The organism is Pseudoalteromonas sp. G5_S1_14_S5 (assembly GCF_054968605.1).
Map to the genome: position 1 here is coordinate 1 of NZ_JBQKUM010000004.1, position 57,671 is coordinate 57,671.

General features: G+C 43.5%; 53 protein-coding genes and 2 pseudogenes (1 of these 55 running past the window's edge). 18 read left to right on the top strand and 37 right to left on the bottom strand.

The features are described from left to right. Window positions 1-149: 149 nt before the first annotated feature. Entirely contained in the window at window positions 150-1,832 is a 1,683-nt protein-coding gene (locus ACTRWI_RS02015; RefSeq protein ID WP_004741561.1) for an aspartate:alanine antiporter, read from the top strand. A gap of 285 nt (window positions 1,833-2,117) precedes the next feature. Here the strand turns inward: ACTRWI_RS02015 and fabV are convergent, their stop codons facing one another. From fabV to ACTRWI_RS02035, 4 genes are all read right to left on the bottom strand, one after another. Then, a complete protein-coding gene (gene fabV / locus ACTRWI_RS02020) occupies window positions 2,118-3,320 on the bottom strand; it encodes an enoyl-ACP reductase FabV (RefSeq protein ID WP_499128925.1) in 1,203 nt (400 codons plus the stop codon). 209 nt (window positions 3,321-3,529) lie between these two features. Continuing rightward, window positions 3,530-5,812 carry an acyl-CoA dehydrogenase gene (locus ACTRWI_RS02025; RefSeq protein ID WP_499128926.1) on the bottom strand — a complete coding sequence of 761 codons (2,283 nt, stop codon included), beginning with the start codon at window positions 5,810-5,812 and terminating at the stop codon, window positions 3,530-3,532. Window positions 5,813-5,868: 56 nt separating this feature from the next. After that, window positions 5,869-6,498: a TetR family transcriptional repressor PsrA gene (gene psrA / locus ACTRWI_RS02030; protein WP_499128928.1), complete on the bottom strand. Its 630-nt coding sequence runs from the start codon at window positions 6,496-6,498 to the stop codon at window positions 5,869-5,871. A gap of 361 nt (window positions 6,499-6,859) precedes the next feature. Next, the gene (locus ACTRWI_RS02035) at window positions 6,860-7,042 is read right to left on the bottom strand and encodes a hypothetical protein (RefSeq protein WP_499128930.1); all 183 of its coding nucleotides are present in this window, start codon (window positions 7,040-7,042) and stop codon (window positions 6,860-6,862) included. Between the two features lie 687 nt (window positions 7,043-7,729). Here ACTRWI_RS02035 and ACTRWI_RS02040 point away from each other — a divergent pair. Then, window positions 7,730-9,037, top strand: a complete 1,308-nt coding sequence (locus ACTRWI_RS02040) for a TolC family outer membrane protein (protein ID WP_499128932.1) — start codon at window positions 7,730-7,732, stop codon at window positions 9,035-9,037. Between the two features lie 2 nt (window positions 9,038-9,039). Next, the gene (locus ACTRWI_RS02045) at window positions 9,040-9,648 is read left to right on the top strand and encodes an OmpA family protein (protein ID WP_499128933.1); all 609 of its coding nucleotides are present in this window, start codon (window positions 9,040-9,042) and stop codon (window positions 9,646-9,648) included. A gap of 194 nt (window positions 9,649-9,842) precedes the next feature. On the opposite strand, the gene nhaA is transcribed toward ACTRWI_RS02045, so the two are convergent. The 5 genes from nhaA to ACTRWI_RS02070 form a co-directional block, all read right to left on the bottom strand. Further along, window positions 9,843-11,006 carry a Na+/H+ antiporter NhaA gene (nhaA, locus tag ACTRWI_RS02050; protein ID WP_499128935.1) on the bottom strand — a complete coding sequence of 388 codons (1,164 nt, stop codon included), beginning with the start codon at window positions 11,004-11,006 and terminating at the stop codon, window positions 9,843-9,845. Between the two features lie 274 nt (window positions 11,007-11,280). After that, entirely contained in the window at window positions 11,281-12,336 is a 1,056-nt protein-coding gene (locus tag ACTRWI_RS02055; protein ID WP_499128937.1) for a lipocalin-like domain-containing protein, read from the bottom strand. 82 nt (window positions 12,337-12,418) lie between these two features. After that, complete coding sequence (locus ACTRWI_RS02060; protein ID WP_499128939.1) at window positions 12,419-14,872, bottom strand: ABC transporter permease; 2,454 nt, start codon at window positions 14,870-14,872, stop codon at window positions 12,419-12,421. Beyond that, window positions 14,853-15,524, bottom strand: coding sequence for an ABC transporter ATP-binding protein (locus ACTRWI_RS02065; RefSeq protein WP_499128941.1), 672 nt, complete (start codon window positions 15,522-15,524; stop codon window positions 14,853-14,855). Before ACTRWI_RS02065 ends, ACTRWI_RS02060 begins: the two co-directional genes overlap by 20 nt. Window positions 15,525-15,646: 122 nt before the next feature. After that, window positions 15,647-17,020, bottom strand: coding sequence for an MATE family efflux transporter (locus ACTRWI_RS02070; protein WP_499128943.1), 1,374 nt, complete (start codon window positions 17,018-17,020; stop codon window positions 15,647-15,649). 96 nt (window positions 17,021-17,116) lie between these two features. Here ACTRWI_RS02070 and ACTRWI_RS02075 point away from each other — a divergent pair, with 96 nt between their 5' ends. Beyond that, entirely contained in the window at window positions 17,117-18,577 is a 1,461-nt protein-coding gene (locus ACTRWI_RS02075; protein WP_499128944.1) for a DUF2867 domain-containing protein, read from the top strand. 132 nt (window positions 18,578-18,709) lie between these two features. Here the strand turns inward: ACTRWI_RS02075 and ACTRWI_RS02080 are convergent, their stop codons facing one another. The 3 genes from ACTRWI_RS02080 to rsuA form a co-directional block, all read right to left on the bottom strand. Then, window positions 18,710-19,372 carry a DUF2913 family protein gene (locus ACTRWI_RS02080; protein WP_499128946.1) on the bottom strand — a complete coding sequence of 221 codons (663 nt, stop codon included), beginning with the start codon at window positions 19,370-19,372 and terminating at the stop codon, window positions 18,710-18,712. Continuing rightward, complete coding sequence (locus ACTRWI_RS02085) at window positions 19,372-20,589, bottom strand: Bcr/CflA family multidrug efflux MFS transporter (protein ID WP_499128948.1); 1,218 nt, start codon at window positions 20,587-20,589, stop codon at window positions 19,372-19,374. Before ACTRWI_RS02085 ends, ACTRWI_RS02080 begins: the two co-directional genes overlap by 1 nt. A gap of 154 nt (window positions 20,590-20,743) precedes the next feature. Beyond that, window positions 20,744-21,439 carry a 16S rRNA pseudouridine(516) synthase RsuA gene (gene rsuA, locus ACTRWI_RS02090; RefSeq protein WP_499128949.1) on the bottom strand — a complete coding sequence of 232 codons (696 nt, stop codon included), beginning with the start codon at window positions 21,437-21,439 and terminating at the stop codon, window positions 20,744-20,746. A gap of 97 nt (window positions 21,440-21,536) precedes the next feature. Between rsuA and radD the strand changes: the two genes are divergently transcribed. The 4 genes from radD to ACTRWI_RS02110 all read left to right on the top strand — a co-directional run bounded on the left by radD (window position 21,537) and on the right by ACTRWI_RS02110 (window position 26,077). Then, complete coding sequence (radD, locus tag ACTRWI_RS02095; RefSeq protein ID WP_499128951.1) at window positions 21,537-23,279, top strand: DNA repair helicase RadD; 1,743 nt, start codon at window positions 21,537-21,539, stop codon at window positions 23,277-23,279. Between the two features lie 158 nt (window positions 23,280-23,437). After that, window positions 23,438-23,836 (top strand): PepSY domain-containing protein, encoded by a 399-nt coding sequence (locus ACTRWI_RS02100; RefSeq protein ID WP_499128953.1) that lies wholly within the window; start codon window positions 23,438-23,440, stop codon window positions 23,834-23,836. Between the two features lie 97 nt (window positions 23,837-23,933). Beyond that, complete coding sequence (locus tag ACTRWI_RS02105) at window positions 23,934-24,593, top strand: response regulator transcription factor (protein WP_499128954.1); 660 nt, start codon at window positions 23,934-23,936, stop codon at window positions 24,591-24,593. Window positions 24,594-24,727: 134 nt separating this feature from the next. After that, window positions 24,728-26,077 carry an ATP-binding protein gene (locus ACTRWI_RS02110; RefSeq protein WP_499128956.1) on the top strand — a complete coding sequence of 450 codons (1,350 nt, stop codon included), beginning with the start codon at window positions 24,728-24,730 and terminating at the stop codon, window positions 26,075-26,077. A gap of 89 nt (window positions 26,078-26,166) precedes the next feature. On the opposite strand, the gene ACTRWI_RS02115 is transcribed toward ACTRWI_RS02110, so the two are convergent. The 3 genes from ACTRWI_RS02115 to ACTRWI_RS02125 all read right to left on the bottom strand — a co-directional run bounded on the left by ACTRWI_RS02115 (window position 26,167) and on the right by ACTRWI_RS02125 (window position 28,815). Beyond that, window positions 26,167-26,361, bottom strand: coding sequence for a hypothetical protein (locus tag ACTRWI_RS02115; RefSeq protein WP_499128958.1), 195 nt, complete (start codon window positions 26,359-26,361; stop codon window positions 26,167-26,169). A gap of 403 nt (window positions 26,362-26,764) precedes the next feature. Beyond that, window positions 26,765-28,072: an LssY C-terminal domain-containing protein gene (locus ACTRWI_RS02120; protein ID WP_499128959.1), complete on the bottom strand. Its 1,308-nt coding sequence runs from the start codon at window positions 28,070-28,072 to the stop codon at window positions 26,765-26,767. A 14-nt stretch (window positions 28,073-28,086) separates the two neighbouring features. Continuing rightward, complete coding sequence (locus tag ACTRWI_RS02125; RefSeq protein ID WP_499128961.1) at window positions 28,087-28,815, bottom strand: glycosyltransferase family 2 protein; 729 nt, start codon at window positions 28,813-28,815, stop codon at window positions 28,087-28,089. A gap of 368 nt (window positions 28,816-29,183) precedes the next feature. On the opposite strand from ACTRWI_RS02125, the gene rplY reads away from it, so the two are divergent. Then, entirely contained in the window at window positions 29,184-29,462 is a 279-nt protein-coding gene (gene rplY, locus ACTRWI_RS02130; RefSeq protein ID WP_004741321.1) for a 50S ribosomal protein L25, read from the top strand. A gap of 448 nt (window positions 29,463-29,910) precedes the next feature. Here the strand turns inward: rplY and ACTRWI_RS02135 are convergent, their stop codons facing one another. The 8 genes and pseudogenes from ACTRWI_RS02135 to ACTRWI_RS02170 all read right to left on the bottom strand — a co-directional run bounded on the left by ACTRWI_RS02135 (window position 29,911) and on the right by ACTRWI_RS02170 (window position 40,791). Next, window positions 29,911-34,020, bottom strand: a complete 4,110-nt coding sequence (locus ACTRWI_RS02135; RefSeq protein ID WP_499128962.1) for a zinc-dependent metalloprotease — start codon at window positions 34,018-34,020, stop codon at window positions 29,911-29,913. 28 nt (window positions 34,021-34,048) lie between these two features. Then, complete coding sequence (locus tag ACTRWI_RS02140; protein ID WP_499128964.1) at window positions 34,049-34,921, bottom strand: hypothetical protein; 873 nt, start codon at window positions 34,919-34,921, stop codon at window positions 34,049-34,051. A gap of 200 nt (window positions 34,922-35,121) precedes the next feature. Continuing rightward, window positions 35,122-35,931, bottom strand: coding sequence for an ABC transporter ATP-binding protein (locus ACTRWI_RS02145; protein WP_499128966.1), 810 nt, complete (start codon window positions 35,929-35,931; stop codon window positions 35,122-35,124). Window positions 35,932-35,935: 4 nt separating this feature from the next. Continuing rightward, entirely contained in the window at window positions 35,936-36,316 is a 381-nt protein-coding gene (locus tag ACTRWI_RS02150; RefSeq protein WP_499129088.1) for an ABC transporter ATP-binding protein, read from the bottom strand. Further along, window positions 36,302-36,876, bottom strand: a pseudogene (locus ACTRWI_RS02155) (ATP-binding cassette domain-containing protein); the annotation flags it as partial. The gene ACTRWI_RS02150 and the pseudogene ACTRWI_RS02155, both read right to left, overlap by 15 nt. Beyond that, a complete protein-coding gene (locus tag ACTRWI_RS02160; protein WP_499128967.1) occupies window positions 36,836-38,680 on the bottom strand; it encodes an extracellular solute-binding protein in 1,845 nt (614 codons plus the stop codon). The gene ACTRWI_RS02160 and the pseudogene ACTRWI_RS02155, both read right to left, overlap by 41 nt. Before the next feature lie 48 nt (window positions 38,681-38,728). Beyond that, a complete protein-coding gene (locus tag ACTRWI_RS02165; RefSeq protein WP_499128969.1) occupies window positions 38,729-39,772 on the bottom strand; it encodes an ABC transporter permease in 1,044 nt (347 codons plus the stop codon). Continuing rightward, window positions 39,769-40,791 (bottom strand): ABC transporter permease subunit, encoded by a 1,023-nt coding sequence (locus tag ACTRWI_RS02170; protein WP_499128971.1) that lies wholly within the window; start codon window positions 40,789-40,791, stop codon window positions 39,769-39,771. Before ACTRWI_RS02170 ends, ACTRWI_RS02165 begins: the two co-directional genes overlap by 4 nt. A 459-nt stretch (window positions 40,792-41,250) precedes the next feature. On the opposite strand from ACTRWI_RS02170, the pseudogene ACTRWI_RS02175 reads away from it, so the two are divergent. Continuing rightward, window positions 41,251-42,283, top strand: a pseudogene (locus ACTRWI_RS02175) (DUF6444 domain-containing protein). Between the two features lie 244 nt (window positions 42,284-42,527). Here the strand turns inward: ACTRWI_RS02175 and ACTRWI_RS02180 are convergent. The 11 genes from ACTRWI_RS02180 to ACTRWI_RS02230 form a co-directional block, all read right to left on the bottom strand. Further along, window positions 42,528-43,283, bottom strand: a complete 756-nt coding sequence (locus ACTRWI_RS02180) for a nucleotidyltransferase domain-containing protein (protein WP_499128973.1) — start codon at window positions 43,281-43,283, stop codon at window positions 42,528-42,530. Further along, window positions 43,267-44,031 (bottom strand): carbon-nitrogen hydrolase family protein, encoded by a 765-nt coding sequence (locus ACTRWI_RS02185; protein ID WP_499128975.1) that lies wholly within the window; start codon window positions 44,029-44,031, stop codon window positions 43,267-43,269. The genes ACTRWI_RS02180 and ACTRWI_RS02185 overlap by 17 nt, the downstream gene beginning before the upstream one ends. An 82-nt stretch (window positions 44,032-44,113) precedes the next feature. Then, window positions 44,114-44,647: a GNAT family N-acetyltransferase gene (locus ACTRWI_RS02190; RefSeq protein ID WP_499128977.1), complete on the bottom strand. Its 534-nt coding sequence runs from the start codon at window positions 44,645-44,647 to the stop codon at window positions 44,114-44,116. Beyond that, entirely contained in the window at window positions 44,637-45,185 is a 549-nt protein-coding gene (locus ACTRWI_RS02195) for a GNAT family N-acetyltransferase (RefSeq protein ID WP_499128979.1), read from the bottom strand. Before ACTRWI_RS02195 ends, ACTRWI_RS02190 begins: the two co-directional genes overlap by 11 nt. Before the next feature lie 41 nt (window positions 45,186-45,226). Further along, window positions 45,227-45,742 (bottom strand): GNAT family N-acetyltransferase, encoded by a 516-nt coding sequence (locus tag ACTRWI_RS02200; RefSeq protein ID WP_499128981.1) that lies wholly within the window; start codon window positions 45,740-45,742, stop codon window positions 45,227-45,229. Window positions 45,743-45,781: 39 nt separating this feature from the next. Then, a complete protein-coding gene (locus tag ACTRWI_RS02205) occupies window positions 45,782-46,429 on the bottom strand; it encodes an HAD-IA family hydrolase (RefSeq protein WP_499128982.1) in 648 nt (215 codons plus the stop codon). Between the two features lie 60 nt (window positions 46,430-46,489). After that, on the bottom strand, window positions 46,490-47,119 hold the full coding sequence (locus ACTRWI_RS02210) for a LysE family transporter (RefSeq protein ID WP_499128984.1): 630 nt from the start codon (window positions 47,117-47,119) through the stop codon (window positions 46,490-46,492). A gap of 193 nt (window positions 47,120-47,312) precedes the next feature. Continuing rightward, window positions 47,313-47,795 carry a hypothetical protein gene (locus tag ACTRWI_RS02215; RefSeq protein ID WP_499128987.1) on the bottom strand — a complete coding sequence of 161 codons (483 nt, stop codon included), beginning with the start codon at window positions 47,793-47,795 and terminating at the stop codon, window positions 47,313-47,315. A 63-nt stretch (window positions 47,796-47,858) separates the two neighbouring features. Continuing rightward, complete coding sequence (locus ACTRWI_RS02220; RefSeq protein ID WP_008222468.1) at window positions 47,859-48,110, bottom strand: TIGR03643 family protein; 252 nt, start codon at window positions 48,108-48,110, stop codon at window positions 47,859-47,861. A 113-nt stretch (window positions 48,111-48,223) separates the two neighbouring features. Then, complete coding sequence (locus ACTRWI_RS02225; RefSeq protein WP_499128990.1) at window positions 48,224-48,745, bottom strand: GNAT family N-acetyltransferase; 522 nt, start codon at window positions 48,743-48,745, stop codon at window positions 48,224-48,226. A 154-nt stretch (window positions 48,746-48,899) separates the two neighbouring features. Further along, window positions 48,900-49,328: a hypothetical protein gene (locus ACTRWI_RS02230; RefSeq protein WP_499128992.1), complete on the bottom strand. Its 429-nt coding sequence runs from the start codon at window positions 49,326-49,328 to the stop codon at window positions 48,900-48,902. A gap of 514 nt (window positions 49,329-49,842) precedes the next feature. On the opposite strand from ACTRWI_RS02230, the gene ACTRWI_RS02235 reads away from it, so the two are divergent. After that, window positions 49,843-50,040 carry a hypothetical protein gene (locus ACTRWI_RS02235; protein WP_499128993.1) on the top strand — a complete coding sequence of 66 codons (198 nt, stop codon included), beginning with the start codon at window positions 49,843-49,845 and terminating at the stop codon, window positions 50,038-50,040. A gap of 135 nt (window positions 50,041-50,175) precedes the next feature. On the opposite strand, the gene ACTRWI_RS02240 is transcribed toward ACTRWI_RS02235, so the two are convergent. Beyond that, window positions 50,176-51,042 (bottom strand): LysR family transcriptional regulator, encoded by an 867-nt coding sequence (locus tag ACTRWI_RS02240; protein ID WP_499128995.1) that lies wholly within the window; start codon window positions 51,040-51,042, stop codon window positions 50,176-50,178. Window positions 51,043-51,183: 141 nt separating this feature from the next. Here ACTRWI_RS02240 and ACTRWI_RS02245 point away from each other — a divergent pair, with 141 nt between their 5' ends. Continuing rightward, window positions 51,184-51,558: a YybH family protein gene (locus tag ACTRWI_RS02245; protein WP_499128997.1), complete on the top strand. Its 375-nt coding sequence runs from the start codon at window positions 51,184-51,186 to the stop codon at window positions 51,556-51,558. 311 nt (window positions 51,559-51,869) lie between these two features. Beyond that, window positions 51,870-52,607 (top strand): HAD-IIB family hydrolase, encoded by a 738-nt coding sequence (locus tag ACTRWI_RS02250; RefSeq protein WP_499128999.1) that lies wholly within the window; start codon window positions 51,870-51,872, stop codon window positions 52,605-52,607. A 55-nt stretch (window positions 52,608-52,662) separates the two neighbouring features. On the opposite strand, the gene ACTRWI_RS02255 is transcribed toward ACTRWI_RS02250, so the two are convergent. Then, window positions 52,663-52,875, bottom strand: coding sequence for a TIGR02450 family Trp-rich protein (locus ACTRWI_RS02255; protein WP_063522399.1), 213 nt, complete (start codon window positions 52,873-52,875; stop codon window positions 52,663-52,665). Between the two features lie 171 nt (window positions 52,876-53,046). On the opposite strand from ACTRWI_RS02255, the gene ACTRWI_RS02260 reads away from it, so the two are divergent. Then, window positions 53,047-53,169, top strand: coding sequence for a hypothetical protein (locus tag ACTRWI_RS02260; RefSeq protein ID WP_499129001.1), 123 nt, complete (start codon window positions 53,047-53,049; stop codon window positions 53,167-53,169). Between the two features lie 314 nt (window positions 53,170-53,483). Next, the gene (locus ACTRWI_RS02265; protein ID WP_499129002.1) at window positions 53,484-54,608 is read left to right on the top strand and encodes a M14 family metallopeptidase; all 1,125 of its coding nucleotides are present in this window, start codon (window positions 53,484-53,486) and stop codon (window positions 54,606-54,608) included. Between the two features lie 265 nt (window positions 54,609-54,873). Here the strand turns inward: ACTRWI_RS02265 and ACTRWI_RS02270 are convergent, their stop codons facing one another. After that, a complete protein-coding gene (locus tag ACTRWI_RS02270; RefSeq protein ID WP_499129004.1) occupies window positions 54,874-55,500 on the bottom strand; it encodes a LysE family translocator in 627 nt (208 codons plus the stop codon). 209 nt (window positions 55,501-55,709) lie between these two features. On the opposite strand from ACTRWI_RS02270, the gene ACTRWI_RS02275 reads away from it, so the two are divergent. From ACTRWI_RS02275 to ACTRWI_RS02285, 3 genes are all read left to right on the top strand, one after another. Further along, window positions 55,710-56,993: a DEAD/DEAH box helicase gene (locus ACTRWI_RS02275; RefSeq protein ID WP_499129005.1), complete on the top strand. Its 1,284-nt coding sequence runs from the start codon at window positions 55,710-55,712 to the stop codon at window positions 56,991-56,993. Between the two features lie 288 nt (window positions 56,994-57,281). After that, window positions 57,282-57,503, top strand: coding sequence for a hypothetical protein (locus ACTRWI_RS02280; protein ID WP_004742106.1), 222 nt, complete (start codon window positions 57,282-57,284; stop codon window positions 57,501-57,503). Window positions 57,504-57,586: 83 nt separating this feature from the next. Continuing rightward, window positions 57,587-57,671, top strand: partial view of a thiamine-binding protein gene (locus ACTRWI_RS02285; RefSeq protein ID WP_499129007.1) — the beginning only. The gene runs 248 nt beyond the window's last position; 85 of the gene's 333 nt are visible here — the first part of the coding sequence; its start codon is at window positions 57,587-57,589; its stop codon lies off the right edge, out of view.

A 57,671-nucleotide genomic window follows, 5' to 3' on the forward strand; every position in this document is an offset into this window, starting at 1 on the left:
ACCTTTTTTTATAGCCAGTTTTCATACGAAATAAGAATCTGGTCAAAATCAAGTAAAAAGGGAAAATATCACTTATAATTTATTTATATTTAGATACAATCCACATTTCAAACTTACCCTGTTTCCACGCCTATTATTGAGCGACCACTGTGAATATCGACGTTGTTTTTCTGCTAGAACAAAACCCCATTCTCCTCATCTTTGTTGTGTTATCGATTGGTTTGGCCATTGGTAAAATTCGTTTCGGTAGCCTGCAACTTGGTAATTCAATCGGCGTTCTGATTACTTCCCTTGTGATGGGCCACCTTGGTTTCTCATTTAACGCAGACGCCCTAACCATCGGCTTTATGCTATTCATCTACTGTGTCGGTATTGAAGCAGGGCCGAACTTCTTTGGTATCTTTTTCCGAGATGGCAAACACTATCTGATTTTAAGTTTAGTGGTGCTCTCTACCGCTATTGCGCTGACTTACTTCTGTAGCGAGTACTTAGGCCTTGGTTTCGGACTTTCTGCCGGTATGATGGCTGGCGCACTGACCGCAACACCCATCTTGGTGGGTGCGCAGGACGCACTCAACTCAGGGCTTGCTGAAGTGCCAAGGAACATGGATTTAAGCCTGATTATCGAAAACCTATCGGTCGGTTACGCGATGGCTTATCTAGTTGGCCTTATCAGTATGATTATGTTTGCCCGTCTAATTCCAAAGCTTCAGAAAGTGAACCTACACGACTCAGCTGAACAAATTGCTCAGGAACGTGGCTTAGGTGCATCAGGACAGCGCAAGGTTTATCTGCCAATCATTCGTGCTTATCGTGTTGGTCAAGAGCTGATCTCTTGGACAGACGGCAAAAACTTACGTGAGCTAGGTATCTACCGCCAAACGGGTTGTTATATCGAACGTATTCGCCGTAATGGCATTCTTGCCCACCCAGATGGTGATGCCATCCTGCAAGAAGGCGATGAGATCGCATTGGTTGGTTTCCCAGATAGTCACGCTCGTCTGGACCCAAGCTTCCGTAACGGGAAAGAAGTTTTCGACCGTAACCTTTTGGACTTACGTATTGTCGAAGAAGAAATCGTCGTTAAAAGCGATAGCATTGCAGGTAAACGTCTTTCAGATCTAAACCTATCTGAATACGGCTGTTTCCTTAACCGCGTAGTGCGAGCTCAGATTGAAATGCCGATGGACTTAAACATCGTGCTTGCTAAAGGTGATGTTCTGCAGGTGAGTGGTGAGAAAAGTCGTGTTCACGGCCTAGCGGAGAAGATTGGTTTCATCTCGATCCACAGCCAAATGGCGGATCTGATGGCTTTCTGTAGCTTCTTCATCTTGGGTATTCTATTTGGTTTGATCACCATGACATTTGGCCAAGTTTCATTTGGCTTAGGTAACGCGGTTGGTCTACTACTATCAGGTATCATGCTCGGTTTCTTGCGTGCAAACCACCCTACTTTTGGTTATGTACCTCAAGGGGCACTGAACATGGTCAAAGACCTCGGTTTGATGTTCTTTATGGTGGGTATCGGTTTAAGCGCCGGTGGTAAGATATTTGAACACTTAACTCAAGTTGGTCCGCAGGTTATTGGTATTGCTCTGATAGTCAGTGTGATCCCGGTATTCTTCGCTTACTTAGTGGGAGCTTACGTACTTAAGATGAACCGTGCACTGTTGTTTGGTGCGATCATCGGTGCACGAACCTGTGCCCCCGCGATGGACATCGTTAATGATCACGCTCGCTCAACAATCCCAGCTTTGGGTTATGCGGGCACCTACGCGATAGCAAACATCTTGATGACCTTAGCCGGTACCTTCATCATCATAATCAGCTAGCCACACATCGCTAATTGATTCACTTCTAATGCACTAATTCATGTTTGGGTTAGTGCATTTTTTATGGCCTATTTTAATCAGTTCAGCCTTCTTCCCCGCTCCTGCTCTAAACTCACTTTGTATCTCGAATCTCATCACTCGAAACAGCTCTATTCTTTTCGCATCCCGCCACTCTAATCCCACATCTACTCTCAACCTCTTCGCATACCGTCACTCGTATCTGCTTTTGAGACAAAAAAATAGGCGCTCAATGAGCGCCTATTCGTTTAGATTCGATAATTTGAGTTAGATGTCAGCTACATCAAATTCAACAGCAGGGTTAACGTCAGCTTCGTAATCAACACCTTCAACACCGAAACCGAATAGTTTCAAGAACTCTTCTTTGTACTCAACGTAGTCAGTCAGTTCTTTTAGGTTTTCAGTTGTGATTTGAGGCCACAGGTTACGACAGTGCTCTTGGATGTCGTCACGCAGTTCTAGGTCATCCAGACGTAGACGGTTTACTTCATCAACTTCTGGAGCGCTGCCGTCTTCTTTGTATAAACGTTGGCTGAACATACGGAAGATCTGTTCCATACAACCTTCGTGAATACCTTCTTCACGCATCTTCTTGAACACCATAGCGATGTAAAGAGGCATAACAGGGATTGCAGAGCTTGCTTGAGTCACAACAGACTTAAGAACAGCAACGTTTGCAGTACCGCCAGTTTGGCCTAGTTTCTCGTTTAGCGCTGCCGCTGCACGATCTAGATCCATCTTAGCTTTACCTAGCGCGCCATCCCAGTAGATTGGCCACGTTAGTTCAGTACCGATGTAGCTGTAAGCAACCGTCTTACAACCGTCAGCTAGAACACCAGCTTCAGAAAGAGCATTGATCCAAAGTTCCCAATCTTCACCGCCCATTACAGTAACAGTGTCTTTGATCTCTTCTTCAGTTGCAGGATCTACGCTTGCTTCGATGATTGTGTCTTTGTTTGTATCAACCGCAGTTGACGTGTACGTTTCACCGATAGGCTTCAGAGATGAACGAATGACTTCGCCAGTCTCTGGCATTTTACGCACTGGAGACGCCAGTGAGTATACAACCATATCGATCTGGCCTAGATCTTCTTTGATCAGGTCAATCGTTTTCTGTTTAGCTTCGTTAGAGAAAGCATCGCCATTCAGGCTTTTTGAATATAGGCCTTCTTCTTTAGCAAACTTGTCGAACGCTGCTGAGTTGTAGAAACCAGCTGTGCCTGGCTTTTTCTCAGTACCGGCTTTCTCAAAGAAAACACCGATAGTTGAAGCGCCGCCACCAAATGCAGCCGCAATACGTGAAGACAAGCCGTAGCCACTTGAAGAGCCAACAACTAGTACACGTTTAGGTGCGTTTGCGATTGGGCCTTGAGCTTTTGTGTAAGCAATTTGTTCTTTTACATTAGCTTCACAACCGACTGGATGTGTTGTAGTACAGATGAATCCGCGAATTCGAGGTTTGATGATCATATTCAACTTCCTTAAAAAATCAGGTTAAGGATAAAAGTTTCATACGCAAATGGCATCTAATTTCTGTAAAAATGTGGTGAAAATGCAAGTGGTTGGAGCACTCAGTGAATATTTGCTGACTAAGTCACCATTTGTTAACGCGTCTATTGCGACTTCTACGACAAAAACAAAAAAAGCACCTTTTAAGGTGCCTTTTATCATTTCTTAATCTAAGCAACGCTATTTAGCTTAGGTTTTAACTCTTTTCGCGTCAAAGTTTCACTGTAATCGTGACTGAAGTGGTCAACTTGGATGGCAGCGTAGCGTAGTTTGTCTGCCGCAATGATTTGGTCAACTTCGTCTTGAGTTAATACATCAGCCGAAAGTGCTTGAGCAAGTTTGTCTTGCAGTAGCCCCTTACGAGCAACTTTGCCCTCTTTAATCGCTTTGAAGATCTTACGCTCAAGTGGTTTAATGCTGTACATCGCATTGAACGCGTTTTCCATCAAACCAACACTATCGTCCTCTTCCTGGCCGATGTAGCAAAGGTGTGTCAGACGTTCACGGTGCGCTCCCGGAGTCATCAAGCTTTCAGCCAACTGAACTGTCAGATCATCACTTGGTTTTTCGAAGTGATTGCCCATAGGGAATATGAGACCTTTAAGTAACTTACCAACGACCTTATTCGGGAAGTTACGGTACGCCTCTTGTAGTGCTTTTGCAGCATGGTGGAAACAATGCTGAACCGCGTAGTGTACATAGTCTAGGTCTGCTTGTTGACGACCTTCGTCTTCATACTTCTTAAGCGCAGCTGAAGCCATGTATAGGTAGCTCAGACCATCACCTAAACGTGCAGAGATAAGCTCTTTACGTTTCAGTTCACCACCTAGAGTAAGCATAGCGAAGTCTGCACTTACCGCTAATGCACGGCTTAGACGAGTTAAGTCTTGGTAGTAAGGCTTAGTTGGACCACTCATGTCCGCTTTAATGAACTTAGAGCCAGTCAATGCAGCACCGAACGCACCAAACGTGTTCTTAGTTGCGTGACCAATATGCTTGAACAACAAGTCATCGAAGTCTTTCGCACCTTGCTTCTCATCCGGGTTAGCTGCCGCTTCCATTTCGCTCAATACGTATGGATGACAACGTGTTGCACCTTGACCGAAAATCATCAGGTTACGAGTCAGGATGTTTGCGCCTTCTACCGTGATTGCAACTGGGATACCTAGGTAAGGTGCTGCCAAGTAGTTCATTGGACCATCTTGAATTGCACGACCAGAGTGAATATCCATTGAATCATTCAGAATTGTACGTGCCATTTCTGTCATGTGGTATTTCGCGATAGCCGTTATAATGCCCGGCTTCTCTTTCATATCAAGCGATGTCGTCGTCAGAGTTCTTGTCGCTTCTAGTAGGTACGTTAAGCCACCAATGCGACCTAAGCTCTCAGCAACGCCCTCAAACTTACCAATCGACATACCAAACTGCTTACGAACGTATGCGTATGCACCTGTTGTTCTTGCCGTTAGGTGTCCCATTGCCGTGCCTAGTGCTGGTAATGAGATACCACGACCTGCAGATAGACATTCAACTAGCATACGCCAGCCTTTACCTGCGTAATCCGCGCCACCGATTAACCACTCCATTGGAATGAATACATCATGACCACGTGTTGGACCGTTCATGAAAGCAAGACCTAGTGGGTCATGGCGCTCACCAATCACAACGCCTTCATGGTCTGCTGGAATAAGCGCACACGTGATGCCGATATCTTCTTTATCACCCAACAGTTTTTCTGGATCGTGCAGTTTGAATGCTAGGCCAAGCACTGTTGCTACTGGTGCTAGCGTGATGTAGCGCTTGTTCCAGTTAAGCTTGATACCTAATGTCTCTTTACCTTCGTGCATACCCATACATACGGTACCCACATCAGGAATACCGCCTGCATCAGAACCCGCTTCTGGGCCTGTTAGTGCAAAACATGGGATATCTGTACCGTCAGCAAGGCGTGGCAGCCAGTAATCTTTCTGTTCTTGAGTACCATAGTGAGATAGAAGCTCACCTGGACCCAGTGAATTAGGAACCATTACAGAAACTGCGGCACTGATACTGCGAGTTGCGATCTTAGTAACAATCGTTGAGTTTGCGTGTGCCGAAAATTCGCGACCACCGTACTCTTTAGAAATGATCAACGAGAAGAAGCGCTCTTTTCGTAAGAAGTTCCAAACTTCCTTCGGAAGATCTCGATCTTCTTTCACAATCTGATGGTCATCAAGCATAGAAAGCAAGGTTTCTAGCTCATTGTCCATAAAAGACTGCTCTTCTGACGAAAGTTGAGGCTTTGGATATTGGTGCAGCTTAGTGAAATCTGGTTTACCAGAGAACAGCTCTCCATCCCACCACACGCTACCCGCTTCCATCGCTTCTTTCTCTGTGCTAGATAGTGGTGGAAGTACTTTTTTAAAGAGTTTAAAAGCTGGGTCACTTACCCATTTTTGTCTTAGAGAGCTCATAGTTCAGATCCTTTTGTTCACTATATTGGTTGTGAATTTATTCGCTTTTTATTGTTTTATTCTTTTGCTGACATGCCAGCGGCCAAGTATGGAATTAAAATATCGACCACTGCTTTGGCATCCATTTTCTTTCCGTAATCATTCTCTGCGATTTCTACGAGAGCCTGACTCGAAGCCATGGTGAATACACAAGTCCCGAGGGTGAAGTGCAAACGCCAAAATAACTGTTCTTTAGTGAGGTTCGGGTTAGCTTTCATTACTGAGCTGGTAAACAAAGTCAGCACTTCGCTATAACGAGTCGTAATGAACCAACGCAAATGTCCCTGTACATCCGTGTAGCCTCTGCCGATAAGTAACATGAATCGGCTGGTACCATTTGGCCTTACATCATTCAGTGCTCGTAGTGGCTGTCTTAAAGACTCAAACACGTCATTCATAGAATACGTTTCGTTCAAGTTTAAATTCACTAGTGCATCTTGCAATGCAGGCATAAATGCTTCCAAGTAGCGATTGAGTACTGCACGAACCAGAGTTTTCTTGTCGCCAAAGTGGTAGTTCACTGAAGCTAGATTGACATTCGCTTTACCCGTAATGGTGCGTAAAGAGGTGTCATTAAAACCATGCTCAGCAAACAAGCCTTCAGCTACGTCTAAGATTTTGTCTTTGGTTGTACTTCTTGGTGCCATTTCAATCACTCGTATTAAACAACTGTTTGAAATATACGACGAGAACATTTATTTAACAAGCAAGCAACATCACACTTTCACAAATTGGTCGTACCAGTTATAGAATATCGTCACTAACCAATTGAATCGCAGGAGATTTAAGAAAAAATAAAATTTAATGAATTTTCTGGGAACTGATTCAGAAATGGAGAGTCATAAATTAAGTAGAAAACAGAGTATTTAAAAGTTTAACAGGCCGTCAAACGTGTTATGTACCCTGCTTTCTTAATTACTGCATTTTCCTTATTAACTCCTATGCTTATATCCGCCCAAACCACGTTGGTTTGGGTTTTTTTTGCCTGTGATTGGCGATCCTTCGACACTAAATTTCCACAACAATTTCAGGAATTAGAGAGTCTAGAGAGTCACCACCCGTCGCGTCTAAAATGTAACTAGACTCAAGCAAGTCTTCACCTACAGCGAACTCTTGAACCACATTGATGCTGTTATCAAGCGCTGCCCCTCTTTTCCCAAAATAATCATATAACGTTGTAAATCTAGCCACCACTGGGAGCAATAGAGAGCTCACCTAGTTGAATCGCATTAGCAGACTCAACTTGATGAGCTGTTGGGTAAAGATTGGGGGGGGGGGGTTAATAACCTTGATTCTCGGTCCAGCTAACCTCCTAGCTCAGTTGGATCAAATCCATCCTCAATGGCACGTTCGACTTGTGCGATTGCGTCATTAATCTCCAAGTCACTTTGTTGCCCTTGGTTATCAACGAATCATGCCGAAACACTTGGCACACTCTCTTCGTTCTCGGCAAAACTAATCACGACATCAGTCGAAGTTGGTTGTTCGTCCGGTGCTAACTGACGCAATCTACCCTGAGCGTCAAGCACAATACTGCAGCTCGCAAGGCCTAGAATATTGAGTTTCACACTACCTATAACTCAGTTCCTACTTCAGCCCAAAACCAACCACACACGCACTAAAGCCCACCCAGAGATGTGGTTGCTTCACTCCATATATTTAGTAGCGCCACCATTGATAACAAACCCACTAAAAGATAGCGATTGGTACTAATATCAAATTGTTGAATAGCAACAGACACTTACAGGCAAAAACAAGCCTTTAAACTTCGCATTTTTTTACAGATGTTCTAAGCTTCGATTAGTACACTTCTCTCAATTCAACGGGTAACATTAGTTGAGAAAAAGAGGAGACTATTAAAGTAGAAGGAGAGCTACTTTGAGATTGTTCAAACTATCCATGATGTGTTACTTAGTCATCACCACACCGCTCGCCGCTCAAACCTTGGAACAGGCTGTCGCTATCACTTTGGCAACCAATCCAGAGATAAAAAGTATCTTTAACGAGTTTGAGAGCGTGAGAAAGCGGAACGATGCCTCTGGGGGAGCATACCGACCAAGTATCGACTTAGATGCAGGGATTGGTTACGAGGGCATAAACCCTGCGCCAAACAATGGCCCAGATACCGACCTCACGAGAAAAGAAGCAACGATTTCCCTCACTCAATTATTGTGGGATGGTTCAGCGACGCTCTACGATATGGATCGTACTGCTGCAGATGCCGAATCGGTCCGGTTACAGCTATTGGCTGATGCAGAAGACAAAGCGCTTGAAGTTACACAGATTTATCTAGACGCGGTAAAAGCGACTGAGGTATTAGCCTTGTCAGAGAGTAACCTTGCTATACACAAGAAAATTTACAAAGACATCAAAAAGCGAGCAAGCTCTGGTATCGGTTCAACAGCAGACGTATCACAAGTAGAAGCAAGGATCGCAAAAGCTCACAGTAACTTACTGGCTGCACAAAACAACCTTGTTGACACGCATACCCAATTTAGAAGAATCGTGGGTCAAGAGCCACTCGGCTTAGTTTATCCGAGAGCCGATATTTCAATGCTCCCACTGTCACTGTCGGATGCACTGGTTGATGCGCTAGACCAACACCCAGTTATCAAAGTCGCTAACGCGGATGTCGATTCAGCACACTTCCAATACAAACAATCAAAGGGCGTGAATTACCCAACATTCTCCATCGAGGCATCTCAATCATGGCGGGATGACGCTGGCGGTGACGAAGGTCCTAACCAAGAAACATTGGCGATGCTGAGAATGCGATACAACCTCTACAACGGTGGCACAGACAGCGCGAACTCGGAAGCCGCCGCCTATCAACTGAATAAAGCAAAAGACTTGAGAGACAGAGCTTATCGACAAGTAGAAGAAGGGCTGCGTCTATCTTGGAGTGCATTAGACTTAACACTGCAACAAAAGAACTTCTTATCTGACCATGTGGATTCGGCATCAGAAACGGTTATCGCTTATGGCAAACAGTACCGGATAGGTAAACGTACTCTTCTTGACTTGCTGAACACTGAGAATGAATTGTTTGAAGCTCGAAAAGATTACCTAGATGCTCATTACGCTGAGCAATATGCTAAGTATCGAGTAATGAACGCGACCGGTTCTTTATTGAATGCTCTGCTGGTTGACATTCCAGATGAATGGACAACGGCCGTGGAGTATTGATCATGAAGGTAACCTACATAATGCTTCCTGCACTAACAATGTCCCTACTCGCTTGTTCTAGCCAACAAGAGGAGAAATATATTGAGACCCCCGAAGCCGATCAAATATCCGATCTACAAGACGATGACAAAGACGGTGTCGTCAATGCGAGAGACGCCTGCCCTATAACACCTCCAGCGTCGTTAATCGACAACGAAGGTTGCGGGGCGATCGTGCTTTCGGAAGAAGTTAGACAACTCAATATACTATTTGCTAACGATTCTTACGAAGTGAACCGGATTTTCTCTGACCAGATAACCACAATGGCTCAGTTTTTGGAAACCTACCAAAGTGCGTCCATCGAGATTCAAGGCTACGCAAGTAAAGTTGGCTCTAGCGAATATAACTTAGAGCTTTCAAAGAAACGCGCTCACAATGTCGAAGTTGAGTTGCTATCAAACGGCATAGATCCAAGCCGCGTCAGAGTCGTAGGTTACGGTGAAGATATTTTAGAAAGTGACGGTGACGATGCAACATCACACGCTTTAAACCGCAGAGTAACAGCAACCGTGGTTGGCTTAAGCGAACAAATCGTTGAGGAGTGGACTATTTTCACCACACTTAAAAAATAGATATAGATCTACCGATAAGAGAAACCGCTATAACAAGCATAACAAGAGAAAAGCCGCGATAGGATTGACTATCGCGGCTTTGATGTATTTTTAAACACGTTGCTCTAGGGAATAGCTCAGTGGTTATTGTTACGATTCAAGATTTAACTTGTTACTCAAGAAATGGCTCGACGGTTAGTCGAGCCAATCACCAATTAAAGTTTTACTTCTTGGTGTTTAGTTTTAGGTAAAGAAAGGCTTAGCAGGAAGTAACCTAAGATAGCTGCAGTCGTTGAGCCCATCAGGATACCTAATCGAGCAAGCGTATCGAAATCTGCGTTTGTAGAGCCAAATGCCAGCGATGAAATAAAGATAGACATAGTAAAGCCGATACCACACAACACAGAAACCGCGAAGATATTCATAAAGTTCACACCTTCAGGAAGCTTAGCGACACCTGTTTTCACAGCACCCCAGCTGAACAGGAAGATACCCAGCGGCTTACCAATCAATAGACCTAGAGCGATACCTAGAGGCAGCATGCCTGTAAGGTTTGAAATTGAAATACCTTCCAGTGAGATACCTGCGTTTGCAAATGCGAAGATTGGCAGAATTACAAAAGCTACGTATGAGTGCAGTGCGTGCTCTAGGTGTTTCAGTGGTGAATTCTCTCCTTTATTGCCTTTCAGTGGGATAGCAAAACCAATTACTACACCCGCCAATGTTGCATGAACACCAGACTTCAATACTGCGAACCACAGAATCGCACCGACAATCAGGTAAGCGCTCAGTTTAGTCACATGCTTGTTGTTTAGCATGAACAGCACACCTGTTGCGATAAAACCAACTGTAAGTGCAAGTGTTGATAAGTCACCTGAGTAGAACAACGCAATGATAACAACAACACCTAGGTCATCAATAATTGCTAGAGCTAGCAGGAACACTTTCAAGCTTACCGGTACGCGGTTACCAAGAAGTGCCATGATACCCAACGCGAATGCGATATCAGTTGCAGCCGGGATAGCCCAACCTTGAAGCGCTTCAGGGTTACTAGAGTTAAATAGCACGTAAATAAGTGCAGGAGCCAACATACCACCTACCGCAGCGATAGCTGGGAAGATAGCAGTCTCTTTAGACTTTAATGCGCCTTCTAAAAGCTCACGTTTAACTTCTAAGCCAATTAGAAGGAAGAAGACAGCCATCAAGCCATCGTTGATCCAGTGAGACACAGACATACCGAGAACGTAACTGTGCAGGATGCCCTGGTACATTTCGTTCAGTGGTGAGTTTGCTACAAACATTGCGATCGCCGCAGCGATAACTAGGATGATGCCGCCAGCAGATTCCATTTTAAAGAAGTCACGGATGACGTCGGTCATGATTTCGCCCTTATATTTATTATTTAAATAAACGAATAACAAAGAATAACCATGAGTTTATATCCAAGCTTTATCGATAAATAATCACTTCTTTGGATGTTTAACTTCGGTTTTTCCTACAAATACTAAATAATACGTCGTATATTCCATAATATTGTTATGCACCATAAACTAAGTATAGATGAGAACATCACACCTGTATGCACAATTCATTGAGTGCTAACAAAATTAAGAAGCATAAAAAAGGCTATCAAATGATAGCCTTAAGTGTTTTTTAGTAGCCGGTGAGCTGCATAAAGCCGGACGCTTCATGGCTGCCGCTGGCCATTATTGGCCCTTCCCAATAAGGTATGACAAATGGCAGCCACATATCTCGACGAATGATACGCGTAGTCAAGTTGATATCGTGCTTAGGGACGTTAATGATCCATTGAAGCGGCATTCGTCTGCCGTTCATTAGCCTTGTGTTCTGCAAAGGCTGAATCGAAATATCCGATTCCGTTAACTGGTAAACCTTACCAGAACGAGTGGCTAACGTTCCGAACACATAAGGTAACTGCTGATTATGGCGATAGCGGTTGATGCTCAGTGCTGTACCATCATCAAGGTTAAACACAAACCAATCCCAGCCTTGCTGACCAACTCCAAGTAAGCCACTACCCCACTCTTTGTGAACCCACGCTGTGCCTTCTACTTCTTTAGCTACGCCATCAAGGTTCAGTACACCACTCAGTGATAAAAACGGAGCATTAAAGTTGTAAGACGCGACAGGTAGCAGATCATGCTTTTTCTGATAACCGTTATCGCCATTAAGTACATATGGTCCTGTTGCCACTGTATCTAATTGCAGCCCAAACGTATCCGTTTGTACTTGTAGACGACCAGGAAACGGTGTGTTCCCCAGTGAGCACCAATTCCAATTATCAATCCAAATTCTAAATGGACGACTGGTCATCCCAGCTTGACCAATGCCACCACGAGCCATTCGCTGCTCTTTCCACACTTTGGATTTAGAAGAAATCACCACATTCGAGATGTAAACTTGTGAGCTCTGCCATCCCGGAGTTTCACGCTCATCCGTTGCAATGCGGAAGAAGCTCCATTGAACCGAATAGTCCTTGCCATCTTCCCCTTTCAAAGACGCAAAATAGTGCCACCACTCGTGCTGAAATTCCGGGTGGAACTTGAAGTCTCGAGGAAGAGATACACCTCGGTCAGGTAGGACAGGTTCAAATACATTGAAATGTTCGCTGACCAACACCGAATTAATCTCGTTGACCCCTTTTTCGCCAGGATCGACAAAATAGGAATAGTAGCCCCAGACACTCAAAAAGATGCCGAAAAAGCTGAACAATAACAGAGATGATAAAAATCGATGTCTTAACTTGGTTGAACTATTCCTTAGAAACATATTAAAGCGCATCCCTTAGTGATTTCATCGGTGTGTTCCGAATCATTCTCATCACTGGTAAAGCACCTGCTAACATCAAGGCCGCCATTGCCCAAGCAAATGTCTCGAAATAGTCCCAAGGGAGCACTTGTAACTCGAGTGACCAGCCAAAAGACTGCTTGATAACGATATCAACGATCAAGTTCGCCAACGCTAAACCAAGTGGAACCGCGATTAATGAAGAGATAAGCCCAAACACAAACAGCTGTAAACTCCCGGTAAGGATCAACTCTTTCGCCGATACGCCTAAACATCGTTGCAACGATATATGCCTTTGTCTTGAAACCTCACCAGCGACCGTCGCAAAGAAGATACCAAACACGGCTATCACAAGGGTAATGTTACCTAAGGTATCTGCAATGGCGAAGGTTCTATCAAACACTCGCATCGCTTGGCTATGAATATTGTTGTTATCGAATATGCGTTCAGAACCGAGTCTAAATAGACTTTCCAATCGGCTTCTAAGCCCTACTGAATTCACATCATCTTTCAGTATGACGCCAAGCCCCACATTGCCTCGACCTGCAAAGCCGTATAACCAGTTTCGATGTGACATCATCACTTGGTGATAAGGATTACCATAATCGTAATACACACCGACGACCTGCCAGCCAGAGCCTAAATTATCGTAGAGATCAATATAATCGCCTGGGCGAATATCTAGCTTGAGTGACATGGATTCACTGATCAATACACCTTTAGAGTGGTGTAAGTGATACCAGTAATTCGGGATACCGAGTTTAATCGTTAATGCTTCAAGCTCGCCCTCTGAAGGCCCGGTGCTCACCACTTGAATACTGCCTAGTGGAGAAGCGACATCTTTTTCCCAACGCCACCACACAGAGTCAACTTCTGGCTGCTCTGACAACCAGTTACTCATACGTGCTGCTGCATTGTTTGTTGGATATATATATAGGTCAGCGGCTAATCGCTGTGTTAACCATTTGTCCGTAGTGTCTCTGAAACTGCCGACCATCGTTTCTACACCAATGTTCGCGGTTAACGCCAACATAAAGGCCATAGTCGCAACACCGCGGTAACTCATACTAGATGCAGCATCAGCAAAGAACCAGCGAGCACGAACCCAACGCAGTGAGTAAGAGAGGCTGTTGAATAGCTTCCACATCAAAAACGGTGTAAACAAAGCCACACTAACCAGCATTAAAGCAATGATGGCAAAACCAGACTCTTGAGTTTGTGGCGCTTGATAAACCGCAACTGCAGCTACAAGGAAGCCACAACCTATCAAAGCTTGCCAAGTGAACTCAGTACCCGCAAAACGCATCAGGGATAAGCGAGAAGACAAACGAATCGGCTGAGATTTGAGTAAGCGAACCAATGGCCAAGCACAAGCTAAGAAAGCACCAATCAATGCCATCATTAAGCTGTAACCGCTCCAACGCCAATTCCAATCAATCGTTAAACCAACATTGGCGTCATATAAGTCGCCAAGGCTAGAAGACACAGCTGGTAACAGTTGGTTGGCCAACATCACACCAAAAACATTGCCGCAGATCCAGCTCAGTAAAACCAGAATCAATAGCTCTAAACATAGCGCTTTAGTGAGCTGCCAACCCGAGACACCGGTTTGTCTTAAGATCCCCACCAATGGCTGACGCTGAATAAAAGACAGTGACATCGCTTGATAGAAGATGAACAAGCCTACGACAAACGACAGCATGCCCATCGCTTTTAGGTTTAAGTGGAATGCATTAGTGAGTGACTCAAGTTCTGCTTTAGAGCTGCGAGAAATCGTCAAGCCATTAGGTAGCATGTTTTTGAGGCGTTCAAACTTTTCAGTAGACATGTCTGAACATGCAATCACCGACAGGCCAGCGCTGCGTTTCAACATTCTAAGTAACGAAATGTCAGCAATCAGCCTAGTACCATCAATAATGTTATTTTGATCGACCATTAATGGGCCAAGATCAGAACCATCCATAAGGTGGATATAGTCACCGTTCTTCCACTTCATGTGTTCAGCAAGATCGTCGCTCACAAGGATTGGGTACGGCGGTTTCATCAGGTTCAACGTATTGAGATCTTTTAACGCCACGCCCGGTTGCAGTTGAAGCATCGAAACAGGATCGATACCAATCAATGTGAAATTCACGCCATTTTCATCAGTGATACGATGGTGATCAAAAGGAGAGCACTGTTGAAAGCCTTCACGGCGAAGCTGGATATAAAAACCTTGCGGGATTTTATTGGCGTTGTGTTTTGGTCGAATACGGTAAGGAAGAGGATTCGAAAAGAGTTTTTCGCCATGAGCATAACTTTGCTTGGCGTGTTGGTTGATAGCAGTAACACCAACCAATAGTGATACGCCAAGAGTTAAGCCTAGCCATACCAAGATAATTTGTAGAGGGTAACGTCGATAGTGACCGAGTAGCGCCTTAACTACGGGCCATAACATGCAGCTGTCCTCCTTGTAAGCGGATCCGGCCGTCCATGTGCAGGGCAACTTTTTCACTGTGCGTTACCAACAGTAGCGTACATTCTAATTGGCGAGCTAAAGAAGTCAGCAAGCGCATTACCGCTTCGGCATTTCGCTCATCTAAGCTACCAGTCGGTTCATCGGCCAATAAGATTTTTGGTTCCATATACAAGGCTCGAGCGATCGCGGCACGTTGTTGCTGACCACCCGACGCTTCCTCTGGGTAACGACCAAGTAGAGGCATAAGGTCTAAAGCAGAAAGAATCTGTCTCCATAAACCTTTATCTTCAGGTAAGCCTTTTAGCTGGCGGCAAAAACGGATGTTATCTGCGATATTCAACGTGGGTAATAAGTTGAACTGCTGGAAGATATGGCCAATGTTGTTTCGACGATAAGCGGTACGTTCACGCTCGGTAGAATCGTGCATGTTGAAATTTGGAAAAACGATTTCGCCAGAGTCAGCGAGATCCAAACCTGCAATTAGGTTGAGCAGAGTACTTTTTCCTGAGCCGCTTTCGCCCATTAATGCGAGTTGGTCACCTTTATTCAATGTCAGTTCAGCACCTTGTAAAACAGGGTGGAATTCCCCCCCATCAACATAGCCTTTACATAGGTCTAACAGCTTTAACATTCAACAGCTCGCATTAGTTAGAATTTGGAAGGAGAATCTACACTAATTCCCTGTTGGGAGGAAGTATTTTGAAAGATAGATCACATGCCAACGATAAAGTGCTGCGATTGATGCGCCCTACTTCAACTTCCTATCAAATTTTTAATCCATTTTCTGGTTTTCATGCGATACAGCGAACCGCTCCACTTAATCACCTCTTCAGTGAGGAAAAGCAAGTACACCCACTCAGGTGGAAATCTAAAGTAGATGGCCGCGATAACCGCTAACGGAATACCAATCACCCACTGTGCTATAAGATCTTGGTAGAGGCAGAACTTAACGTCGCCACCCGCTCTCAACACACCGACAATCACCGTCATCGGAATTGAGCGAATCACAATACCGACACTGAGGATCAAAATAAACTTCTCAGAAAGCGCTCGGGTTTCTTCCGTTAATGCACTAAACGCGTTCAAGATTGGTGTTTGCACAAAGTAGAGGAAAATCGCAACCACAACACTGGTTAAAAAACATAAAATAGTAATACCGAGCGCTTGGTAATAAACCGCTTCGTTGTTCTTGGCGCCGAGTTGGTTCCCCACCAATACCGCAGCTGCGTTCGACATCCCTATCAATAAGCTCAATGAGATAGATTCAACAGGCGTCATCACCGAAAGCACTGCTAAACCTTGCACACCTGATTGTCCCATGATGGCGTGATAAGCAAACAAGCCACCAGCCCAAGCTAAGAAGTTGAAAGTTGTAGGCAAGGACAGCTTCAAGAAACGCATAATTTTATCGACCGTTGCAGCAGCTTTGATGTCACAGAACTTGAAAGCGAGTAAGTGTTTAGAGAAATAGAGGTAACCAAACAAAGTCGCCACTTCGATAGCGCCACTTAATACCGTGGCTATCGCGGCACCTTTGATACCAAGAGCAGGAAAACCTAGGTTACCGAAGATCAGCACCCAGTTTAAAAACACATTAGATAAGATACCGATACCACTGAAGAAAGTACTTAGCCCAGGTTTGTGCATCGCTCGTAAGCCAACGGCCATACTACTAACGCACGACACCGCCAACATACTAAAAGAGGTAATGACGATGTATTCAACACCTAAACTGATCACTTCTTGAGAATCGGTCGTCACACCCATGATTTGAGCAGGGAAAGAGACAAAGAAGACAATCGTCAGAAGAGCAAACAGGGTCGAAACCAACCAGGTCAATGCGGTACTTTCCCTTACCCCTTGCTTATCACCGGCTCCCCAATACTGGGCAGTAAGCAGAGCACCACCAGTAGTCACACCCACCAGCATAATAGTCGTCACAAACATCGCACGGCTGGCAACACCAACCGCCGCAATATCTGCCTCCCCAAGTTGACCTAACATCAGCACATCCACCAAGCCTCGGCTTGAAAACATAATGCTCTGAAAGGTGATTGGCAAAGCAATGGCAATCAGCCTGCGAACAAAGTCACCGCGAGTGTGATGGATAATTGAAGAGAGCAGCATAGGCACACCTGAACGGAACGTGTTGATGAATATAGATAAATATCACGCTATTATATCAATGTTCGGTTTTTAACCACAGATATAAATGGAGTAACGATGAAGAAAGTACTGGTTTTAGGCGCTTCTGGATATGTTGGTTCACAGCTGCTTCCTCTGCTACTAGAACAAGGTTATCAAGTAACCGCTGCAGCAAGGCACATCGACTACTTAAAAGCACGAACCAAGCCACATGAAAATTTATCACTCGAATATCTCGATCTGGCTGACCAAGCGGCAACACAAGCTTTAGTCCCTGATTTTGACCTCATCTTCTTCCTTGTCCATGGTATGGCGGAAGGTCATGACTTCATTGACTACGAGCTAAGCCTGGCCCGTAACTTTGTGTCCGCACTTGGCCCTAAAAACCAACACGTCATCTACTTAAGTTCACTTCAACCTCAAACTGGCGATTCTGAGCACCTTCAAGCGAGAAAGAAAACTGGACAAGTACTTCGTAAAGGCTCGGTTCCCGTTACTGAGCTACGAGCCGGCGTCATCATTGGCCCTGGTTCGGCGGCCTTTGAGATAATGCGAGACTTCGTTTACAACCTACCAATCATGATTGCGCCGAAATGGGTCGACTCAAAAGCTAACCCTATCGCATTGAAAAACCTCAATCACTACTTACTAAAGCTCGCGCAAGATAACCCAAGCGACAACCAGACCTTTGAGGCAGGCGGTCCAGATATCGTCTCTTATCGCAATCAATTTGCACATATCGCTAAAACTGCCGATCGTCCACTTAGATTATGGGCGATTTCCCTACTTACGCCTAAGATCGCCTCTTATTGGCTTGGCGTGGTGACCTCTGTCCCTTCCAACATAGGCAGAGCATTGCTCGCGGGTTTAAAGCATGACTTCATAGCCAACTCGACCACCATCCAAGAAAAATATCCGCAAAAACTCGTGTCGTTCGAGAGCATGGTTGAACAAGCAATTCACGCTGAGGGCAACTTCGTAAAAAGTAATGTGTGGGGCTTTGATAAAACCGCTTTTAAACGCTGGCAAACGGGATACGGCTACTATCCGAAAAAGACAGGTGCAAGTATCACGTCGACAGCCTCACTAGAATCGCTCTGGCACGTAGCTCAACAGATTGGAAGCCCTAAACAGGGTTACTTCTTCGCTAACGCTCTATGGCGCACAAGGGAGTGGTTAGATCTTCTCTTTGGTGGCGGAGTACCCGTTAGACAAATGCCAAAAGGGCCAAAACTAAAAGTAGGCGACAAAATTGACTCATGGAAAGTGATTCGCTGTGAAGAGAACCAATTCTTATCGCTGTTGTTCGGCATGAAGGGTCCAGGCTTAGGACGACTGGAAATCACGGTTTCTGATAACGGAGGCACGCGTGAATTAAACATCACTGCTTGGTGGCACCCTAAAGGCTTTCTGGGGCTACTGTATTGGTTCGCAATGATGCCAGCTCACCTGTTTATATTTAAAGGTATGGTAAAAGCGATAGAGAAGCAGGCACAAGAGCAGATACGGGAGTCTAGTGACGAGATTAGAAAAGATTAAAAGCAGAAGCGGGACTCGAGTGGCGAGATGCGAATTGATTAAAGCAGATTTGAGGTTCGAATAGCGACACTCGCTATGAGAGGCAAAAAAGAGCGGATAATTCCGCTCTTGGTATCTCTAATCTCGTTTCTGCTACTCAGCAACAAAGCTAATTGGGATCTCAGCCAATTGGTTGCCTTGGTTCGCTGGGTACACGATATATTCACCGTGGTACTTCACAGCAGACTTGTAGTCCGTCACTTTGTGAAGCATGAAACCCGCTTCCATCGCTGCTTGGATAAACTCAGCGTGGTTACCACGAACAAACCAGTTCATCGGCTTAACCATCAACTCACCGTCGAAAGAGTCATCACACTGCTTTCCACATAGCGCGAATGAGTGCTCACCATCGGTAAAGAACTGAATTTTGCCGCCCGTGGTTAACTCATCTTCACTCGATACGCTCCAACCCATCTCGTACATTTTGTCCATAAAGGCTTCAACGTCACTGTCTTTTAGTTCTTTAGGTTCTTCACCTTCAGGGAAGAACTGAGCGTAAAACGCTGAGATTCGCTTAAACGTAAAGGTTAAATCAGAGTTATTACCTTTTGAACGGCCCTGCTTTTGCCAGCGAACCAAATCAGGCACAACAACACGATCATACGCTTGTGCTTTGATTGCTTTAGTTACCCAGCGAACAAGGTATAGGTTGTTTGCGATAGGTGCGTCAATCGCTTTGCCTGACTTGTGTAGCGCATAAAGCTCACCAAGTGCGGTGTTCACAAGCTTCTGAATTTCAATATAGTATTTTGACATTATGCCTTCTTTCCAAATGTCCAATATAGTAATGCTGACAGTATTGCACATGCTGCCATCACCACAGCCATCGGGCCTGCAGTATCACTTGGTAGCATTGCGACAATTGCTCCAACCACAGAACCAGTACCAAATCTTAATGTGCCCGCGAGTGATGATGCCGTACCAGCCATATTCGGGTACCCACTGAGTAGCAGCGCCATTGAATTACTACCAATGGTAGACAATGTGCCGATAAACAGCATTACGAATGGCACAATGCCCCACAGGCCGATATCTAATGACCAGCCGACCAACAAACCTAAACCAGCGAACAACTGAATGGTTAAACCCACTCGCAGCATCGCATGAGAGCCGACTTTCTTCACGATTCGGCCATTAATGCTCGTCATCAAGATCATCGCAACGATGTTCAAGCCAAACAGGTAACCAAATAAGTCTGGACGCACACCGTAGATGTCGATGTAAACAAACGAACCAGCGGTTAAGAATGCGAACATTCCCGAGAAAGAAAATGCGCCCGAGAAAATTAGGCCCATTGCCGTTGGGTTCTTACATAAACGAGCGTAGTTACGAATCGTCGTTTTGAAACGCAATGGCTGTCGATTTTCTACCGGTAGCGTCTCAGGAATCTTCATCGATACCGCTAGAATGACGATCACTGCAAAGATAGCCAGTACCCAGAAAATTGAGCGCCAACCAAACCACAGTGCCAAGTAACCACCAATCATTGGTGCGATAAGTGGCGCAACCGTCATAACCAAGGTTACGAAAGACATGGTTCTCGCAAAATCTTCTCGATCAAACATGTCACGTACAACCGCTTGGATAATTACAGCTGCCGCTGCGCCTGCAAAACCTTGTGCAGTACGAACGTAAGTCAGCGCTTCAATGCCGTGGGTTGTGGCACTCACCACAGAAGCAATCGCAAACAATAACACACCAATCAAGAGTACTGGCTTACGTCCATAGCTATCAGCTAATGGGCCATGCAGCAGCTGACCCAACGCAAAACCTGCGGTATAAGCCGTTAGCGTGATCTGAACTTCGCCCGCCGTTACACCAAGATCTTTTGCAATGGTCGGCATTGCAGGCAAGTACATATCGATCGCGAGCGGCGTTAGCGCACCAATCGCACCTAAGATCAAGAATAGTACTAAGCCTAATTGAGGAGTTTCTGGTTGAGAGCTTGGACTCTGTGGGGTAGATGTCTGCATGGTTCTCCGAATGTTTAACTGATAAAGCTAGGACCGGCGTGAGCACGCCAGTCAAAAGATTGGCTGAGACTTTCCTAGTACCAGTCAACATCATCAGCCGACTCTATCCTTGGTCGGCTTTGCAACGAGAGCGCTATAAATTAATAGCTAAGGGTTACTTCCAGATAGAATCCACTTCTTCTTGCGTTAGGTAACGGTACTCACCCAGCTCAAGAGATTCGTCCATCTCGATTTCACCAATGCGTTCACGGTGTAGTGCTTCTACCTTGTTACCAAGAGCAGCAAACATGCGTTTAACTTGATGATATTTGCCTTCGTGAATCGTTAATAGCACTTCACGCTCTGCACGCACTTCAAGGTGCGCAGGAAGTGTTAGGCCATCTTCGCTCCTAAGCTGGATGCCCTCTTTGAATTTTTCAACGTAGTCTGGTTCTACTGGATCAACCAACCACACACGGTACATCTTTTCACACTTGTGTTTTGGTGCGGTAATACGGTGAGACCATTTACCGTCATCAGTGATCAGTACTAAGCCTGTAGTATCAACGTCTAGACGACCTGCAAAGTGCAGCTTGTCCATTTTGATTTCATCAAGCAATTCAAATGCGGTGCGATTTGAGCCATCTTCATGCGAACAAACAAAGCCTTCTGGCTTATACAACATAATGTAACGTGGACCTTGAACACGAAGTTCATTGCCTTGCCATTCCACAACACACTCTTCAGTTAATTTAACTGAACCGCTTTTTTGCATGACATCATTTACTGTCACAGTCTTTGTTTTTAATAATTGTGTTGCTTCTTTTCGAGTAATGCCTAGTGCATCGCACAGAAATTTATCTAAACGCATGAATACCTCAACTAATCTAAGTCGGGTATTATAGTCACCTTTGCTCGATTAGTTGAGCTATTTCACACTATTTGTTCTCCATTTTACAAGACGCGATATGTATACACTCCGCCCATACCAAGCAGACTCAGTAAAATCAGTCATTCATTACTTCAGAAAACACCAAACACCGGCTGTTCTCGTGCTACCGACAGGGGCTGGAAAAAGTTTGGTCATCGCTGAGCTGGCAAGGCTTGCGAAAGGTCGCGTATTGGTACTGGCTCACGTGAAAGAGCTTGTCGAGCAAAACCATGAAAAGTATGAAGGTTATGGGTTAAATGGCTCCATTTTCTCTGCAGGATTAGGCCGTAAGGAGACCGACCAACAAGTGGTATTTGCATCCGTTCAATCTGTGGTCCGCAACCTCGATTCATTCTCTAACCAATTTTCACTTTTGGTTATCGATGAATGCCACCGAGTACCCGACGAAAAGAACAGTAGCTATCAGAAAGTGATCACTCACTTGCGTGAAAACAACTCGGGTATCAAGGTGCTTGGCTTAACGGCAACCCCTTATCGCTTAGGGATGGGTTGGATTTACCAATACCACACTCGCGGACAAGTGCGTTCAGAAGAACCAAGATTCTTCAGAGATTGTATTTTCGAGTTACCGATTCGTTACCTACTCGACGAAGGCTTTTTAACACCAGCTCGCATGATAGATGCGCCGGTATTGAGTTATGACTTCTCACAGTTAAAACCTGCGAGCACAGGTCGATACAAAGAAGCCGAGCTGGATATGGTGATCGAACAATCAAAAAGAGCCACACCACAGATTGTCGATCAAATTATTCACCTCGCCCAAGACAAACTGGGCATCATGGTCTTTGCAGCAACCGTAAGGCACGCTCAAGAGATCCTAGGCTTACTACCCGAAGGGGAAGCTGCGATTGTCATCGGTGATACACCGACATTAGAGCGTGACCAAATCATCAATGATTTCAAAGAACACAAAATCAAATTCTTGGTCAACGTGTCGGTATTAACCACCGGATTTGACGCCCCTCATGTTGATTTAATTGCGATTCTTCGCCCAACTGAATCCATCAGCTTATACCAACAAATCGTAGGACGTGGCTTACGTTTATCTCCGGGAAAAAAAGAGTGTTTGGTGCTCGATTATGCGGGTAACAGCTATGACCTTTACCAACCAGAAGTCGGCGACCCTAAGCCAGATTCAGATAGTGAAATCATCACTATTCCCTGCCCAGCTTGTGGCTTCAATAACAATTTCTGGGGCAAGCTAGACAGCAATGGCTTCTTGCTTGAACACTTTGGCCGTAAATGCCAAGGATACTTCACGGATGAAGACACCGGTGAACGTGAGCATTGTAACTATCGCTTCCGCGCCAAATACTGTGGAGAGTGCGGCGCCGACAACGACATTGCAGCACGCATTTGTCATGAATGTGACGCTACCTTGGTAGACCCAGACAAAAAGCTCAAAGAGGCACTCAATCTAAAAGATGCTTTGGTGTTTGAATGTTTAGAGATGGACCTTAATGTTCTGAAGGACGACAAAGGAAAGTCGCAACTTAAGGTCACCTACCGTGGTGAAAACCAAGCGCAAGTCCATGAATTTTGGTCATTGACCACCAAGAAGCAAAAGCAGAACTTTAAAGATCAGTTCGTTCGCCCTCATCTTGCAGATAGACACAGACCTTTCGAGGAAGCGTCACCGTCGAAAGTGGTTGCTCACCAACATAGATTTCGCCCACCACAATTTGTGATTGCACGTAAAGTTGGTCGCTTTTGGAAAATGAGAGACAAGATATTCGAAGACGAACTTCAACAACGTTAATGATTACCGTCTTAACACTTGATGGTTAGTCTCCATGATGTGTTGGCGATTTAATCGTCAAATTTTTAGGTATCAATTTCTCATTATTAATCAGGTTCACTTTCTGTTCAGAATTACTTTTTTATACTGAACGCTATCAACCTTCTCTAGGATTCGCTATGTTTAGTAAAGCTATGATTTCTTTGTTTTCTATAAGCTTAGGCTTATTTGTTTCTTCTGGCGCATGGGCTGACTCGCATCACAATGGTCACGAATTAGTGCAGGACGTTCATAAACCAGGAACCCGCATTGAATTTGAAGAAGACCAAGACGAAGTCTATGAAGCGGTTCGGGAGGGTTATATTCGCCCTTTCTCTGAGATGTATGCAGCAGTAGAAAACGACCTTCATGGCCGAATCATTAAAGTCGAACTAGAAGAAGATGATGATATTTGGGTGTATGAGTTAAAAATTAACTACCAAAACAACATCATTAAAGTTGAATACAACGCCGAAACGTTAGAAATGCTAAAGATTGAAGGCCGCAACTTTAAAAACGCTATTAAGCACGGCGATTAATTTAGCGCGACGACATAGTTGAGCAAGGCAAATAGTTAAACACGGCAAATAGTTAAGCACAGCGAACAGTCATTCCAAAAAATTAAGAAGAACAATTATGAAAATTTTAGTCGTTGAAGACGAACCTCGTTTGGGCCAACAGATTATTGAAACACTTGAGGGAGCCGACTGGGTTCCAGAGCTGTCTCAAGATGGTATCGACGCGCTTTATCGCGCGACATCAGAACAGTGGGATGCGATTGTTCTCGACCTAGGTCTACCTAAGCTTGATGGCCTAACCGTTTTAAAAGGCATTCGAGACGAAAACATCAACACGCCAGTGATTATCTTAAGTGCTCGTGACACCCTAACCCAACGTGTTGAAGGCTTAAACGCAGGCGCTGACGATTATCTAACTAAGCCATTCGAAATGGTTGAACTGATTGCCCGTATTCGCGCACAACTTCGCCGAGCGTCAGGCAGTGCAGCACCTGTTCTTCAAATTGGTGATTTAAGCTTGGACACTCGCAGTTCAAAAGTGTTGTGGCAGGGCCAAGCAGTCAGCCTAACGGCACTAGAATATAAGGTTGTCGCGTACTTCATGCACAACCAAAAAAAGGTTATTTCGCGTACCGAGTTGGTTGAGCACATCTACAAACAAGACTTCGACCGCGACTCGAACACGGTTGAGGTATTTATTGGTCGTATTCGTAAGAAAATCGCACCAAAGATCATCAAAACCGTGCGTGGCCTTGGCTATCAACTGAATGCTGAATAGGTCTCTATTTAATTAGAACAACAAGCGTCAATTAAACTAAGAGAAATCAAGCACACTCACCCACTAAGTGGACAGCCTGTACTGATCATTGAAGTACAACTCAATAACGATGGGCAAAGGCAGGCTGGAAATGCATGAATCTAAAGAAAAAAACACTTAAAAACATCAGTTTAAAAAGCCGCTTGCTTCTCGCTGCGGCTTTTTGGCTAGGTGCGATGATATTAGCGGCCGGTGTGGGTATACCAAAACTGGTTAACGATTACCTTGTCGACGACGTGAAGCAGCAACTTGCCCTAACCATGGACGAGCTCACCGCGAATATTGAAACCAATGACAATGGCAGCCTGATCATGGCAGAACGCCTTTCTGACCCGAGGTTTAACCAACCTTACAGCGGTATTTATTGGCGTGCTTCTACTCAAGATCAAATCATTCGTTCTCGCTCCTTATGGGACAAAGACCTCACCATCAAGCGTTCTCCTATTCACACTTCCGTTAATGGACCTGATAAAGAGAAGCTGATTTACATTGAGCAAGATATCTACCTGCCTTCACTGAGCGACCCAATTACGATCACCATTGGTATTGACGAAGGCCCACTCGAGTCGACGCTAGCGGAGTTAACGGGTCAGGTATGGCTGATCCTAATGCTGTTGTTTGTCGGCGTACTCATGTTGATTGGTATTCAAGTTAGCTGGTCTCTATTACCGCTGAGTAAGATGCAACGTGAACTAGTGATGCTGAGAAAAGGTGAGCAACAAGGGCTAAGCGATAACTACCCGAAAGAGGTCTCGCCACTCGTATCTGACCTTAATGCCCTACTCTTTCACTACCAAGAGTTACTAGAGCGTGCTCGTAACCACGCAGGTAACCTATCTCATGCTTTAAAGACGCCGTTGTCGGTGATGAAAAATGAAATTGAGATGCTACCTGACAACGAGAAGAAACTATTACAACAACCGATTCAACAGATCCAAAGCCAGATCGACTATCACCTCGGTCGCGCTCGTATGGCGGGTGCAATGAACATCCTTTCGGTGAAGTCGTCGCCTTGTGAGCGTGTTGAAGCGATTTCGATGGCGTTTGATAAAGTTTATGCTGCCAATGAAGTCACAATGATCAATGAGCTGGATTCTGAACTTGAGGTTGCTGTAGAAAAAACCGACCTTGATGAGATGGTCGGAAACCTACTCGAAAATAGTTATAAGTGGGCGGGCAGTATTATTCGCGTTCACGCTAATGAACTGACCGATGGCAATGTCGAGTTGATTATTGAAGACGACGGACAAGGTATTCCTGAAGAAAAGCTCGAACAGGTGACCAAACGAGGCGTAAGGCTCGATGAAACGACTCCTGGTACCGGTCTAGGCCTGAATATTGTGAATGAAATGGCACACAGTTACCGCGGGAACTTAACGCTAAGCAAAAGCTCAATGGGCGGCTTGAAAGCCTCTCTTGCTCTAAAGGTATCTCAGGCCTCTTAAACGACTCAATTCGAACAACCGCCATACCTTGAATAAAAATAAGGAGTTTACGCATCACGCATAAACTCCTTTTTGATCCTGTATCGTTTTTATTCTGCAAGTTTAAGCCATCGAATGTAAACCAACGACATTGCCTTCGGTATCACTGAGCACACTGATGAAACTGTGTTATCCATTAAGAACGCGGACTGTCCAATCGCCATTTTAGGTACTTGTAATACACCACCATTCGCCACCGCCAAGCTTGCTTCTGTCGCACAATCATCACAAGAGAAATACACCATAGTTCTGTTTCCGCTTTTACGTCAGGCATCGAGCACAAAGCCCCTGTCCCTCCGTATTTTTACACCTCGCTAGGGAACACCCACATTTCAATATCGATGCCCGCCTCATTATCTAACTTCTCTAGCGTGACTTTAAATACGGCCTCATAAAAAGATTTTTCTCTCACCATATCGTCGACGTAGATTTCAAACCAACCGAATTCATTTACTTACTTTATCCTTAGCTTTCACCCTTGTTCCCCATAAATTAGAGTAGACAAAGTTGACACTATTAGAACGATAGAAACGACCAAAAGAGGCTCGGTTTTAAAAAGCAGAAATAACAGAACCTTGTTTGATTGATCTTCAAACAAGGTTCGTATTGTTCGGGGGACTAAAATAGAGAAGATCTTGAGGCCATGCTTTATATATCATTCACCGCAACATCTAAGGTTTGTGAACCATCACTGTATGTCGTTGATCCAATAACCAAGATATTTCCGTCTGTGTAGTAGTCATGTTGATCATTAATTACCTGTGCATTCGCTAGAGGTAAATTGACCAGTTCCATATTCGGGTAAGTGGATTTAATTTGCTGCGCCAACCGATCGCGCTCTTCATCAACATTCGGATCTATTTTATGGAGTATGGTGACAATGCCAGAATACGGTGTCACTTTTAAACCGTCATCGTAGCTGATTGCCCCTAACCACTGTGTTTGATTACTGTTTCTGTTTAACCCCGCATTCCACCAGCGAATATGGCTTCTCTTCATCAGGTTTCCAGGCAATTGGAAGGCCATATCTTGTGGTTGGTTTCGCCAATACAAATCAGATACAGGCGGTGTCTTATCTTTAAGAAGGGCAAGGTAATTCGACCACTCAATATCATTTCGAGAGAACGTTTGATTTTCTATCCAGCCCATCTGTTTCATGAGTTCACGAGGCGACTCTCCGACATAAACAACATTGATCGCTTGAGCATCATAGATTGGAGAAAGCCCAGGAAACGCTTTGTAAGTCACTTGGTGTAAATCAACAGAGTTCATCGATGCCGATGTTTGTTGATTTTGAAAGTCGTCGGCTTTCCAGAAGAAGTGCGCATAATTTGCGTAACACAGCCAAACCACTAAAAACGCGCTGGTTTTCAAGGTTAGCTTACGCCATTTAAGTTTGTTACCCACAACAACAAAAATGGTCATAGCAACTAAACCAATCAGCAAGCTTTGGTGCTCGCTTAGGAAAACCTTAACCGCTCCCAATAAAGGAAACTGTTCGACACCATGTGCCAACAACATACCCCAAGCAATAAATTGACCACCGCCAAGCAATAAACCTATCGAAGACAACAGCGTAAAACTGTGCCACTTAACGCGATGAGAACCTGCGATAACAGGAACAACCCAAGCAATGGGCCCCAAAAGGCGTGCCGCGACTATGATGTACGCGCCCTTCTTCGCAATGAGATAACGACACCGAGCGATCACCCTTTTGGTTTTTGGTCGAAATTTATTAAGCTTCTTTTGGGCAGTTCTGCCCCACTTTAAGCCAATGAAATAACTCAGTTGATCCCCAACGACACCACCTAACATTACAAATACCAACGCCATCCATGCACCTGAATACAGTTGAAAGCCCGCAGCGATAAAAAAGGGCTCTCCCGGTACAAATAGGTTTGGGCCAATGAGAGCATCACCCAATGCTCCCAAAAACAGCCCTAGTCCATCAAACATAACAACCCCAATGCTTACTGTTCTTTGTAGTGACCAAACTTGTAGTTCATTTCGTTGTTACGCATTTCTCCTATAAAGAAGCGTCTTATATTGGCTTTAAGGTAAGTTGATCCCGTCTTCACAACACCATCTTGGTCTAATCGGCGAGGGTCAAAACCGAAAGTCATATTTAGGAACCTAAATCGCCATGTTTTGCTCGCACGTTTTACGTAATCACAGTCCTCACACAGAACGATCGCCTCATCGAAGCCGCCGATCTCTTCATGCGCTCGTTTGGTTGAGAAAATACACGCGCCAATCGCTGTTGGAAAAAAGAACTGAGTCACAAATAAGCCCGCATTAAACAGCCCATAACCGAATTTATGAACTAATGGCAGCCCTTTTGAACTCATATATGCGCCAGCAACTTCAAGCTTATTCTCTTCTAGCTCATACAGCGCTTTAGCAAGGAAGTTACGAGGCAGGCTAACGTCGGCATCCAAGAAAAGGAGTCTGTTGTACTGCGCCAAAGCAGCACCGGTGTTTCGGCCAAGGCTAACACCGCGTTCTCGCATATGGTGGACATTCAATTTCGGCAACGCACTTTCATAGGCCTGTGCGACTTCTCGGGTGTTATCTTCACTGTTTGAGTCGACAACGATCACTTCGAACTCTTGATGGGTTTGCACGCTCAACTCTTCCATTAAGCGACTAATGCGTTTCTCTTCGTTTAGCGTAATAACGACAATACTGACCGGTTCCATGTTTTCACCTATTCACTCTGCTGATTAATTAACACTAAAGTTACCTAACCAAGCATTAACCAAGCCTTAGGCGAACATTCATTTTCCGTTCATTAACTTGATGATTTCGCGACGATATAAACAGGGCAAAAGAGCAAGACAGAAGAGCAAAGAAAGCGATAAAATAGGGGTAGAGAGCGTTTTATCTACAAACGAGCCAAATATCGAAGGAAATTCACTTTGTGATAGGCTTCTTACTTGCTCATATTCAAATGTGATGTTAGTATCCGCGCTCGCTTAAGCATGAACTCGTTCTGCCTAAGCATTACCACATACTCAAGGTCGCATTGAGATGTGAAGTTAATTTTTACTAATTTGAGAGTAAAACTATGAAATTTGAAGCAGTAGTACGTACTGAACTAGGTAAAGGTGCGAGCCGCCGCCTACGTCACGCTGGTAAATTCCCAGCTGTAATCTACGGTGGTGAAGCAGCAGCTGTATCTATCGAACTTAATCACGACGAAGTGATCAACCAAATGGACAAGCCTGAGTTCTACGAAGCAATCACTCTACTGATTGACGGCGCAGAAGTTAAGGTTAAGCCACAAGACGTTCAACGTCACGCGTTCAAGCCAAAAGTTGAGCACATGGACTTCATCCGCATCTAATTCCCTACCAAGGAATAAGATTGGATTAATCCAGCCTTCTGCATAGAAAAGATAATCGACCTTACCAATCGAGAAGTCTAAAAATTCGAAACCCCGATGCTACCAACATCGGGGTTTCACCGTTTTTGAGCCCTCAAAAACATCGTAAATCTCGCGCAATACACTGAAAAGAATCAACTTCCCCTTCCCCACTTTATTACAGCTTTGTTTGGTTTGGTTTGTAGTTTATACAAAACAGAAACTATCGGTAGAAAATGGGGGGAAATACAATAGGTAGAGATCAGAAAAATCCCCAAGCGGTGACTTAGGGATTTGTGTATGAGAGGCTGCCTCGAAGACAACCTCTGTTATAGTTGAACCTTTTATCTATAAAGTGTGGCAACGGAAGGACGACATAAAAATACGTGTCTATCTATTACCTTCACTTAAGTTGACAAGGAAATCAAAATTAATTGTTTACATAAGGTAAACGGTCAAGCAATTCGTAATACTTACCTGCAACGCTCGCAATATCCCCAACTTGGTAGGCTTTGATCATATTAAGATCTTTAACCCATAGGTCTTTGTCTGCATCTGAAGCCGCAACATAACCCGCATGTAAATTATCCACCGCTGACATCATTGAAACACCGTAACCAAAACGAATCAGAATCATCGCATCAGAGTATGCGGCATAAGCTTTTGATGCAGTGTGGACCTCACCGCCATTGTATTGAACAGTATCAGCTGAAGCATCGTAAACAACGCCAGCACCTGCCTCAATAAAATTCTTGAATGACAATGCAGGGTCAAAGATATTTGCTTGTAAATCGTTATCGATTTGCAGTTTCATCGCATTCACCATCGGGGCATCATGCAGCAAAACGGCATCATGGTATGCTGGGGTGATATCGGTTCTGAAACTTCCCCACGCCTCTTCAATATCCGTCACAATGTTGGCTAGATCTACTGAATCATAGTTATCTAAGTAAAGTGTCAGCGCGTAGCCTTTTGAGTTGATTAACTGGGTCGCAGCCTCATAAGCCAATTTATTTGACTTAGTCGCCACGTACTTTTTGCCATCAATCACAAACTCAACTTTCTTTCCGGCAACCAAGCCATAACGGTCTTGCTGTTTAGTAAACGCATCCAGCTGAGCCCTACCTAAAGATTTCACCGTGTAGTCGTACGACTGCATTTCATCGACACCCATGTTCAAAATCAAATCACCAATACGTTGACGGTCTCGACCTGAGATTCCAAAGAATCGCTCAATACCTCGAGGCATTGGAGCCAATGATTCCATCTTCTCCGTAATGTGCAGGTTTACCTCAACGCCATTTAGGTTGTTGTAGGCTTTACCCTCAGCATCAACCAACTCTACTGGTGTATTTAAGCCTTCTTTTGAGAGCATGTTTGAGATGATGTCTTCGTATTGCTCTTGCACTCCAGGAATATCTAAAAGCGATGCAAAGCTCACTTCGTCGGTATAACGATTTGAGTAACGACGCGCCAAGAAATAGCTTGCTAACGCTTTGTCTGGCCAGCTACCTAGTACAGATACTGCATTTGACCAAGGGTAATCAGGATCAAAGCTACCTATCGAATTCAAGAAACGACCATCCTTCGTCTCTGCAACAGCGGTATAACCACTCTCTGCATCTTCGATAAATTTAGCCGCATGCTCATCAAAGCAGTTCGCATCAATCAAATCGTAGTTTGCAGGTAACAAGTGAGAGTTGTTGTTAAGAAGTTGACCAAATGAGATTACCTTTTGAATACCATCGTCATTTTCTATCACACATTGATGCTCTGGGGTCGCCAACACATCCAAGAAGTATGCCGCTGCGTGCTTTGCGCCATCTGCATAGTCACAGAACCAGTAGTTTGCTTCTGCACCTGGTGTTGTACAGTAATTCTCATTAGACGCTAATCGCAATAAGAAATCTCCTGGCTTATCCGTAGAAGACGTGTAGCCGAGGTTATTGTATAGATCATCAATACGTTCTAGATCTTCCATCTTGTCACGGATTGACGTCATCTCACGATAACGGCGAACAATGTAGCCAGGATAATCCGAAGAAAACAAACCGTTGGTACTGTATTCTGCAAGGTTACGACGATCATAGCTGTCTAAGTAGCTCTGCCACTCATATGCAACGATCTCGTTAAGGCTTGTACCTTCATCAAAACGGTTACAATTACTGTTAAGAGAAACGTTACCATCGGTACAGAAATCGTAACTCTTACGTTCAATGTTATGAACATTATCTAGATAGTAAAGTACGCCATATCGAGTTTTGGCATAATCTTCAGGATCATCACTTAACGCAGCAACATCAAAACGGCTAAAGTCACAGTTGTAAAGAGACTTACCAGCTTGATCGCCCGATAACGTCATGATTTCGTTACATACCATCAGTGAGTCGTTATCCACATTGTTGCCAAAACGGTGGGCAAAACTTTGCTGATACGCCTCTAGGTCAGTAAGGTATTGTTGATAAGCGACTTTCTCTTCGTCAGTCCCCTGATCACCTGGGTTTGTCACCTTTGTTGGCATTGCAGATGAAGAGTCTTGAATGGTCTCTACTTTACGTCCATAGCCAAACTTGAACGCTGCAATATCATATAGACCCCATGTTGGCGTTTCATCCAGCATACTTGGCGCATAGTCCATGGTTGAGCTATAAGCTGGAATGTTACTCAACCCAAGAGCATGAGCCTGTTCCAAGGTGTAATAATTGTCCTTATCGTTCGAACCTTTAAAATTATGACGCAGACCAACGTTATGACCCAATTCATGAACCAGTGTATTGCTATAAGTTGCAACGGTTATCGCATCAGCCACTTTTTGTTGAAGATCTTTTGGTAAGTACTTCCAGCGTTTCAGCTCGCGGGACGTATCTCCGCCATTGTCATCTACGTTAATGTTGAAGTAACGCTCATCATCGAACTTAAGGTTATCGAGCATCGCTTTGCTGGTTGAGGAGGCCCATGACGCTTCAATAGGGTATGCATTGTTTTCAGACCAGAATGCCAGACGATTCTCTTCCGCCGCTACGACATCTCCAAAGTCCATATCGTCGCTAAAGTTCTGAGTTAGAATAGTCGGTGCTTGCGAAGGTTTTTTATCCCCCATCAGCTCTTCTTCGGTCAAGGCTGGCGCTACATCATCCACTTGTGACAACTTGGAGATCGCTGCCATCGTCGAAAGCTGTTGAATACGACTTTCTACTTCGGCAACGGCAGGAGCCGCGTCTGCAGTCGGTAATACTGGTAAACCATTCAATGACAACTGATTTCGGTTATAAAAGCGCGCTAGGTTATCCCAATAATAAGGCACTCCAGTTCTTGCCACGCCCGCATATTGGTTAACATGCGCTTTAATGATCTCACCCGTCATCGGGTTCGCTACCGAAGGACCATAACCCAGAAGACCATTAGCTAGGGGTTCATCAACCAAGTTAATGATGTTATAGCGTAGATCACCAGGGTGAATACCTGCTGGCGACGTTGAGTTCACGATTTCGATAGCAGGTTTGCCGGCATCATTCCCAAACAAAGACAACGCTTTGTTCATTTTATCGATGGTTTGAATCGTCGAATCTAAGAAAAGCTTGTTTTTATCTTCGAAGAAGTTATCCGTTAGGTAGTATTTGATGGTGCCGTTGTCTGGATTAAATCGGTTCAGATAAACAACATCACGATCATACTTGTTGGTGATCGGGTTGAGCTTTTTGGTCTGTGTGGTGAAGAAACCAATGTCATTTTCATCGCCAACTGGGTACATCACAGGTTGATAGTTGTCCGAAGCAACCACGCTTTCATGAACCAATGAGTAATAGAAACGAGCCTTGAAAGCACCGTCAACCAACGCTTCTTCTAAGCCAGATTTTGTTGAGAAGTTAATGTAAGCAGAAATGTTATCTAAATCGACTTGGAAAGTGCGTTCTAACTCGAAATTGAGAATACCATTCTCAGGATCAAAGTCCCAAGAAATCACTTTTGCAGTCCCTTGTTCAGTAATACCGTCCTTCAAACCGTACAGATCTTCGTAGTTAAACTCAGATACGATCAGCCCTTCTGGTTTCGGTGTGAAATGAGTCTTCTTACGATAGTCTAAGCTTTTATCTTCATTGATTTCTTCAGTATTAGTACAGTCACCATACGCATCTTCCATACAACGATATGCCGTGAAGTCACCTGGAATTTCTAACACTTGCGCGAAGTTAACAAGATCATCACTGCCAACAATATCTTGCTCTACACAATAGTTATTTTCGTCCCTTGGTAACGAAGACTCAGGGTAATTCTTATCAAAAGCACGAACTTCTAAACCAGTTTTGGTATAACAAAGCTCTACATAGCGTCCCATTCCCTGTAAGAATGGAAATTGGTTTAGTGCAAATCGTGGAGCAGCACCAGTCGTTGGGACATAAAACCAACGGCCATCTTTTAGATCTTGAACGGCCACTTCCTTAGAATCGCGTTCTTGAAGCTCGTATGACTGATCATCAGCGCCACACCCGGCCAAAATGGCCGTAATTGCAGCACTCAATGCAATTTTTTTTAAGTTCATATTGAATCCCTTTATTAAGTTTCTTTCCCTAGAATGAGAATGTTATATCTACTTTGTAAGAAGCTTTGTCTGAATCAAATAGATCGATATCACCCAGTGTGCCTCGCTCTGCATCTGCATATGCACCTGACGTTTCTGCACTGAGCGTAAATGACCAGTTATCGTTAAAGCCATACGCTCCGTAGATAGATCCACCATATTCGACTGAACTGCGTCTAGCCCCTTGATAACTTATGGTATTTCCGCCCAAGGCGTTAACTCCCAAAGTGAATTTTTCCCAGTTATAACTCGCACCGGTAAATAGAGAGTACGTCCATTCAGTCAGAGACTTGCCACCATAAGTTTTATATTGATGAAAATTCTTTCTCAGGCGAGGCGATATATTAAAATTCACCCCCCAATATTCGAAGCTGATTGGAACAGCTAACCTGAATGCGGTTTGTAATTTATCGTTACGAGACGCTTCAGAAGTAGGAATGGTAAACTGTCCGCTTGCTCCTATTTTTCCACTTTCACCAAACTCATATAACTTTGAATGACTTAATCCTATTGTAGAGTCAGTCGCATACGTTCCTACTGCATCATCTAGTGCTCGATATCCACCTGAAGATATATATGTCCCCATATTTTCAGAAAGTGTATATATCAGTTTTCCATTCCACGAAAAACTTCGTGAAGCACGATAGTCATCTTTATTGTATATATTTGTTGAATAGCCAGCGGTAATAGAGCCACCGATATTACAAGTTATACAATACGCATCACTTTCATTTTTTCCTGGCTGAGCTTTACCGTTATTACTATCAGCAATATTACCTTCTCCTGCACAAACAGATAAAGTAAACATACTGCCTAATAATATTGTAATCGGCTTTACCTTCCAATTTATTGTGTCCTGCATGATTATTAACTTCCGTGAATATTAAGTTCAGTTATTGAACTTCCTTAAATAATCCATCGAATTTTAAATAGACAAATACCTCAATATTTATCACTAAATATCGATAGACTTTTAGCAACAAAAATGTGCTGCCAAATTAACTTATAATTCAATTATAATTTTTGATTACATCATTAGCTAAATGATTGCATTGAAACTATTTACTTTATATTCCTCCTGAGTTTAAGGTGGGTTTTTGGTATTGCTGAAAGTAGTTTCTTTGTATATTCATTTTTTGGCTTGTTATATAACTCCGCAGTAGAGCTATATTCCACAATTTTCCCAAAATACATAACTGCAATGTCGTCAGAGATCTGTTTAACAACAGAAAGATCGTGGGAAATGAAAATAATGGCTAGATTCATCTCCTTCTGTAAGTTTAAGAGCAAATTAAGAATCTGCGCTTGAACCGATACATCTAGAGCTGACACAGACTCATCACAAATAAGTAATTTAGGTTTTAGAGCAATGGCACGAGCAATTCCAATACGTTGACGTTGTCCACCAGAGAACTCATGAGGATAACGGTCAACCGACTCTCTGGATAAACCCACCTTATCTAATAACTCCAATACCCACTGCTTACGCTCTTTATTGGTGCCGACATTGTGGATAATATAGGGTTCCTCTAAAATCATACCGATCGTATGTCTTTGATTAAGGGACTCCATCGGATCTTGAAACACAATCTGCATCTCTTTACGAAGTGCTCTCATCTCCCTAGTGTTCCAATGAGTAATGTTTTTTCCTTCAAAGAAAATTCGCCCAGATGTTGGTTCAAACAACTTTAATATTGTTCGTCCCAATGTGCTCTTTCCGCATCCTGATTCTCCAACCAGCCCCAAGGTTTGCCCTTGGTGCAGAGAAAAGGAAACGCCGTCAACGGCCTTAATCACATACCCTTTTGAGAACAACCTTTTTCCAGAGACAAAATGCTGAGTAAGATTTTCTATTCTTAATACTTCTGACATTTAACTACCCCTTAAACTCTGGGAACAAAGAAGTATCAATTGGTGTGATCTCTATTTGTTGCTTTGGCGGATGATCCAAACTTGGCATTAAACCCAGTAAGCGCTTTGTATAAGGGTGTTTCGGGTAATCGAACAGCTCAAATACATCTGCATACTCAACAACACGCCCTCCATACATGACAGCTACGTCATCACACACCTCTGCAACAACACCTAAATCGTGAGTGATAAACAGCATCGCCATACCGGTCTCTTGTTGTAGCTCTATCATCAACTCCAAAATGGAAGCTTGAACCGTAACATCTAGAGCCGTGGTTGGTTCATCACAAATCAAGACGTCTGGCTTGCACGCAAGAGCCATAGCTATCATTACCCGCTGTCTCATCCCACCAGATAGGTTATGCGGATATTCGTCGATGCGTTTCTCTGGCATTGGAATTTGACCTTTTCCAACATCTTGATCGCATATTCTCTTCTATCAGCTTTCTTCAACTCAGGTCGATGAAGCGCTAGCACCTCCATCAGCTGTTTACCGATACTATGTACAGGATTAAGTGCCGTCATTGGATCTTGGAAGATAATAGAGATCGAGTTACCACGCATTTCATACATAGAATCTGGTGGCAAGGTAACGAGATCATGATTGTTATAAAGGATCTCCCCACCGACAACTTGACCATAAGGTTTAGGTAGCAGACCCATAATCGACATTGATGTGACGCTTTTACCACAACCAGACTCGCCAACCAGACCTAGAGTTTTGCCTTTTTTAACTTTGAAGCTGACGCCATGCAGTACCTGAACGACTCCCGAGTCAGTATCAAAAGTGACTTCTAGATCTTTTACTTCCAACACCACATCGCAATTAGGATCTTGTTTATATTCCATATTCATACAGCATCCATCACAACTTAAAACGGTCATCAACAAACGAAACCGGAGCATAGGTTTTATCTGACTTCATCGATGCTTGCGTCTCTTTCTTCAGTGAAGGATCTATCCAGAAACTACCAATATCCATCGGGTGGAAGATAGACTCTGTCTGCTTAGTCATTGGATTCTCTGGATACTGGACCCAGCGCCAATGTGCAGCGCGTGAATACGGCACCATATAGCCTGGAACGATGATATTAGCCTGTGTAACGTAATCTTGAATCTCATACGAGAGTTGATAGCGCTTATCTTGGTCAAACTCAGCATCATAAGCTTCTATCAATTTATCCAGTTGAGGACTGCTGTAGTTAGTGTGTGCATTGGTTTGCGGTTTATTGGCATTGTCTGAGTGCAAATACTCCCAGTAAGAAGGGATTTCACCCGAGCCCATATTGAGAAAAGCCAATTGATGCTTCTTCTCTAGAATGTATTTAAACGCCGATGACCCATCGACCAAGTTAAGGGTAAAGTCGAGACCCGCTAACTTTGCTTGCTCTCGGAGAAAGGCAATTCTTGGCGTCCATGCGTTGTAACCATAGGTGATAGCAAACGAAAGCCTCTGACCTTGTTTATTGATACGGATACCATCAGGGCCCATGGTGTCAAAGCCGGCTTTTGCAAAGTGCTCAGCCGCTACCTGAGGGTCAAATTCTGGCGCTTTATTCGTTGGGTTATCGTATTGTCCATGTCCAAACCCGAGCCCATGTGGCTTACGAGAGTAGTCACCACGCATGATGTTTTTTATCATTCCGTCATAGTCGGTAGCGTGCATAATGCCCTTACGAACATTGATATCATCTAGCAATGGTTGCGCAGTATTCATCCACAAACCACCGGCACCTTGTGGCGTTTGATTGAACCCCCAAAACTTCTGGATGTAACCATCTTTAAAGCCTTGAGAGTCAGATTTCCCATGCCAATATTCAGGGAGTACGAAATCGAAGTAATCTAATTTACCTTTTTCAAAGTGCTTTAGAGCGATATCAAAGTCGCGAATAACTGTAATACGCACCTTATCGACATTATAGCGATTCTGATAATATCGATTTGAATAGCCCCACCACTTTTCACCGACATGTTTGAAGGTAACACTCTTACCTTTTTTAACTTTATCTAAGTAATACGGGCCTGCTGTGGGTTCACTCTTGAAGTTATATTTACGGACAAAGTTATCGACCATGCCATCATTATTTGCATCTTTTTCATCCGCAAAATAGTGTTTTGGCCTTGGTTGAAAGCCGTTACTTGGCATATTGATCAATACCATTAGAGCGTCTTGGCTCTGCTCTACAGCGGTTTCTACGGCAATGGTATATTCATCTACTTTAATCACATCAATAATAGAAGTTGAAAAGAAATCGTTATACCAAGGAGCGACGATATCTTTAGAGCGATAATAAGTGAGCATAAACAGATAGTCATCTGCCGTTATTTTCTCTCCATCAGACCATGTTGCATTGGGATCAAGCTTAAAGTAGACCGTTTTGTTGTCTTCAGAGAACGCCCAATCAGTCGCTAACTGTGGAATCCACTTGCCCGTATTAGGGTGTCGCTGAGCAAGCTTTGGCGCACCATCCATGAAGTAATGACGTAACCCTGAATTTGCGTCTGGCCCAACGCTACGCAAGGTCTGAGGAAAACTGGCCATGAATGTACGTAAGGTACCGCCACGTATTGCGTCTTGTGAAGCAAAAAGTGGTTCATTGTTGTTTGACAACCATTCCACGCCCTGTGGTAAAGCAGTGGTTTGCGAGACAGCTGATGTGGATAAACCCGCCATCAACGCTGAAATACATATTGAGAGTGTTCTATTCATAATTACATCCTGTAATTGGATACTTCCTGTAAATGTCTGAATGTAGGCTTATACGTAACGTGTGAACTTTTTGGGATCAAATGCCGAGCGTATCGCTTCACCTATAAATGTCACCATGACTAAAACTGCAACGATGGCTCCGACAACTGAGATCACAATCCAAGGGGCATCTAGATTCGATTTCCCTTGCTGTAGTAATTCACCCCAACTAGGCGTAGGAGGCATAAGGCCAAGCCCTAGATAATCGAGTGCCGTTAATGCGGTAATGTTAGCGGCAATCGTAAATGGCGCTAAAGTGACTATCATAACCATAGTATTGGGCAAGATATGATGCACTAGAATACGCGTTGTCGAAGCACCTAACGCTCGGGCTGCCATCACGTATTCGCGAGCAGACTCTTTATATGTCATAGTTCTTATATACCAAGTAATTCCCATCCAGCCGAACAAAACATTAATTGCGACAAACAAGGTAAATGTTGGCTGGGTTATCGAGACTAAAATCATAATCACGTACAGAAACGGCACCATTGACCAAATCTCTATTAGCCTCTGAACAAACAAATCAAACTTGCCACCAAAGAAACCCATACAGCACCCGACCATAGTACCAATCGCATAAGAGATGGCCATGGTCATTAACGCAAACCCCATCGCTATACGAAAGCCATAAACTAAGCGCGCTAAAATATCTCGTCCTATCGCGTCGGTGCCTAAATAATGTTGGCTCTCAATACTCGGTGCTAGTGGTGGGAAGTCACTAGAAAAGTCCTGCTCATAAGGGTTCCAAGGCACGATAGGCATAATCACGAAATTACCCTCGCCTTCATTCTCAAAAATCTGTTTCAGATCTCTATAATCAGCCTCACTCGCATAACTTAGCCCAAAGTCTGTCCCTGGCCTTACGTCTGAGACAACAGGAAATGACCATTCGCCTTTGTAACTAACGAGTAGCGCTTTACTGTTAATAAAAAACTCAGCGAAGATTGAAAAAATAAGTAGGAAACCCATGACCAAAAGTGACCAATATCCACGTTTTATCTCTTTAAAGTGCTTAATCTTCTTATGTGTTAGTGGAGTTAGTCTCATCATGCGCCAAACCTCACCCTTGGGTCGACAGCAGCAACACATAAGTCAGAAACAATATTACCAATCATTAACATCGCGGCGTTAATAGCAACGATTCCCATAACAACCGGATAATCTCTCTCCATTATTGATTCATAACCTAACAAGCCAATACCATCGATATTAAAAATAACTTCAATCAAGAAAGAACCGGACATAAAGAACAATAATGAGTTACCAAAATGACTCGCTATCGGAATTAAGCTATTTTGCAATGCATGTTTTTTAACCGCTTGCTTGAACGGCAATCCCTTCGCTATGGCTGTTCTAATATAATCAGCAGAGAGGTTTTCCATAAGGTTATTTTTCATTGTCATCGTGAGCGTCGCAAAATCACCAATCAAATAACAAATGAGAGGAAGCACGGCATGCCACATGATGTCCTTGATTTGGTCTACCCAATTTTCATAGTCCTCAAAATTGTCTCCGACGAATCCTCCCATAGGAAACCAATCAAGGTTATAGGCAAACAGTGTAATTAGAAAAACGCCAACAACATATCCGGGTAACGCATAACCAATAAATATTAGAATCGAAGACGTAGAATCAAATACTGAACCATGTTTGATCGCTTTATAATATCCAAGTGGAATTGATATAAAGTAACTAATAAAGAACGTCATACCTCCATAAAACAACGAGATTGGTAAACGATCAGCAATCATGTCACTCACTGGTTCGTAATAACGAGTTGATTCACCAAAATCTAATACGACAACCTTAGACAGCCAATTAACATAAGATTCTAATATAGGTTTGTCTAATCCATAGAAGGCATTGAGCTCTGCAATCTGATCATCTGATAATGAGGAATTAGTACCCACAACGCTTACTGCCGTACTGTCAGTTCCTGAGTGCATTTTTGACAGCATTCTTTCTACCGGGCCACCCGGGACGAAGCGAGTAATAGCAAAAATCAAGATTGTTATTCCTAGAAATGTTGGAATGACAAGCAATAAACGCCTCAATATATAAGCTAACAATTGGAAATACTCCATACCAATTAATTACATTTAAACCGCATCCTGCGACTTTGTTCTTACACTTACACACTGGTCCAATGAGTTAGCATATTGAGACTTTAGTTTATACAAAAAGTTAATTAAACCTTTACTTATAATTAACATTGCAAATTATTGACTTAAGTCAAATTACTGCACTGTAAGTGGTCATTAATACATCATTCTCATTACCTAATACGGATAATGAGATCAAGTCTCAACCATGAGAAGATTTGAAATAGGAGTACGTCACGCCAATCGGGAATAGAAAACACATCTCGGTCAATCGTAAGTGTTCACCAAGCCCGATTGACATAAAAATGTGACCTTACGAAATTGATTCTACTTTGGCTATTGAGTGGACATTCTGAGAAGACATTATGGTTTCATGACTAGAAAAAAGCACCTAAATACCAAGAAGCACCACCTAAAGTCTCAGACTTGTATGAGGCTAAGGTGCTATTAATGAGCTGTGGGAACAGCTCCGACATTATGAAGATAAGCTAACCACTAGCTCCAAAAACCCTTCAAAATCGCCCTCATCACACAGCCCTAAAGATCACCATGAGCGAAAAAAGATGAAAGCTCTGGTGGTCGCAATTCGACAGGAGCTAAAGAAGGCCACACAGGGCATCAACGAAAACTCTTACCTCTAAAAGCAACGGATGTTTTTATCGATTGTTTTCCTTAAGCGTGCCCTTGTTGTGCTCATTCTGATATCGATGTACATGGTGGGCCGTACTACAGGCATCAAGTCTTTGATATTCCATAACCTACGGTCTACATCACTGAATACCGTTTATTTTCTGGTCAATGTCGCCACTGCAAATAAACAGTGAAAGCTCAAAAACCTGATAATGTCTCACAAGGTATCATCGGGCCTAATCTATTAAGCTATATTGGCGTGCTTGCGGGACAATATCATCTCAGCGTTCGAAAAATCCAATCACTGCTCAAAGAACAGCTTGGCACAACCTTTTCGGTCGGTGCAATTAGTGAAGCGCAACCTTTAACTGGTGGCTGATTATAGTGGCGGTGGCCACACTGCATATATTGGTAAACATCTTTGTTTGCTAACGAACGCCATTTTCCATACTCGGCATTGTTACGAGCAAGGTGAATTGGGTTATTCACTGTACTTAAGGCGAATGCACAGGCTACAAAAATCATTCGGTCATTACTTGAACAAATGGACTGATGTGATGGTCAAGCGGTATCGGGGGCGATGCAAGTTACTCCTCAAACACAGAGAAAGCTTGTGGATTTTTCTCAAGAAAACCTTAATCCCCTTAACCAATAATGAAGCTGAGCGATGAATTAAAGGGGTTGTTATTCAAAGGAAAACCAGCTTCGGAACGACCTCGGATGCAGGCGATAAATTCCGTAGCAGTATCAATACACTTGTCGAAACCTGTAAAAGCGGGGTCTACCAGCAATGTCAGTGTTGAGGGAGAACATCACGTCAGTCGTTTAGAAGAAGCCGTACCCGAATGTTTTTGCTCTCTGACCTAGAACTTTATGTGCCTTCATCTCATATAGTCAAGCTATCCCGCTGAACGTTTACCATTCTTGTTCCTTAGTCTCTATTGGCAATACAGCACAGATCCTACAACACATTAGTTTTTAATACTTTCAACTAGCTATGATTTATAAGACAAATGCAAAGCGGCATGCATATGCCCATAATTTACCCCACCGATTTGCAGGCTCACTAACGCTCACGACAAGTTCTTGCTCAGTCTTTCATACAACTCCAAGGCTTTAACTTTAGAGGTTAATTGCCCAAGAGCGTACTGATGTGCTGACTCAATATCGTCACTTTGTTTTGGATAGTAACGCTTGGCTACTGCAGTACACTGGCTCAGGTTGGTATGCCAACTTGCGTCTTTCTCAGCGACAAAGTAGTACGCCGCCCGCACTAACTTCTTGCCAATCACTTTAGCGGCATCCGCATCAGTCATTGTTTTAAAGGCCGGACTCATTTGCTCCAGAAAAGTAGACAAGTCACCATTAAGCGCTTGGGCTATTTCACGACTAGGTTTGTAGCGCGTAAAATCAATAGATAGATCATTACCCCAAATACAACAGCAACAGTGCTTGAGCCAAAACTGCCAATGGAATTTTTCTTGTGGTTGCAGCACTTCAGAAAGAAAGCCAGGGTCGATATCAAGCTTACTGACTTGGGGATATGCTTTGGGAATGATGTCGGAAAGGTGCTGAAATACTCGCTTCTCTTTTGGATTAATCGGTGTATTGAGTATGATAGAAACATCCAAATCCGAATGACCAACAACCGCCGTGCCCCTCGGCACACTTCCGTATAGGTAAATACCATCAATTTGATTCGGAAGGTCGCTTAACAACGAATCAACAACGGCACTTACAACCTCTTGGAATTCGGGATCGATATTCCTAGGAGAGTATAGGTTTTCGATGAACCCGTCTTTGTCGAGACCTCTAGATTGATTCAGCATGCCACTTTCCAGTTAGATTAAGATCCGTTTCACAGCCCGAGATAGTACATAGAACAATGCCACTCTCTTTTGAGTTGGCACTGATCATGAGCTCTCCTTGCGAACTCCAAACCGAGCTCTTGCCACACGTTTCCCAACCTCCCGTCACAGAGATATGGTTACTCAGTAATACTGGTATACCGTGTTCCGACGCAATTCCAGATAAGATTTTAGAATCCGGGTCAAAGCCATTCTCGGAGATTAAAGCGCTTGCTAAATAGATATCAGCACCTAGATTCTTGGCTCGTCGGGAGTGGTCCGCCTCTATGAAGTCAGCACATATTGCTAGCGCGATTTTATGCCCGTTGACATCAAATACATAATCAACGTTGCCAGCAGAGCAGAATTCACTCTCACCATCATGCAGGTACTGTTTAGAGTAGAACTCAACTCTACCATCGGGAAAGCAAACAACGGCGCCTATGGTGGGATGTGATAAGCCTGGAACTCGCAGGGGACAACCAGCCACAATAATCATCTCACTTTGAACCGAAGATCGGGATAGTTCTTCAACATTTGATGGCTCAACAGACAATGCAAGTTCTTCAGCTAAATCAAGCTCATAGCCGGTCAATGATAGCTCGGGGAAAACAACCACATCCGCATTGTACTTTGACGATTGCTCTACCATTTTTAGATGTTGCTTAAGGTTTTCCCTCCAGTTGCCTCTTACGACAGGAATTTGGGCCAAACTGATAGTGACACTCATTTCAAACTTCTCCAAAAAAACAAAAGATCCGCTAGGCGAAACGGAGCCAATACAAAGTATCGATTCAGATTTTTAGAATAAATTAAGACAAACAAGTTTTGGCATAAACCAGCGTGCTGTCTAACTCTCCAGAAGGTAAACGCCGAGCATTAGCTAAACATGCTTCTTGCTGGTAGCCACATCGCTTCGCCACTGCCTGACTTTTCAAATTCGTTGCCGCCATTTTTATTTCAACCCGCTTTGCCCCTTTATTAAAGAAGGCAAACTCTTCAACAAGTTGTATCGCCTCGCTTACATAACCAAATCCAGTTTTCGAAGTTCGTAACCAATAACCGATTTCAAAACAAGGTATAGAATCGTCTCGGACAATAAAACCAATGGCTCCGATGAACGCCTCAGTGTTCTTTTCAATAATATTGAACCAAAACTCCCCCATAAAATTAGAGAAATTACTGGCGGCCTCTTGAGTATTGAGTTCAAGTTGCTGCCGAGTTAAGGCTTCAGAAACCCAAGGCAGGAATTCGGACAACTCAGCCATACATTCCTGAACAACGTTAAACATTTCATTAGTATGGATTAATGAAGGAGGCGTTAATTTAAGTCGTTCACTTTCCATTACTCTCACCTTCCCACTCTGAGCGAAGCATCGCTAATACAACGGTATCCCACCACTTATTTTTGAAGAATCGGTGCTCTTTAAAGCAAGCTTCTTGTCTCATCCCGAGTGACTTGCACAGCCTTATCGCCGCTAGATTCTCACCAATGGTTTCCGCATAAATTCGATGAACCCCTAACTCTGAAAACCCAAAACCAGCCAGAGCTTTGGCCGCTTCTATGGGTAGCCCTTTCCCCTGAATTTCTCTCGCAAAAGCGCAACCCATTGAAGCTTGCTGGTTATCTTCAAGGCGTAAACACACGGTTCCGATAAACTTTCCTGACTCTTTGCTTTCAACAGCTAATTGATAGGACTGACGAGGATCTTCCTTAGCCTGTTCAACAAACAATTGGGTGAGTTGATGGTACTTACTGGGCTCACAATCAGTTTCATCATAGAAACGCTGATATTTGGCATCCTGTGACATAGCCACAAACGCGCTTTGATCCTCAAACGTCATGTCTCTCAGAACCAACCTGGCAGTGTCTATTTTGAACATCAAAATTCCTTTTTATCTGTCTCCTAAACTGTATTGCGTTACTAACACTCAAGCCAATAACGAGCTACTGGACCAGGAAAAACGTTACCAAAAACTATTTTTTCAAACTTACCGCCATTTGCCTCAATGACTTTTCGTGAAGCTATATTGTCTTCGTCCGCGGTAATCAAAGCTTGTTTAATACCCAGAGAGCTCGCTTTTGGAATAGCGAATTTGAGCATTGCCTTGCCGTAGCCAGAACCTCTCTTTGAGGGAGCAATATCGTAGCCAATGTGCCCCGCTTCAAGTGACAGAAACTCATTATCGATACGATGACGAACACGAATGGCGCCGAGTATCTCTCCTTCATCATTTACCAACCAATAATGATTACATGGTACATAACCATCGGGTAAATTAACGCCTCTGGCCTCATCATTTAAGCGTTCAATATAACGAGAAAAATCAAGAACACCGTCTTTGTAATAATCAGAGTTATCGATGTCGTGCTCCAAGAAGTCTTGGTAATACACCTTAAAAGCGGACTCAAATTCTTTGGAGGGCGACACTAGTTTCATTGTTATCTATTCCTCTTACGATAAAATTAAAGGATCTTTCTAATAAGCACGATGAACCTGATAGGTTCCAATCGGACTGTAGGTAAGTTTGAGCTCATCAAAACCATTTACGATCAAATCTGCTGATTTTAATTCTTCTCTGGTATGGCTGGTTAATAGAGCGATCGTGAAACATCCTGCCTTCTTGGCCGATAGTACGCCAGATGGTGAATCTTCAACTGCAACGCAATCTTCTGGTTTTGCGCCCAAAGCTTCTGAGGCTTTAAGGAAAGGATCCGGTGCTGGCTTACCTCGTACCACATCTTCGGCACAAATCATGACCTTTGGCAACGTAAAACCGGAGGCTTCCAAGCTTGTTGTTGCGACCGCTCTAGGTCCACTCGTTGCGATTGACCAGCAATACGGGCCTAATTTTGATAAAAAATCATGAGAATTTGGTATAGCCTTGGCGCGCTTCATCTCTTGGGTCGCAATAGTTTTAACTTTATTGACCTCAGTGACATTAGAGAATTCCATGCCAATACAGCTCAGTGTCTCTTCGATTTTTCGCCCGTGGATATACTCACTCATGGTTTCAAAACGAACACCAACAGTCTTGCACCATTTTTTCCAAATATTGTCGATAACCACTTGGGTATCAACCAGTGTTGCATCGACATCAAAAATAAACTTCTTACATTCAATCATGAACTCTAAAACCTATGAAAAACACTTTGATACAGTATTGATATGAGCAGATAACACACATTAAGACGCCATGACTTTAATACCAAACAGCGTAAACAAGCCGCCGGTTACATAATCCATGATACTTGAGATACGTGCATAAACACTTTTCGCTGCTCGATGTGAAAAGGCTGTCGCCAAAAACATATGCCAGCATAAAGTAATACCGGACATAGTCAGCATAATGGCGATGACCATCGGGATGGTAATATTTTCAGGCATAGAGACACTAAACAAACTCACGACAAAGAAACCCGTTTTAGGGTTTAAGATGCTAGTGATAAACGCAGACATAAAGACTTTTCTACTTGAAGGCAGCATCACTTCACTAGTAGTCAAGCCTTCATCTAGCTGTTTGGCTTTTCGTGTTGAAAGGATCTGGCGCGTACCCAAATACAACAAATAACTGCCACCAACGATCTTCATAACATTAAACAGTGCCGGGAAATGGGATAGCAAAATAACCAAGCCAGTGCATCCAAACAGTGACCATAACAATATGGACGTACTAACTCCAAAAGCAGAGTATTTTGCTAGCTTGCGGTTGTAGTGCAGCGCTGTGTTAATCGTCAACAGCACATTCGCGCCGGGCGTTGCGACTGCCAGCATCCAGATTAACGCAACGTGAAGAAGAACCAATAAATATTCCATTCGTCTCTACCCAATTTACTCAAGCTTCATTAATGACATCGCACGCACTGACGGTTTTGCGTCACTTGATTCAAAAAACCAGTGCGCTCGAATGTGGTGTGATAAGTGTCTTTTAACTCAGTATTAGAGTCCACATTTGGATCTAAAAAATGCCAAGCCATAAGATTCAAAAAATCAATTTAGGCCCCTACTCTCAGCGCTTTACTACGTCATAAAGTTCCAGTAGTTGCCTACCATCACTGGGCATCCCTTCATAGGCACCAAACCCACTAGGGTAATAGATAGGCAATGCTGTCATCACAAACTGAGCCAATGAAAAATAGACACCAAAATTAATGACGTAAGAAGCAATGTAAGGGTACTGATTGCTATTAAAGAAATACAAAAGCAGACATAATAATAGTGAGGTAAGTGGCCCCATAACTAGAGACCATGCTTGTAAGGATTTACTGCCCTGTTGAGTTATTGAGGCAAAGCCAACATTCATTGAAAAGCTTGAAACTGAAAGTGTCAGATTACCAATTTGAACAACCTTGGCCTTTTCGCTATTCCCGAGGGTCACCTCGACTTTGTGACCCGTAATGAGCTGAGGGATTGCATGACCCAATTCATGCAATAAGGTGGCGATAGGCATCACACACAAAAAGCCTATCGCTAATCCAATCAAACTATTCAATCTCAATCTCCCTATTTAGATCGATAGCCACTGATAGAAAGAGGCAAATGGTCGGTAGAAAACCTACTGCCGCTTATATTGTGTTGGGCAATAACCTCTCGACACTTCAGAGCTACGAAGCTTTACATGTTTTGTCGCACGACCTGCGACGCGAGCACGCCACAATTTGAAGCTACCCGGCTTCATATGGCTGCGCATAAAACGAATCACCTGTGATTCATTTAAACCAAATTGGTGTTCTATTGCCTCAAATGGCGTTCGGTCTTCCCACGCCATTTCAATAATTCTTGATTCGCTCTCTTTAGATAATTTCATTGTCTACTCATCCTTTAAAATATGAGTAGAAGTACGCTCACTCTCACTTTTTAGATCAGGGGTTTACTATGATTCGATAAGGAGTCATCAAACAAAAAAACAGATATTTGTCGCTATCCTCTTTCTAGCCACTCGCTACGCAGCACCCCATACTTCACCGAGTCATAATATTCGCCTTGGTAATATCGCACCTTTCTCAGCCTCGCCTCTTGCTGGAAACCTAACTTCAAAGCGAGAGACATCATGCGCGGGTTACCTGACCAAGTAGTTAGCCCAACACGCTCAATCTGTTTGTTGTCGAATAAGTAAGTAATCCAGAGCGGAAGTGCTAATGCTGCGATCCCCTTCCCCCAATAATCAGAGTTATAAATGACTACGCCAGCTTCAAGCCAACGTGTCTCTTCACACTCCCAGTAGCAACTCACGGTTCCAACGGGTACACCGTCGACAACCACCAGCTGCAGGTCATCGCCCTCAAGCAGTTGTTTAAACGAATGACCTTCAAAGCTTTCTAATGACGGATGAGAATACGAAAAATAAGGGCCATTAAACTTAGTCCACTCATCGTTTGAAATAACCAAAGCATAAATAGCAGCCAGTTCGCTCGGCATTGCTGGTCTTATCGTTATATCCATTCGCTTTCCTTGTCCTGTTCCTCAGTCCAAAGAACCCCGAGTGATGAGTTTTGGTTGTTCATCGCAAAGGAGGTTAGCCCTTCAGAAAATAAAAAGCTCGCCAATGATGACGAGCCTTGTTTAGGGTTGAACCATGCTAACTGCGAGGTCGCACTTAGCTTACAACTTGTTCTCGCAAATTCACTTCGACACTTTTTAAGACCTTAAATTCTTCACGAGTACAACCTCGAGCTATAGATACCCAGTGATCACCAGTTTCGTCTGATCCTCTAAACTCTGCACGAAGCTCGTATTTTCGCCACGAAACAAAAGCCAAAATAAAGGTCAGAGCGAGCATAGGTAATCCAAACTGAGGTACGAACGCCCAAGTTGCTGCAGATAGCATCAAGGCCAATGAAACGACGTTGATTGCGTTTTCTTTGATGCCCAATTGACGAATTTCTAGCTGTTTGATTTTACGTAAGCTGTAAACATCCTTCTTCACTTTAAGTTCATCAGAATTCACTAGAAAGTCAGATGCCTTGTATGCTCTACGCAACCTCAATAAATTAGCTAACCTGTTGCGTGTTTGGTTTTTATTCATTGCCTTTCTCCATGTTATTAAAGGTTAGTAAAAACTAATATAATCATGAAGTTATCGGTGAATGATTATTTTATAAATCAAGAGAATGTAAAAAGCAAGGATATGAAATTAATAACATTTATAACAACACCAACAAAACATCAAAAATACGAATTAATAAATTTGAACTCTAGTTGCTGTTTGCACCGTGCGGAAGGTATTCATCAATTGATTCTTTCCGCTACTCATAATGAATGATCCCATTAATCAACACGCTTCATCTGTACTTTGTAACCAGTTATTTCAATTCATTTTGAACAAGGGAGTAGTCTGCTTAGAGTTTGCTGAAGCCACATCACATAAAGTGCTCACTGAAATAGAATTAATCCGAATAGAAGCAGCCAAGCATCAATAATTTGAATGGCTCAATCATTCATCTATTCATATCAGCGTAAGCTATCGATTGAGCAATTGATCTCATAAAGGCAGGGCTGTATGGTTGCTTTATACACACTGTTGCCTAATGGAGATTACGATGGACGAACTACTAACGCACGCTATGGAACAGAAGCAACGCACGGTCGTAACAAGCTTATTTGCGAAAAATGGGTTTAAAATCGCCGCGACAGATTTTGATGATGTGACCTTTGAACGCGAAACCGTTCTGGTCAATGTTAGATTCGATGAATCTTCTAATATCGAGTCAATTTCGGTGTCAAACCACAAACTTTAAAAAAGATTGCTCTATAGCAAGAGTAATCAGCATTCTGTATACCTTCATGATGGAGGTACCACCACTCAGTAGCTTTACCTCCATCAAGAATTACAGCTATCAAGCTAGAGTACGCTCCAACAAAGTTTCCTCATATCAAATTAAGCTTTGTTTGAGCTTTTCTTCTAATGCTTGAACACACAATTGGATAACAATCGGCGTGTTTGAAGTAAAAGGGTTCAATGCGTAAACCGTATTGGTAGGTAATTCAAAGCTTGGCAGCACGTCGACAACTTCACCAGATAACTGAGCAACGCAAAAATCTGGAATCACACCAATGCCAACACCCGATTTAATCAGTGCAAGACAACTGTGAAATGAATTGGTGACGCAGCTAGCTTGTTGTTGATAGACAAAGCCTTCTGCAGTCAGAGAACTGAAATGATGAGTCACCAGCTTTCCCTGCCAAGAGTTTGCAATGTAAGGAATCGATTCAAGCTCACGTTCACGCATACTTGCGACGCCACATAATACATCTTTAAACTCACCTAACCGTTTCTGTTTTAGGTTACTGTCTCGTGAACTACCAACTCGTACCGCAAGATCAATATCGTGCTCCATGAAATCTAAGTGTTGATCATCACTGATCAATTCCGGCTTTAATTTTGGATACTGTTTCATCAGATCCGCAATAACAGGCGCAACAAGCAAATCCATCAACGCATTGGGAGCTGTGATGCGAATCCGCCCCTGAGGCTCTTCCAACTCCGATTTCGCCATATCCCACGCCGATTCAGCGATCACGTTAATATCTTTACAACTTAGATAAAAACGATCCCCCATACTGGTCAAGGTTTGTCTTCGCGTTGTTCGTTTAAGAAGCGAAGCACCAAGCTCTTGCTCCAAAATTTTTAGATGCTGACTGACAACAGATTTAGACAACTCTAGTTTTTCAGCCGCGGCCGATACGGAGCCTTGCTCTACGATATGAGCGAAAATCGACATCTGTTTTAGCTTACTCACCTTATTGTTCTCTTTTTACAAACAGTATTTTCTATTATCTCTGTTTTTCAAATTAATTACCAAGACTAAAATACTTTCAACTTATCGAGATAACTCAATCAAAAACACAGTGTTTAGAAGAAGACTGTTATGGAGAAAACAATGTCAAACAATCAAGTATTAGAAGCGTGTAAGCAAGGCATTAACGCATGGCAAAAGGCATTCAACAGCCAAGATGCGAAAGGTTGTGCAGATCAATATACAGAGAACTGTGTAATGGAAGCTCGTCCATTTGGTACTTTTGAAGGACGTGAAGCGATTCAAGCATTCTGGCAAGGCATCATGGACCAAGGTTTCAAAAACGTTGATTACACTGACGTAAAATGGGAAGAACACCCAGAAGGCGGATACATCCTTACCGCTAGCTGGACAATGAACAAAGCATTTGGTGTTGTACACCGTGAGCACTGGGCAGTGCAAGAAGACGGCTGTGCTCGCCTAGTAAGCGACGACTTCGAAGTTCAAGGCGAACGCTAGAAACGAGTGGTTCAAACAGTAGCAAAAATAGAAGCCAGCACCCTACCAGGTTGCTGGTTTTTTTGTATAACAACACAACCCCATTCCGTCATAATTTCAACTAAATGCAATCATAATCTACACCTAATAATTAATAGATTTATTTTTAGTTTCCATAACATAGCACCAAGTGTGATACCTGTTACAAACTATCGAATCTCATTTATCGAGACCCGTAGACAACTTGAGATGTTGTTATTGCTGAGCCATTCTTTGTATAAAGTGATGGAGAGTGTTTCCATCATAATTAATGAGAGTGACAAGGAATTCGAATGATAAAAATGTTGGTTTGTGACTTTGACGGTACACTCGATGGCGGCCCTTCTCATGGGGTTAATCAACTTTTCAATTATCTTACAGAGCAACCCGATATCCGCTTTATCATCGCGACCGGTAGAACGCTGCCCTCTATTCAAGCTGGCTTGGCATCAGATAACTACCCAGAACCTCACAGCATCATCAGTGATGTGGGCACTAGAATTCATCACAACTACTCCCAAAAGCCTGACCACAGTTGGCATGAGAAACTCGAGGCATCTTGGAACAAATCAAAGGTAGAATCTGCGTTAGCACCACTCGACTTTCTGGGTGAACGCTTAGAGAGCCACCAAGGTCCCCATAAGATGACTTTTGAGGGTAAGCTGTCTGAACCTCAGCATGCATTAATTGAATCACAATTAGAATCACATGGCTTAGATGTCCACCTCACCTATTCACACGACTGGTATCTGGATATCACACCAAAAGACGTCAATAAAGCAACTGCAATCCATCACCTGCTGAAACAACATGAATTGAGCATTGAACAGGTGTGCGTTGCCGGTGATTCAGCGAACGATACTTCAATGCTGACGATAGAAGGGGTGAACTCCATATTAGTGGCAAACCACTATCCTGAAGTGGCTCACCTATCAGGAAGAAATAACGTATATACCAGTAAGGCTACCCATGCAGAGGGCGTGTTAGAAGGCCTTATGTATTGGCAACAACGAGCTTCAACCAGTCGCTAAAATGTGTCTCGTCGAAAGTTCCAGTTACGCAGCTCAATAGACACTGGCTCCCCTACTACTTCCAACCTGGGAGCCAAGTTTGATTGTCGGTGAGGTCGCGCCAATTTATCGCTTCTTCCCGTTTCGTCATCACCGCTTCGATCAAACAGCGCACCACTTCTCCTTCGTCAAACTCTACCTCCGTAACCATGAAGTGCTTTTCCTTTTTCACTGGACTAACGGCCGTCCACTTACTACGAAATAGTTTCTTGGGGTTGATACGGTTCATGGGCTTTTCCTGTCTTAGTTGCAACAGAACTTTATAAGACTTGTAGATTTAAAAAGATCACTACGTACCAAAAAACATAATTTAAATCAAAGTAAGCCACAAATAAGATCAATAAAGTCGGGCCATAAATTCGATACAATTAATGCTCACCAATTTAAAAACTAACTTTTCATGAGCCAAACAGAATTCCAGCAAAAAATGGCGAGCTTTACGTCTATTGAACAAGCACTCGATTACTTTGAAATTGGGTTTGATAGCCAGTTCATCGACCAAAATAGAGTCGAGCTTGTGTAACGCTTTAATGGCTATCTGATCCTATCGAAACCTGGCGATTGGTTTTCTGGAAGAAGAGCCCTGAAAAATGCCTACTGCAAGGTGCAACGCAGTAAGTTAGATCGTTATACGCGTTCGGCTTGCCGAGGCTGCACAACTTGCCAGCGTCGATAAGCATAAAGTGCCGTTAAAAAGAGAGCTCGGACATAGATAGTTGAAATAACCTCTCATTACGATTTAGTTAGTAGTTTGCTCGAAAAAAAGTGTGCTAGTCTTACGACAACTCAATTACGAGATAACAACTACAAGATAACAACTACAAGATAACAACTACAATGAAAATTTTCAGCAATTTCGAAAGCGGCAACATTCACGTCGTTTCAGCAGATTCACCACAAAACATTCAACTGACTATCCCTGCAGATAACCAAACTGAAATCTCTCAGTGGTTCCATTTCCGTTTAGAAAGTCAAGCGCAACAAGCTCACCACTTTGAAATCGGTCAATTGGCAACATCTGCTTACCCAGAGGGCTGGAAGGATTACGATGTGGTTGCATCGTATGACCGCGAAGAGTGGTTCCGCATCCCCTCTCAGTTCAATGGTGACACGCTGAGCTTTGACATCATCCCTGAGCACGATTCAATGTACTTTGCGTACTTTGCTCCATACTCATACGATCGTCACCAAGATCTTCTGCACAGCGCGCAAACGCACCCTGCGTGTAAGCTTGAAACACTAGGTCATACGCTAGACAACAACGACATCACTTTGCTAACCATTGGTGAGCCAAGTGAAGAGAAGAAAAACATTTGGGTTATTGGTCGTCAACACCCTGGCGAGACAATGGCTGAATGGTTGATTGAAGGCCTGCTTCAGCGCCTACTTGACGAAACAGACACGGTAGGTCGCTCTCTTCTAGACAACGTAGTATTCCGCGTTGTTCCGAACATGAACCCAGATGGCAGTATCCGTGGTCACCTACGTACCAACGCAATTGGCGTGAACCTGAACCGCGAATGGCAGTCACCGTCCATGGAACGTAGCCCAGAGGTATTCCTTGTGCGTGAACGCATGTTAGAAACTGGCGTTGATATGTGTTTAGACATTCATGGCGACGAAGCGATTCCATATAACTTTGTGGCAGGTAGCGAAGGCACACCTTCTTACAATGAGCGTATCGCAAAGCTAGAGAACCACTTCAAGCAAGCACTACTCACGATTACGCCAGAGTTCCAAGACGAGTTTGGCTACGATAAAGATGAGCCAGGCAAAGCAAACATGACAGTAGGTACTAACTGGATCAGTGAGCAGTTCAAGTGCTTGGCGTACACTGTTGAGATGCCATTTAAAGATCATATCAGCCACGCTGACGAACTTTACGGTTGGTCGCCAGAGCGCAGCGTTGCGTTTGGTCACGACATGCTAGCGGCAGTTTGGGCGACAGTAGACGAACTATAAAGCAACGAGAGCCTTGGCTATCAAAAGCAGGCCTATAGATAGAACAAAGCCCAGCACTTGCGAAAGTGCTGGGCTTTTCAATGTTTGCCTAAGATTTACGGTTTATCGAGTCACCTAGCTCTATACGCTATTATGCAGCCCTCAGGCTCGCGAAAAGACTGGGTATTTTTTCCTCATGTGTCTTTGTTCAGACACCATCTCCTTAAAAAAAGTGAGATATGAGTCGTATCATCTAAGCATCAATACCTTATAACGGTCATTAAGCCTACAGCTGAAAGAGGGCTAACTGAATACTGAAACCAACAAATAACACGCCACATACAATATTCATCATTTGCGAGGTACGCTTTTGAACCAATAAGCGTTTAAAGGTATCTGCCATTAAAATCACAACCAAGAACCACATTGAAACGACCATCGCCTGAATTCCACCAAGAATTAAACTGTCGGACACAATTGCATCTGTAGTAACAAATTGAGGGAAGATCGATAGGTAAAACAGGACGATCTTCGGATTTAGTAAATTGGTTAGTAGTCCTTTAAAAAATTGGCTATAGAGTTTACTCCCAGACGCGCTCACGACAGAAAGCACGCCCTCTTGAGCACGTAATGCCGCCCGAAGGTGGTTGTAACCTAACCAAAGCAAATACAAAACACCCGCCCACTTCAGCCCCTCAAATGCCATTGGCGTTTTCGACAATAACAGGCTAATGCCACTCGCAGAAATAAAGGCATGGAAAAAGAAACCACATGACACGCCTAACACATTCACAAATGCGAACCGCTTCTTTTGAGTCAACGCTGTGCTTAACACAAGCAATGCATTGGGTCCTGGAATAATCGCAATAAAAAAGACAATAACAATGAACAGCCAGATACTATCCCAACTCATTTTTTACTCATACAGTGAAGGTTTTTAGGGCAGACATTGTACGTCCAATAAATGCCATTACAATATGATAAACACTTAATTAACTCGTATGTCTAACTTACAAAATTAGCACATATAATAAATACGTTTATCTTCAAGCGAACAAAACTGATTCTCTAACATTTCTAGCCCTGTTAGACTCCACCTCCCTTTTGATACTTGGTTCATTTATGTCATTTGCTAATCTAACCCTCAACACAAAAACCGTTGCTGCTCTACCGTCTCAATTCGATAAACCGACTGAGATCCAACAAGCGGTTATTCCGACGATTGTTTCAGGGAGAGATGTGCTTGCATTGGCTCAAACAGGTAGCGGGAAAACATTAGCGTTCGGGTTACCTTTGCTCAATGACATCGACCAAGATTCGAATAAATTGCAAGCGCTTGTCATCGTTCCAACACGCGAGCTAGCGTCTCAAGTGACTGAGTCTTTACAACCAATTGCAACTGCCTTGAATATCAAAATGGTAACGCTTACGGGCGGTATAAATGCAGATGAACAACAGCAGCAACTGTCAACCGCACCTCAGCTCGCCATCGCTACACCAGGGCGCCTGCTTGCACTCATCAAAAGTGGTGAATTAGAGTTAGCTCAGTGCACATCATTAGTTCTTGATGAAGCCGATCGATTGATCGACATGGGCTTTTGGCCAGATATTCAAGCGATCACCGCAGCTCTGCCAGCTAAGCGCCAATCACTATTATTCTCTGCAACGCTTCCACCTGAGTTAGTCAACCAAGCTGAAACGCTTTTATCGAACCCAGAAAAGATCACGACTCACAAAGAGAACAGCGTTGTAGAAACGATTGAAGAAACACTGTATCTGGTAAACAAAGGCAGTAAAGCTCAAGCATTAATTGCACTGCTCAATCAGAACCCGTGGCCACAAGTATTAGTGTTTATTGGCGCAAAAGACAACGCAGACGCACTAACCAAGCGATTAAACAAAGTAAAAATCAGCGTGAGTGCATTGCATGGCAACAAGAGCCAAGAAGAACGAGCACAAGCGTTAGACAGCTTCAAAAATGGTGATACCCGTGTGCTTATCGCGACTGATGTGATGGCTCGAGGCATCCATATTGATCAGCTACCTATTGTGATTAACTTTGAGTTACCACCTCATTCTGCGACTTATGTGCACCGCGTTGGAAGAACAGCGAGAGCTGGAAATACTGGTTGTGCAATCTCGCTGGTTAGCCACAGTGACACTGACTACCTGACTGCCATTCGCACTTTAACCAACAAAGCACTGCCACTACAGTCATTGGAAGGCTTCCCAGTCACAGACAAACCAGCGTCAGAAACAACCGCTCGTAAGCGCCCACCTAAAGACAAAATGGCAAACCGCAGAACAGCGAAAAAGAAGAGCGTAAAACAGTTTAAGAGCAAACCGAACAACTCTAGACCCTACAGCTCAAGATCAAACAGCACTAAGCCAACGTCATCAAAGTAGAGCAATAGCAACGATTCAGCGTCTGTCCCCCGTTAGTTTCCAAACTTAACGGCGGTCATTTTAATTAAATTTAGCCCGGATTTTTCTGGGCTTTTTTTCGCTTCAACCAACCACTTTCTAATGCTAAATATGACACTAATGCGATTCAATAGATGACATTTTTGTGAATTACGAAGACAAGGTATTGATTCTTGGTTGCTCAAAAAAAATACTTTCTAATCACGTTGACGCCCCTATATCTGGCAACTAGATTTTTCTATTAGTGTCTAAAACCAGGAGGTCATTGAAATGAAACGTGCTAGCTCTACATATCGATTACAACTGATTAAGGAAGTGGCAACTCGCCGAGATCGTCAACGTTCAAATGACCCGATGGCCAACTACATTCAAACTCTAATCGACAACAAAGATGACTGTGATACTTCAGTTGAACGCAACCAAAGATTCAGTGGAAACCATTTTGATGAGCACATTGGAGGCTGGGTTAGCGATCATTGGGGTAGTAAATAAAACCACCAGCTTTGCTGCTGTAGAATCAATCTCCGCATTAACCTATCATCTGCAACAACTTCCAATCATAGAGTAAGCAGAAAGTGTCTGAGTTAAAAAGAGAAAAAGAAGTGATGGTTGCCTTCCAAGTGATCCCTCGCGTTAAAGAAGGCAACAACTTCGAAGTAG

What these genes read in the sequence shown, in the direction of transcription:
- fabV (WP_499128925.1), bottom strand. Translation starts at nt 3,320, where the DNA reads ATGATCATCAAACCTCGAATTCGCGGATTCATCTGTACTACAACACAT.
- ACTRWI_RS02025 (WP_499128926.1), bottom strand. Translation starts at nt 5,812, where the DNA reads ATGAGCTCTCTAAGACAAAAATGGGTAAGTGACCCAGCTTTTAAACTC.
- psrA (WP_499128928.1), bottom strand. Translation starts at nt 6,498, where the DNA reads ATGGCACCAAGAAGTACAACCAAAGACAAAATCTTAGACGTAGCTGAA.
- ACTRWI_RS02045 (WP_499128933.1), top strand. Translation starts at nt 9,040, where the DNA reads ATGAAGGTAACCTACATAATGCTTCCTGCACTAACAATGTCCCTACTC.
- nhaA (WP_499128935.1), bottom strand. Translation starts at nt 11,006, where the DNA reads ATGACCGACGTCATCCGTGACTTCTTTAAAATGGAATCTGCTGGCGGC.
- ACTRWI_RS02060 (WP_499128939.1), bottom strand. Translation starts at nt 14,872, where the DNA reads ATGTTATGGCCCGTAGTTAAGGCGCTACTCGGTCACTATCGACGTTAC.
- ACTRWI_RS02065 (WP_499128941.1), bottom strand. Translation starts at nt 15,524, where the DNA reads ATGTTAAAGCTGTTAGACCTATGTAAAGGCTATGTTGATGGGGGGGAA.
- ACTRWI_RS02070 (WP_499128943.1), bottom strand. Translation starts at nt 17,020, where the DNA reads ATGCTGCTCTCTTCAATTATCCATCACACTCGCGGTGACTTTGTTCGC.
- ACTRWI_RS02075 (WP_499128944.1), top strand. Translation starts at nt 17,117, where the DNA reads ATGAAGAAAGTACTGGTTTTAGGCGCTTCTGGATATGTTGGTTCACAG.
- ACTRWI_RS02080 (WP_499128946.1), bottom strand. Translation starts at nt 19,372, where the DNA reads ATGTCAAAATACTATATTGAAATTCAGAAGCTTGTGAACACCGCACTT.
- ACTRWI_RS02085 (WP_499128948.1), bottom strand. Translation starts at nt 20,589, where the DNA reads ATGCAGACATCTACCCCACAGAGTCCAAGCTCTCAACCAGAAACTCCT.
- rsuA (WP_499128949.1), bottom strand. Translation starts at nt 21,439, where the DNA reads ATGCGTTTAGATAAATTTCTGTGCGATGCACTAGGCATTACTCGAAAA.
- radD (WP_499128951.1), top strand. Translation starts at nt 21,537, where the DNA reads ATGTATACACTCCGCCCATACCAAGCAGACTCAGTAAAATCAGTCATT.
- ACTRWI_RS02100 (WP_499128953.1), top strand. Translation starts at nt 23,438, where the DNA reads ATGTTTAGTAAAGCTATGATTTCTTTGTTTTCTATAAGCTTAGGCTTA.
- ACTRWI_RS02105 (WP_499128954.1), top strand. Translation starts at nt 23,934, where the DNA reads ATGAAAATTTTAGTCGTTGAAGACGAACCTCGTTTGGGCCAACAGATT.
- ACTRWI_RS02110 (WP_499128956.1), top strand. Translation starts at nt 24,728, where the DNA reads ATGAATCTAAAGAAAAAAACACTTAAAAACATCAGTTTAAAAAGCCGC.
- ACTRWI_RS02115 (WP_499128958.1), bottom strand. Translation starts at nt 26,361, where the DNA reads ATGGTGTATTTCTCTTGTGATGATTGTGCGACAGAAGCAAGCTTGGCG.
- ACTRWI_RS02120 (WP_499128959.1), bottom strand. Translation starts at nt 28,072, where the DNA reads ATGTTTGATGGACTAGGGCTGTTTTTGGGAGCATTGGGTGATGCTCTC.
- ACTRWI_RS02125 (WP_499128961.1), bottom strand. Translation starts at nt 28,815, where the DNA reads ATGGAACCGGTCAGTATTGTCGTTATTACGCTAAACGAAGAGAAACGC.
- rplY (WP_004741321.1), top strand. Translation starts at nt 29,184, where the DNA reads ATGAAATTTGAAGCAGTAGTACGTACTGAACTAGGTAAAGGTGCGAGC.
- ACTRWI_RS02135 (WP_499128962.1), bottom strand. Translation starts at nt 34,020, where the DNA reads ATGAACTTAAAAAAAATTGCATTGAGTGCTGCAATTACGGCCATTTTG.
- ACTRWI_RS02140 (WP_499128964.1), bottom strand. Translation starts at nt 34,921, where the DNA reads ATGCAGGACACAATAAATTGGAAGGTAAAGCCGATTACAATATTATTA.
- ACTRWI_RS02145 (WP_499128966.1), bottom strand. Translation starts at nt 35,931, where the DNA reads ATGTCAGAAGTATTAAGAATAGAAAATCTTACTCAGCATTTTGTCTCT.
- ACTRWI_RS02150 (WP_499129088.1), bottom strand. Translation starts at nt 36,316, where the DNA reads ATGAGACAGCGGGTAATGATAGCTATGGCTCTTGCGTGCAAGCCAGAC.
- ACTRWI_RS02160 (WP_499128967.1), bottom strand. Translation starts at nt 38,680, where the DNA reads ATGAATAGAACACTCTCAATATGTATTTCAGCGTTGATGGCGGGTTTA.
- ACTRWI_RS02165 (WP_499128969.1), bottom strand. Translation starts at nt 39,772, where the DNA reads ATGATGAGACTAACTCCACTAACACATAAGAAGATTAAGCACTTTAAA.
- ACTRWI_RS02180 (WP_499128973.1), bottom strand. Translation starts at nt 43,283, where the DNA reads ATGCTGAATCAATCTAGAGGTCTCGACAAAGACGGGTTCATCGAAAAC.
- ACTRWI_RS02185 (WP_499128975.1), bottom strand. Translation starts at nt 44,031, where the DNA reads ATGAGTGTCACTATCAGTTTGGCCCAAATTCCTGTCGTAAGAGGCAAC.
- ACTRWI_RS02190 (WP_499128977.1), bottom strand. Translation starts at nt 44,647, where the DNA reads ATGGAAAGTGAACGACTTAAATTAACGCCTCCTTCATTAATCCATACT.
- ACTRWI_RS02195 (WP_499128979.1), bottom strand. Translation starts at nt 45,185, where the DNA reads ATGTTCAAAATAGACACTGCCAGGTTGGTTCTGAGAGACATGACGTTT.
- ACTRWI_RS02200 (WP_499128981.1), bottom strand. Translation starts at nt 45,742, where the DNA reads ATGAAACTAGTGTCGCCCTCCAAAGAATTTGAGTCCGCTTTTAAGGTG.
- ACTRWI_RS02205 (WP_499128982.1), bottom strand. Translation starts at nt 46,429, where the DNA reads ATGATTGAATGTAAGAAGTTTATTTTTGATGTCGATGCAACACTGGTT.
- ACTRWI_RS02210 (WP_499128984.1), bottom strand. Translation starts at nt 47,119, where the DNA reads ATGGAATATTTATTGGTTCTTCTTCACGTTGCGTTAATCTGGATGCTG.
- ACTRWI_RS02220 (WP_008222468.1), bottom strand. Translation starts at nt 48,110, where the DNA reads ATGAAATTATCTAAAGAGAGCGAATCAAGAATTATTGAAATGGCGTGG.
- ACTRWI_RS02225 (WP_499128990.1), bottom strand. Translation starts at nt 48,745, where the DNA reads ATGGATATAACGATAAGACCAGCAATGCCGAGCGAACTGGCTGCTATT.
- ACTRWI_RS02230 (WP_499128992.1), bottom strand. Translation starts at nt 49,328, where the DNA reads ATGAATAAAAACCAAACACGCAACAGGTTAGCTAATTTATTGAGGTTG.
- ACTRWI_RS02235 (WP_499128993.1), top strand. Translation starts at nt 49,843, where the DNA reads ATGGACGAACTACTAACGCACGCTATGGAACAGAAGCAACGCACGGTC.
- ACTRWI_RS02245 (WP_499128997.1), top strand. Translation starts at nt 51,184, where the DNA reads ATGTCAAACAATCAAGTATTAGAAGCGTGTAAGCAAGGCATTAACGCA.
- ACTRWI_RS02250 (WP_499128999.1), top strand. Translation starts at nt 51,870, where the DNA reads ATGATAAAAATGTTGGTTTGTGACTTTGACGGTACACTCGATGGCGGC.
- ACTRWI_RS02255 (WP_063522399.1), bottom strand. Translation starts at nt 52,875, where the DNA reads ATGAACCGTATCAACCCCAAGAAACTATTTCGTAGTAAGTGGACGGCC.
- ACTRWI_RS02260 (WP_499129001.1), top strand. Translation starts at nt 53,047, where the DNA reads ATGAGCCAAACAGAATTCCAGCAAAAAATGGCGAGCTTTACGTCTATT.
- ACTRWI_RS02265 (WP_499129002.1), top strand. Translation starts at nt 53,484, where the DNA reads ATGAAAATTTTCAGCAATTTCGAAAGCGGCAACATTCACGTCGTTTCA.
- ACTRWI_RS02270 (WP_499129004.1), bottom strand. Translation starts at nt 55,500, where the DNA reads ATGAGTTGGGATAGTATCTGGCTGTTCATTGTTATTGTCTTTTTTATT.
- ACTRWI_RS02275 (WP_499129005.1), top strand. Translation starts at nt 55,710, where the DNA reads ATGTCATTTGCTAATCTAACCCTCAACACAAAAACCGTTGCTGCTCTA.
- ACTRWI_RS02280 (WP_004742106.1), top strand. Translation starts at nt 57,282, where the DNA reads ATGAAACGTGCTAGCTCTACATATCGATTACAACTGATTAAGGAAGTG.